Below are 44,598 nucleotides of genomic sequence, written 5' to 3' on the forward strand. Positions count from 1 at the left end.
GGCAACAGGGAGGGGGGAGGGAAGGGGGGCCACCGTGGACCAAAACCCCACGCAGGAGAGAGTGAACAAAAAAAGCATTCGGGAGCGGAAAACGCCCCCCCCCCCCGGGGGTGCCCCGCTGTCGGCATGTACGGGGCACGGCCCCCGTCCTGCCCCGCCGGAGGGCCCCCCTTTGGGGTGGCATAGCATGGCCACTCGTGCCAAGTAGGCGCACAAGCAGACAAGTTGAGAAGGGCGAAGCATGTCGTTCGGTCCGCCCCCGCAGGGTTCGGGCCTGCGGCGCCGCCCGCATGGACTCCGCCGACCTCCATCGAGCAGGCCCTCTTCGAGGCCAAGTCGCGCGAGGACTGGTCGGCCTACTTCGGCACCCTCGCGGACAGTCGGCTGTACTTCGAGATACGGCGTGACGCCGCGGATGCCGAACCGAGCAGGACCATTCCCGTCTTCGGACACGATCCCCGGGTCGCCGGCGGTCGGATCTGGGCGGTGTACACGGAGGGCATGCTCCCCGTGCCGGATCCGCACCGGGTGCTCGACTGGCAGAGCCTCGGGTGGTTCGCCCGGGTGTGGGCACCGAGCGATCCGGCCATGATCGTGGTCGATCCGGGCAGTCCGTGCGAGGCGTTTCTGCCCTCGGCGCCGCCGCACAACGCCGTGTGGGCGCGGCACGGTGAACAGGCGAAGGCTCCGTTGGACCGGGCGAGACCGCTCACGCTCCGGGTCGGTGGCCCCCTGGAGGGACCCGTCGCGCGGGGGCTGGCCTGCGGCGCGCTGCTCATCGTGCGTGACGGACTGGCCTGGAACGCCATGGCGTATCACGGCAACGGCTATACGTCGGAGCGCCGTCTGCTCCGGGAATGGTGGGGCGTCACCAGCCGCGAGGAGTGGCAGGTCCGGCAGCGCGACCTGCTCGACCCGGACGGGGCCAACCCCGTATGGGAGTTCGCCCTGAGCCTGCGTCGCACCATCGCCCGTGACTTCGGCGGCCATGTCGACACCGCCTACTGGCGCGACGCGGTCGCCCGGGTGCTGCGGGCCCGCTCGGGTGGGGAGACCGTCATCACTCCGGACGGCGTCACCACCACGCCCACCGTCCCGGAGGCGGAGACCGAGGCGCGGATCAGGGGCGTACAGCATCTCGTCGGGCGCATCACCCGGTACGAGGCGCGCTTCCGGGCCGACGGCATCCTCGACGAGAACCGCTTCGTCGCCTCTGTGGACGCCTGGAACTTCGGGCGGGCCTCGGGAATGGCCCGCTGGGGGCTGGGCGCCCGGTACTGCTCGCTGGCGGAGGCCGAGTCCGCCGTCGTAGCGGCCGGCCGGGCCTCCGCGCTGTCGTACAAGACCTGGCAGGACTTCGCCGCCGGGTACATCCTCGGGCGCTGCCTGCACTTCGACGACGAGGAGTTCGGCACCTGGTACACGGACATGGTCGACGTCCACCGGCTCCTGATGTCCGAGCCGGACAGCCCCTGGCTCACCGTTCCCCTCCGGTAATCGGCTTTGGTTCGCTCTTGACCTGACCATGCCAGCCCTTCACCATGAGCGCCAACCCCGCACAGGGACCTCACAGCAAGAAGTGCAGCAACACGCACCGCACGTCCGCACCCGCACGTCGCACTGACGCACCCCCCAGCTCCCTGCTCCACTCCCCACATCCGGTGATCCCGGAATTCCTGGAGACTCAAGGAGAGTTCATGCGACTTCGTGTTCGCGGCTCCGGCGCGCGCGGCGGCAGGCGTGCCGCCGCCCTCGGCGCGCTGCTGGCCCTCGCCCTCGCCGCTCCCGTCTCGGCCACCGCCACGCACGCCACCGCCGACAGTGCCCGGAAGGCCTCGGCACCCGGCGACGAGATCCGGCAGTACGAGATCCAGCAGAGTACGAATCCCGTGACCCGTACGGCCATCCAGGCGGCCGGCGTCACCGTCGACGAGGCCGACGAGGAGACCGTCGTCGTCTCCGGGCGGGCCGACCAGATCCGGAAGCTGCGCCGCCTCGGGTACGACGTGACCCCGTTGGGCTCGGCGCCCCAGCGGTCAGGGGCGCGGCTCTACGACTTCCCCACCGCCGACTCGAGGTACCACAACTACGCCGAGATGAACGCAGAGATCGACCAGCGGCTCGCCGCCTACCCGAACATCATGAGCAAGCGGGTGATCGGGAAGTCGTACCAGGGGCGGGACATCGTCGCCATCAAGGTCAGTGACAACGTCGCCACCGACGAGGACGAGCCCGAGGTGCTCTTCACCTTTCATCAGCATGCCCGTGAGCACCTGACGGTGGAGATGGCCCTGTACCTGCTGCGCGAGTTGGGCGCCGGGTACGGCAGCGACTCCCGGATCACCGGCCTCGTCAACAGCCGGGAGATCTGGATCGTCCCCGACCTGAACCCGGACGGCGGCGAGTACGACATCGCCACCGGGTCCTACCGGTCCTGGCGCAAGAACCGCCAGCCCAATTCCGGCTCCTCGTACGTCGGGACCGACCTCAACCGGAACTGGAACTACAAGTGGGGATGCTGCGGGGGTTCGTCGTCGTCCAAGTCCTCCGAGACCTACCGCGGTACCTCCGCGGAGTCCGCGCCCGAGGTGAAGGTCGTCGCCGACTTCGTGCGCAGCCGGGTCGTCGGCGGCAAGCAGCAGATCAGGGCCGGGATCGACTTCCACACCTACAGCGAGCTGGTGCTGTGGCCGTTCGGCTACACCTACTCGGACACGGCCACCGGGATGACGGCCGACGACGCCGCCGCCTTCAAGGCCGTGGGGCAGAAGATGGCCGCCAGCAACGGGTACACCCCCGAGCAGTCGAGCGACCTGTACATCACCGACGGGTCGATCGACGACTATCTGTGGGGTACGCAGAAGATCTTCGACTACACCTTCGAGATGTACCCGACGTCCAGTTGGGACGGTGGGTTCTACCCGCCCGACGAGGTCATCGAGCGGGAGACGTCCCGGAACAGGGACGCGGTGCTGCAGCTGCTGGAGAACGCGGACTGCATGTACCGGGCGATCGGTAAGGCCGCCCAGTACTGCAACCAGTAGCTAGGCCTCCTCGAAGTAGGCGTCGAGCACGGCGTCCAGCTCCGACTCCCACTCCGTGAAGCGCGCCCTGGCCGTCGCCTCGATCTCGATCGGGTACCAGCGGCGGTCAGGCGTGTGCACGGTGATGGTGAAACGCTTGCCGAAGCGGGGGGACTCCGTCTCGACCGCCGCGATCTCGTCCCAGCGGAACTCGCAGTTCTCCTCGTCCAGGCTGAGGCGGACGCCCCGCCGGTCGGCGACGAATCTGGCCCGGCGGTCGGAGGCCTCGAAGGCGGGGCCGTCCTGAGGGGACTCCTCCTCCGGCTGCTCCGACGCCTCCCCGGACTCCTCGGACGCCTTGGGCGCCTCTGGCGCCTCCGGCTCCTCGGCGGGTGCCGGAATCGTCTGCTCCGCCTCCACCGCCGGCTTCGCGTCCTCCGGCTCCGGTTCCACCGCGGGCGCGGTGATACCGGGGATGAAGGCCGGGTCGAAACCGGCGCCCTTGACGGGCTCGCCCTTCAGGGGCTGGCTGCTCGATCCTATGCGCTGCTCCACGGCGGCAGTATGGACGACTTTCCTGTGCCGGAACCAGTCAACCCGCCTTTCACACGCGTTCGCACAGGTCACTCGTCCATGAAGACGATGCGTCGCGTGCGGCCGCCGTCCCCGGGTACGGGGGTCACCGCGGCCCGGCCCGCCGGTACCGCGCGCTCGCGGCCCCAGGCGCGGATCTCCTCGATCTGCTCGGGGTTGCTGACGCTGAGCGGGCGCACCTGGGCGAAGGTGTCCATGACGTACGAGTCCTTCAGCTGGGCGATGCCGCCACGGCGCACAGCCTCCTCGCCCACGTCGTGCAGGGCGGCCTCGATGTCCGAGCCGGCGAAGCCCTCGGACAGGTCGACCAGGCGGTCCAGCTGCTCGGGGTCGGGGTGGGCCTGGAGGTAGCGGTGGTGGTAGATGCGGATGATCTCCTTGCGGTCCTGGGCGTCGGGCAGGTCGACGAAGAAGAGTTCGTCGAAGCGGCCCTTGCGCAGCAGCTCCGGGGGCAGGCTGCGGATGTCGTTGGCCGTCGCCACGACGAACGCCCGGGACTGGGACTCCTGGAGCCAGTACAGGAACTGGCCGATGATGCGCTGCGGGACACCCGACATGTCGTCCCGGCCGGCCAGGCCCTTCTCGATCTCGTCGATCCACAGGACACAGGGGGCCACACGGTCGGCCATCGCCAGGGCCTCGCGGAAGCGGCCCTCGGACTCGCCCAGGTACTTGCCGTGGATGCTGGCCATGTCCAGGCGGTAGAGGGGCAGTCTCCAGTCGTGGGCGATCGCCTTGGCGGACAGGGACTTGCCGCAGCCGGGGACGCCCACCAGGAGGACTCCGCGCGGTGGCCGCAGGGCGGTGTGCCTGAGATCCCTGGAGATCATGTCGTGCTTGCGTTCCAGCCAGGTGCGCAGGCCGGTCAGGCCGCCGATGGCGTAGTCGCTCTGCTTGAGGTGGACGCGTTCCAGGCCGGTGAGGTCGCTGAAGATGCGGTCCTTGGCCTGCGCGAGGCCGAGGACGTCCTCGCGCCTGATGGCGCCCTTCGCGGCGATCGTCGCCATCAGGTTGACGCACTCGGCCTCGGTGACGCCGTTCAGGAACTCGGCCGCGCGGCGGGCGTCCTCCTCGGTCCACTCGATGGGGATGTGCCCGTGGTGGTCGCCGAGGAAGCCGCTGAGGATGCCGTACATCTCCTCGGAGTCGGGCAGGTCCAGGCGCAGGCTCATGCCGAGCCGCTGCAGGCCGCTCCAGATGGGGGTGTCCGTGATCAGGACGATGCTGCCCATGTTGCTGTCGGCCAGGCGGGCCAGTTCCGCGAAGTGGCGGGTGACCGGGGTGTCCGACTCGAGTTCGTCGGGGTCCACGAAGACGACCGTGGCGTTCGCGCGGCTGCCGAACTGGGCGGCCGCGAAGTCCATCGCGCCGGCCAGCGAACGGTCGTCCTGCACGGGTGCGTTGGTGCGCAGGTCGCGCAGGCCGGTGGCCCGGGTGTAGATCCAGAACGGCATGCTGCTGCGCCGGGACTGGGTGGCCGCCTCGCGCAGCAGACGCAGGGCACGCTGCTGCTCGATGGTGCGCATCGCGATGACCGGGACGCGGGCGGAGATGTAGCTGTCGAGGTGGCTGAGGCTCTCGGCGTAGTTCGACATTCGGGCCTTCTGGGAGGTGGTCGTTCGGGGAGGGCGGCTCTGATCCCTCAGCCGGGCACGATGCGGCGTCTCGGCGGGGCCGCGGGGTCGTACGACCAGGCGTCCCGGGTCTGCGGCACGGTGAAGGTCGCGGTCAGCGCGTTGTCCCGCAGCGTGCGGCGGCGGCGCTCCACCAGGCGCGGGTCGGTGCCGCGCCTGGTCTCGGCGTCCAGGTTCCGCTCCAGCTGCGCCTGCACCTCGGTGATCTGGTTGTCGACCAGTTCGGTCAGCCGGGTGCGCAGGGACTCCGGGAGGCCGGGGTGGGCGGCCAGCGCGCGGATGCTGTGCAGGCCGGTGCGGGCCTGGGCGAGTTCACGTCCGTAACTGAACTCGTCCCGGGCCCCGCTCAGGGCGCGTACGAGGTGCTCGGCCCAGGTGACCAGTCGGGTGCTCAGCGAGCTGGTCAGGTGTTCGGTCAGCCTGGCCCAGGTGTCGCTGTCGTACTGCTGCTCGGCGAGCGCGGGCAGTGCGGCCGGGTCGACGGATTCCAGGGCCGCCCAGCGGTGCAGGAACCCGACCCAGGCCTGGTAGGGGCCGCCGTCGCCCCACAGGCCGGTCATGCGGTGCTGCCAGGCCGGCGTACGACGGTCTCGCCGGGCGGCAGCGGCTCCCAGTCGGGCAGCCCCTCCACGACCTTGCGGAGCCTGCTGGTGACCCGCTCCTGCTGCGGACGGCCCTGCGCGGCCCAGGGCGAGGACTGCGCACGACCCGCGTCGGCGGAAGCGGCCCACGGAGAGCCGGCGGGCTGCTGCGCGGTGCCGGGGGCGGATGTGGGCTGCTGAGCCGCGCGGGGGGCAGCACCGGGCTGGGACGAGGCGGCGGAGGGGGCCCAGGGAGAGCCGCCAGGCTGCTGCGAAGTGCCGGGGACGGCGCCGGGCTGCTGCACGGTGCCGGGGACGGCGCCGGGCTGCTGAGCCGCGCCGGGGGCAGCACCGGGCTGGGCCGAGGCGGCGGAGGGGGCCCAGGGAGAGCCGCCAGGCTGCTGCGAAGTGCCGGGGACGGCGCCGGGCTGGGCCGAGGCGGTGGAGGCGGACCAGGGCGTGGCGCCAGGCTGCTGCGCGGTGCCGGGCTGGGCCGCGGCCGCCCAGGGGGACGGCGGGTTGGTGGCCGTGCCCTGTGCCGGCAGCGTGGCCCCGGGCCGGCCGGCGGCCGCCCACGGGCGCTGGTCCGATGCGCCCTGTGGCGCCGGCGGGGTGGGGTCGGACTGGTGGGCGGGCGGCGGTGGCGTACTCATCGGGCGCTGTCCTCCTGGGGCTCGGGCGCGACGTCCTCACGGACCGGCGACTCGGACGCGGGCTCCTTGCCGGCCTGTGCTCCGGGCGCGGACTCCTCACGGGTCCGCGACCCGGCCACGGCACCCCAGTCGACCTGAGCATCGGACGCGGACCCCCCGCCGGTCGACGACTCCGGCGCGAACTCCTTGCCGGCCTGCGACTCGGCCACGGCACCCCAGCCGGCCTGGGCATCGGACGCGGACCCATGGGCCTGTGGCTGCGAGGTGGGCTTCTCGGAGGGCGGTGAACCGGCCGCCGTGTCCTTGCGTACCGTGCGTCCCTCGAACGGGGACGCGCCGCCGCCCGCCGTCGGCAGGGAGGCGATCAGCGCCCGCACCTCGGCCTCGGTCCTGTCGGCGGACGTGAACTTCTCGTACCAGTCGGTCAGTTCCGCGGAGGCGCCCCGCAACTGGTGCAGGGACTCGGTCTTGGCGCGCTCCAGCAGCTCGCGGGCCGCGTCCTGGGCGCGCTGGGCGGTCTGGGCCTGGTTGCGCAGGATCAGGCCCCAGACGAGGCCCACGATCGCGGCGGCGCCGATCGCGAAGACGGGCCAGCTGCCGGCGAGGAAGAGCAGGATGGCCGCGACGACCCCGACCGGCGGGGCCACCTTCTTCAGCCACGGGAAGGCGAGGGCGTCCACGAACGGGCCGGTGTGGCGGTCCCAGTGGTCGCTCAGGGACTTCTCCAGGGCGGCCAGCGGCTGCGTGAACGAGCCGACCCAGGCGGGCAGCTGGAAGAGGCGCGAGCCCACGGAGTGGCTGGTGGCGAACTGGGCCTGGACGTCCTGCGGCACGGCCGCCCGGTAGTCGCGGGTGTGGGCGGCGTGCGCCTGCCGGAACCACTCGTGGCAGGCCGCGACGGACAGCCGCTGGGTGGCCGGCGAGGTGCCGATGGCCCCCGGGTTGAGCGCGGCTGTGGTCTGCACGGTGAGGTAGTCGAGGGTCTCCTCGTACGAGGCCGCGTCCGCGTCGGCGGTCCGGCGTGCGGCGACGAGGTCGCCGTCGTGGTCGACCACCGCCTGGTTGAAGGCGAGGTCGCGGCGCAGCGGCAGTTCCTCGTTGTCGTACTCGGAGACCAGCCGGTCGAGGATGTCGTCGACGGCGTCCTCGATGCGCTCGGACGGCTGGAACTCGCGCTCCATGATGGCCTTGTACTTGTCCAGCACCGACCGCTGGCCGCGCGCGGAGGACAGCACGCCGTCGAGGGTGACCCACTGCGGCGACACGGCGGCCAGCCGCGGGAACTCGGCCGCCTGGGACGGTCCGCGCAGGGACTCCAGCTCGTCGCGCCAGCGCCGGACCTGCTTGGCCTGCGCGTCGGCGCTGTCCATCAGCTGGGACCGCCACTCGGCGAGGGTGCGGTCCAGCAGCTCGCGGCCGACCGGGCCGAAGGCGCCCTGGGCGATGGCTTCCAGGATGACCGCGAACTCACGGCCGAGCGCGGCCGGGTCCTGGGCGATGAGGTAGTGGCGCAGCCAGCGCACGGCGGCCTCGGAGCGGCCCTGGCGGCGCAGGACGAGGGCGAAGAAGAGCGAGGTGCGGTCGGGCGAGCGGCGGAACGCCTCGTCCACCGCCCGCTCGCACAGGGTGCGGTCGTCGGCCGACCAGGAGGCGAGGGCGACCAGGGCGGGGGCGAGCCAGTAGCGGGGGGTCTGGAGCATCAGCTGGTCGCCGACCATCCGGACGTTGTCCTCCGACACCAGGCCGATGTCGAACGCCTGCAGCATGCCGACCGCAGTGCGGCGGACCGTCTTGTGGTGGCCGTACTCGTGGTCGATCTTGTCCTCGATGGCGCCGATGCGGGTCTCGGCGCGCTGCACGTTCGCGGTGGCCTGCGCCTGCTGCACGAAGGCGAGGAACTCGTCGCGCAGCCGCTGGAGTTCGGTGCGGGTCTGCTGCTGGTTGGCTTCGACGGTGGAGACCTGGCCGGAGACGGAGCCGACCTGTTCGCTGAGTCTGATGACGAGGTTGCTGACCTCCTGCACCTGGCGGCGCAGTGTGTAGTCGACCTCGGACATGCGGAACTCCGTTCGAGTGCTGCGGGTGAGCGGGCTGGGTCAGGGACGGACGACGGTGCCGTCGTCCAGGACGGGCAGGATCAGACCGTCGTCGTAGACCTCGACGTAGGCGTAGCCGCCGGAGCGGGCGAGCATCCGGGCGGCCGAGAACGGATCGGGCATCGGCTCGGCGGGGGAGAAGTGCCGGACGATGACGTGGAAGAGGTTCAGCTGGTGGTCCACGTAGGGAGGGCCCAGGTAGCAGCGGGCGACGAAGCCGAGCGGCACCGAGCCGTACGCCGTCGTGTACTGCTCGCGGACCCACTCGGCCAGCGACCGGCAGGCCTGGTCGTCCAGGCCCGCGTCGAGCCGGGCCACCGCGTCGAGCAGCCGCCCGGAGCGCGGCCCGTACAGCTCGCGGCGCAGGGCGGCGGGCGCGGGGCTCGCGGGCGTGGATCCCGGCTGTGCGACCGGGCCCGGCTGGATCCCCGGACCTTGCTGGGCCGGCCGCACGACGCGGCGCGGCCGTTCGGTGTACCCCATGTGTCCCCCGAGAGTCATGGGTGGTGAGCGGTTGTGCGATGCACGGAAAAGGAAGATTAGTGACGTCACGTCAAGAGTGCATCCCCGTACGGCCGATTGGCACCTGTACGGCACTGGCAGACTCTCCTCCATGGCGAGGATCAAGGCACTGCTGGTCGGCATCGACGACTATCCGGCGGAGGTGGCGACACCGCTGGGCGGCTGCGGCAACGACATCGCCGAGGCGCACCGGCTGCTGACCGACCTCGCCGGTGAACGGGCCGACGTGCGCGTCCTGCGGGACGCCGAGGCGACGGTGGACGCGGTCGCCGACGCGGTGCTGCGGCATCTGGGCTCGGCCGGTCCGCTGGACACCGCGCTGCTGTGGTTCTCGGGACACGGGACGCAGGAAGCGGCCACCGGCGACGATCTGCTGATCGAGGCGACGGGCCTGAACCAGGCCCTGGTGTGCGTGGACGGGCCGCTGCTCGACAAGCGCCTGGGCGCGCTGCTGGACCGGGTCGCGGCGGGTGGCGCGCAGGTCACCGCGGTCCTGGACTGCTGCCATTCCGGCGGTGCGACACGGGATGCGGAGCTGACCGAACGGTATGCGCCACCCCGGCCCGGCTGGGACCTGGGAGCCCGGGAGGTCCGCGGGCCCGCCGGTCCGCCCCGGCATGTGCTGCTGGCCGCGAGCCGGCTGGACGAGCCGTCGTACGAGGGCTGGTTCGACGGGCGCCGGCAGGGCGCGTTCACGCACGCGCTGGTGGACGTGGTGCGCGCGGCCGGACCGGGCGCCACCTGCCGGGAGCTGCTGGCGGGTGCGGCGGCGCGGGTGCAGCGGGCGGGCAGCACCCAGCATCCGGTGCTCTGGCCCGATCTGCCGGGCGGCGCCACGGACCGCCCGCTGCTGGGAGGCCCGGCCCGTACGGCCGGCCCGCACCTGCTGCGGTACGGCACCGACGGCTGGGAGGTGGACTGCGGGGCCGTGCACGGGCTGCGGGAGACCGGCGCCGAGGCGCGGGGCACCACGTTCGCGGCGCTGGACGAGGGGCCGGGCCGGGGTGTCGTACGGGCGCTGGCGGTGTCGGCCGCGCGGACGCTGGTCGAGCCGGTGGACTGGGAGCCCGAGCCGGAGCGGGTGTACCCGGTGGCGCTGTCGGCGGTCGCGCTGCCGCCGGCCAGTGTGGAGGTGGACGGCCCCCCGGGGGCCGCGGACCGGCTGGCGGCCGAACTCGGGGCGCTGGTCGGCCTGGTGGACGACCGGAGGCAGGCGCGAGGACTGCACTTCCGGGTGCGGGTGCGGGACGGACGGGCGCACGTGCTGCGGCGCGACGGCACCGGGTTCACCGCGCCCCTGCCGTTCACGGGAGCGGCGGACGCCAGGCGGCTCGCGGACTGTCTGGCCCATCTCACCCGCTGGCACCGGCTGCGCGACCTCGCCCCGCGCCCCTCGCTGCTGGACGGGCTGGTGGAGCTGGAGATCACCCCGTGGGGGTCGGACGAGCCGCTGCGGCCGGACGCGTCCGGGGAGATCGTCTGCCCGTACTCGAGCGACCTGCGCCCGCCCTGGGTGTCCGTACGGCTGCACAACCGCTCTCCGGACCGGACCCTGTGGTGCCTCCTGCTGGATCTCACCGACAGCTACGCCGCCCACTCGGTGCTGTATCCCGGCCATTTCATCGGTCCCGGGCGTACGGGCCACGCGCTGGACGGCGACCCCGTTCAGCTGTCGCTGCCCGCGTCCCGGGCCGTCGGGCCCGGGGCCGAGGCCCGGGACTGGCTCAAACTCATCGTCACGGACCAGGAGTTGAACACGCGGCCGTTCCAACTGCCCGCCTGGGACGTGATCACCGGCGCCCGGGACGTGGGCCCGGTGATCGACGGAGCGGGCCGCTGGACGGCGGTGACCGTGCCGGTGCGCACCGTGGTGCCGGACGGGGTCAGCGGCCCAGGTGCGTGAAGCCGGCCCAGGCGCTCAGGTCGTGCGGGTCGATGCGGCGGGCCCGCTCGGCGAGGAACCGCGGGATTCCGGGCGGTAGTTCGCGGTCCGGGTTCAGCATCCACAGCTGGGCGCGGCGCAGGGCGCGGGCCGGGGGTTCGCCGTGGGCGCGCAGGAAGTGGTGGGTGAGGAACATCAGCACCGAGGTCGCCTCGTCCGGGACCGGCCACAGCGAGCCGACGACCGAGCGGGCGCCCGCGGCGAGGAAGGCGGTGGCGAGGGTGTAGGCCTCGTTGTGGCCGCGACCGGAGACATGGCTGCGGCAGGCGGCCAGCAGGACGAGGCCGAGCCGGTCGCCGCCCGCGCCGGTGATCTCCTCCGCCGCCAACTGCCCCTCGTGCAGGGCGAGATACGCGCTACGGCGGGCGTTCGCCGCGACGGACGCGTGGCAGGCGAGATGCAGCACTCCCCCGTCGTACGGCGTCTCGCGCAGCCACCGCAGCACCTCGTCCGGGGTGCCCGGGCCGTCGGTGGGACCGGTGGTGCGGCGGCCCAGGAAGCGGGCCTCGGGGTAGAAGGCGCGCTGCACGGCGTCGGCCTCCTCGCCCGCGTGCCGCAGGTCGCCGGTGGGGTTGCCGACGATCAGGGCGGCGCCCGTGTGCTCGGCGACCGGGCGGGCGGCCACCTGGCACAGCAGGCGGGCGGAGGCGGCGTAGGAGATCTCGGCGGCCTGCAGCGCGTACTGCCGGCCGCGCGGGCCGCCCTGCTGCCAGGCCGCGTGCCACGGGACGAGCCCGAGCTTGCCCATGGGCACCAGCACCAGCCTGGGCAGCCGCCCGGCCGGCATCTCGAAGGCCTCCAGCAGAGGCCGCATGCCCGCGTACCAGGCCCAGCCGCACAGGCGGTCCAGCTGGGCGCGCAGCGAGGGCGGGGCGGTGGGGCGGCCGCCGGGGACGGGGCCGAGGTCGCGGGGGTGGGTGGGGGTGCCGGTGCCGGCTGCCGGTGGTGCGTCCGCCTCGCGGGACAGTCCCAGCGCGGGCCCGTACTCCTTCAGCGGTGCCGCCTCCTCGGTCAGCGTCGGCAGCGGTACGGCGTGCACGGTGGCCTTGGAGGTGACGACGACGGCGGTGCCGGGGGTGTCCTCCGTGGCCGGTACCAGGTAGACCAGGGCGTCCTTGGTGAGGGCGCGCAGGGCCTCGGCGATCTCCTCGGGGGCGGGCGGGTCGAGGAGGCGGGCCTGGTGCGGGGCGTCGGTGCCGGTGAGGGCCGCGAGGACGCGGCGGCGCAGGGAGCTGGGGACGGTGAGGGGGGTCCGGACGGAGGCGAGCGGGTCGGTGGGTTCCTCCGCCCCCGCCGTCCCCCACTCCCCCGCCAGCTCGGTGTGTCCGGTGGCGGTGAGCAGGTCGGGGACGGTCGCGGAGGTGAGGGCCGCGTGCAGGACCAGGCCCCGGCAGGCGTCCAGGGCCTGGAGGGCCTCCTCGGGGCGGTCGTCCTTCAGGCACCAGCCGGCCACCTCCAGCGCGGCCCGGGTGGCCTGCGCGGCGGCGACCGTGGCGTGGTCGGTGCCGGACTGCAGCAGCGCGGCCCAGGCGTGGCCGCGCAGGGACTTCAGGCCGAGGGAGCGGGCACTGGCCCGGTCCCGGCGGTGCAGGTCGTCGCGGCTGCGGTGGGCGCGGGCGAGGGCGAGGCCGGTGTCGGCGTACAGCCGGTGCTCGGGGCCGCCTGCCTCCGCGAACGCGCCCTCCAGCAGGGCGATGCCCTTGGCCAGGCGCTCGCGGCGGCGCACCCGGTCGATCTCCATCTCGGACAGGGCACAGTGGGCGATGCCCAGGCCGTTGGCGTAGCGCAGACGGCTGTCGCTGCCCGGCTCGCACAGCTCGTGGGCCTCCCGCAGCAGCGCGGTGGCCGCCACGATGCCCGGCCCGTCCTGCTGGGTCACGGCGCGCACGAAGCGGGTCATGCCCGTGTCACCGAGCACCCAGGCCCGGTGGTCGCGGGGCAACCGGCGTGCCTGGCGGCGCAGTTCGGTGGCGCTCGGGCGGGCCGCGAGCGGGGGCAGCGGGGGTACGCCGAGGTGCTGGGCGAGGTTGTCGCGGCCGGCGCGAGCGTTCTCCAGGAGGGTGAGGATCTCGATGCGGGTGGGGTCCTCGTCGCTGAGCTCGGCGTGGCCCTCGGTGAGCGCGGCGATGTGCCCGTCGGCGGCGGCGAGGTCGCCGCGCCGGACGGCGGCGTGCGCCTCGAAGCCGGCCTGCTGCAGGTCCATCAGGCGGCGCAGGTGCCCGGGCAGGGCCGGGTCGGAGCGCAGCCGCCGCCAGGTCGCGGCGCCGGCCTCCATGTCGTCGTCGGCGCCGCCGGTCTGGCCGCGCTGGGTCTGGGCCAGGAACCGGGCGAGGGCGAGGCCGTAGCCGTGCTCGTCGCCGCCGAGGCCGCCGCCGGCCTCGGCCCGGTCGAAGTCCGCGAGGATCTCGTCGAGCCCGGCGCCGGAGCCGGCGCTCATCTCCTCGTGGAGCCGGGCGATGCCGGTGACGGCGTGCGCCCTGCCCCGCCAGGCCGGGTCCTGCTCCGCCCGCTGGAGCACCGCCTCGGTCAGCTCCCGCCGGTGCTCCGCGGTGACGTAGCTGCCCTCGGGATCCACGACGGTGAGGTTGCACAGCATCAGCGCGGCGAGTTCGGCCCGGCCCGGGGTGCCCGGTTCGAGGGAGCGCAGCTGGGCGAGGGCCTGTTCGAAGCCCTGGATGCGGCGGTGCTGTCCGGTCATGTCCCGGCTCATGCCTTGCAGGAACTCGTCCTCCCCGAAGTCGACGAAGGCCCGGCCCTCGCGGAAGTCGTCCAGGAGGGTCGCCATTGACTGCCGCAGCAGGTCGGTGTCGAGTCCTTCCGGGCGTCCGTCGGTCTCGGGCAGGACGCCGTGGTCGGCGAGGGTGAAGCGGGCCCAGCCGTCGAGCATGCGGGCGGTCTGGGCGAGGTCGTGGACGTCGTGTTCGGCGTCGAGGACCAGGGCGGTTGCCCGCAGGACGTCCTGGGCGCGGGCGGGGTCGGGGTCGTCGTGGTGGCGGGACTGCTGGAAGACGGCGAGGAACAGCGCGGTGGCGGTGATGTCGCCGTCGCGGTCCGGCTGCCACAGGTCGACGGCACGGCGCAGCAGGGCGATGCCGCGGTCCCGGCCCCCGGGGTCGTCGCGGGCCGCGGCCCGTTCGTACAGCAGCCGCCCGAACGCGTCCAGGTATTGCGGCAGCAGCCGGTCCTCGGCGCCGGGCCGCTCCAGCAGGCGGCGCAGTTCGACCTCGGCGGCGAGGCTGTGGCCGAGTTCCTTCCAGGTGGACCAGATCATGGTGCGTACGAAGAGGGCGTTGACCTCGGCCTCGAACGCCCAGTCGGGTTCGGGGCCGCCCGCCCGGCGGGCCTCGGTCAGGGCGGTGCCGAAGGCGTCCAGGGCGGCCTCGAGGGGCTCGCGGTCGCCCCGCGCGCGGCCGTGCACGAGCAGGGCGAGGCCCAGGCTGTAGCGCAGGTGCGGGACCTCGTCGGGCGGGGCGGTGTCGAGCACGGAACGGTAGAGGCGGGCCGACTCGTCGGCCGCGTCGGGGTCGCCGTGCCTCAGGGCCCGTTGCAGGTGCAGGTAGCCCGTTCCGGCACGCAGTCCGGTCTCCTCCTCGCTGCCCGGCTCGGCGTGCTCCAGCGCGTCCGTGTGCCGGCGCATGGCCTCCTGGAGCAGCTGGGCGGAGTCCGGTTCGGCGAGGGCGCGCAGTTTGGCGCAGAGCGCGAGCACGTGCCGCCCCCACTCCCGCTCCCAGGCCAGGCCGGGGTCGTCGGCGGGCAGCCCCGCCACCCCCTCGACCAGCAACTGCCAAGACTGCTCCAGCAGTTGCCGGTCACCGCCGTTCTCGTACTGCACACCCCGCAGATGCCCGAACCGGATCCGCCAGGACGCCCACAGCGGATCGTCCCCGGGGGTGCGGAAGGCGTGCTCGAACGCCTCGACACCCAGCGTGAGTTCCTCGTCCCGGCCGTCGTCCCGCAGCAGGTACAGCCGGTGGCTCAGCTCACCGGCGTACCCGCACAGGGCGGCGGCCCGCGGGTCACCGGCGGCCAGCTGCGCCAACTCGCCCAGTACTGCGTCCCGTTCGGCGGTGAGGTCGACGACGGGGTCGGCGGGAGTGGAGGTCTCGGAGGTCACGTACCCATACTGCCTACACGAACAGGCTCACCACCCCCGCCACCGCGAACCCGGCCACCGACAGCACCGACTCCAGCACCGTCCACGTCCGCAGCGTGTCCCGTTCGGTGATGCCGAAGTACTTGGCGACCATCCAGAAGCCTCCGTCGTTGACGTGCGAGGCGAAGATGGAGCCGGCCGAGATGGCCATGATGACCAGGGCGACGAAGGCCTGCGAGTGGTGCCCCTCCGCCAGCAGGGGCGCCACGATGCCCGCGGTGGTCACGATCGCGACCGTGGCCGAACCCTGTGCGACGCGCAGCACCAGCGAGATCAGGTACGACAGCACGATCACCGGCAGCCCGACGCCGTTGAAGGTGTCCGACAGGGCCTGTGCGACCCCGCTCGCCTTGAGGACCGCGCCGAAGACCCCGCCCGCGCCGACCACCAGGAGGATGTTGCCGACCGGCTTCAGGGAGGCGGTCGACACCGTTTCCAGGGACTTGCGGGACCAGCCGCGCCGGATGCCGAGCAGGTAGTAGGCGAGCAGCAGGGCGAGGGTGAGGGCGACGAAGGGGCTGCCGAAGAACTCCAGCACCGAACGGCCCGGGGAGGGGTCGAGGGCGATCGAGGAGAAGGTGGCGGCGAGGATCAGCACCAGCGGCGTACCGATGATGCCGAGGACCGTGCCGAGCGGCACCGGCCTCTCCTGCGGTTCGACCCCGGCCGCCCGCTGCTCGTCGAGCACGGCGAGCCTGGCCTCGGCGGCCGCCTCGACCATGTCCTGCGGTACGGCGACGAAGATCCGCCGCCCGACCCGGGCGGAGAACGCCCAGGCGGCCAGGACGGCCGGCACGCCGCAGACGATGCCCATGAGGATGACCCAGCCGAGCTGGACGTGCAGCAGTCCCGCCGCGGCGACCGGGCCGGGGTGCGGCGGCAGGAACGCGTGGGTCATGGACAGGCCGGCGAGCAGCGGCAGGCAGTAGAGCAGGATCGACCTGCCGCCGCGCTTGGCGGCCGCGTACACGATCGGCGCGAGGACGAAGATGCCGACGTCGAAGAAGACCGGGATGCCGAAGATGAGACCGGTCAGACCCATCGCGAGGGGTGCCCGGCGCTCGCCGAACAGGCCGAGCAGCCGGGAGGCCAGGACCTCCGCGCCTCCGCTGACCTCGAGGATCGCGCCGAGCATCGTGCCGAGCCCGATGATGATCGCGATATGGCCGAGGATGCCGCCCATGCCGGACTCGATGGTGGAGACGGCGTCCGAGCGCTGGACGGTGCCGAACAGTTCGGTGACCGAGAGGCCGGCGAGGAGGCCGACGGCTATGGAGACGGCGAGGAGGGCGACGAAGGGCTGCAGCCGGACCTTGATGATCAGGAAGAGCAGCAGGGCTATGCCGATGGCCGCGACCGTGAGGAGTCCTGCGGTGCCGTCGAGGAGGAGGAGCAGGCCTCCGGCGTGGGGTGGGGCTGCTGGGGCTGTTGCGGCGAGCGGAAGGGACATACGGGGGTCCTCTGGGTAAGTGCATCGTGCTTTCGGGCAGGGGGGATCGCGGCACGGCACCCGAAGGGGGCGCCGTGCCGTGCGGGACGTGCGGGGGTCGATGTGCCGTCAGCTCAGGACGGCGAGGGCGTCGATCTCGACGAGGAGACCGGCCGGCAGACCGACGTAGACCGTGGTCCGGGCGGCGGGCGGCTGGGTGAGGCCCTGCTCCTCGAAGTAGGTGTTGTAGATCTCGTTCATCTCCGCGAAGTGGTCCACGTCCGTCAGATAGACGCGGATCATCATCACGTCGTCCCAGCTCGCGCCGCCCTCTTCGAGGATCGCCTTGACGTTGGCGAGGGTCTGCAGGGTCTGCTCGCGCAGGGTGGGGCCGGCCGGCGTCGGGGGCTTGCCCTCCTCGGCGGGCAGGAACCCGACCTGGCCGGCGACCTGGAGGATGTTGCCCTTCCTGACGCCGTGGGAGAACTTCGCGGGCGGGGTGGTGTGGGTCTTCGGGGTGAGCGCGATCTTCTCGGTCATTCGGTGGTGCCCTTCACTGGCGTTCTTCCGGAGTACTCGCCGCTGATCGCGTCCGCGGTACGGCGCACCTGCGGGAGCAGGGTGAGGAGTTCCTCGGCGGTGACGACGACGTTCGGCGCGGAGACCGACATCGCGGCGACCACGCGCCCGTCGGCGCCCCGGATGGGGGCGGCGACACAGTTGATGGACTCCTCGTGGCCGCCGAGGTCGGTGGCCCAGCCCTGTTCGCGCACCTGCTCCAACTCCCGCAGGAACGCGGGGGCGTTGGCGGTGGAACGGGCCGTGTAGAGGGGGTAGTCGAGTTTCTCCGCGAGCGCGCGGCGCTCGGGTTCGGGCAGATCGGCGAGGAGGAGTTTCGCCACGGCGGCGACGGTGATGGCCACCGGCTTTCCGATCCGCGAGTACATGCGGACCGGGTAGCGGCTTTCGACCTTGTCGATGTAGAGGACCTCGTTCTCCTCGTAGACGGCGAGGTGCACGGTGTGGCCGCACCGCTCGTTGAGGCGGACGAGGTGGGGGTGGGCGATCTCGCGGATGTCGAGGTTCTCCATCGCCTCCTGGGCGAGGGCGAAGAGGCGGGCGCCGAGGCGGTAGCGCTGGTCGGACTGGCGGTAGACCAGGCCGTGCTCGTGCAGGGTGCGCAGGAGGCGCAGGGCCGTGGACTTGTGGACGCCGAGGCGGTCGGCGACCTGGCCGAGGTCGGCGGGGCCCTCCGCGAGCAGCGGCAGGATGCTCAGGGCGCGGTCGACGGTCTGACTCATGGGGTGTTCGCCTCCTCCGGGGCCCGATCGGCTTGCGTCCAGCCGGGGCCGAGTCGAAGTCTCCCCCATGCCTCGTCGTCCAGGGCGGCCAGCCGGTCGGCGTGGCCGCGGGAGGGAGGGGTGGCCAGGTCGCCGGGGGCGGTGAGGGTGGCGGCCGCCATGAGGTGGCCGTGTCTGATCCGTTCCCGGAGCGGCAGTCGGCGCAGGGTGCCGGAGAGGAAGCCGGCGGCGAAGGCGTCTCCCGCGCCGACGGTGGCTACGACGTCAACGGCCGGGGCGGGCTGGAACGCGGGCGGCGGCTCGAAGGGCCGGGGGTGGGGCGCGCGGCCCCGCGGGGTGCCGCCCGCGGCTGGGCGGAATCGACCGGTGCCGTCGTGGTCCTCTCGTTCGAACACGGTCGCGCCCCTGGCGCCCTGTTTCACCACCAGTACGCGCGGCTCGGGCAGCGCTTCCCGGATCGCCTCCGGTCCGCCGCCGATCCGCCACGCCTGTTCGGCCTCGTCCTCGCCGACGAACACCAGGTCCGCGCGCCGGGCGAGTTCGAGGAGCACCCGGGCCCCGGCGGGGTCGGGCCACAGCCCGGGACGGTGGTTGACGTCGAAGGAGACGAGCGGGCGCCCGGCGGACGGCCGCACGAGGTGTCGTACGAGATCCAAACAGCCCTCGGACAGCGCCGCCGTGATGCCCGACAGGTGCAGTACGCGTCCTGCCCGTACCGCCGCCGGATCCACGTTGTCCACGGTCATCGCGGAGGCCGCCGACCCGGCCCGGTAGTACGCCACCTCGTGCGCGTCGGTGGCCCGGTCGGCCGCCGTGCGGAAGTAGATGCCCGTCGGGCGGGTCGCGTCGGTGCGGACCGCGCCCACGTCGACGCCGTACCGCCCCACCGCCTCCACCAGATGCTGCCCGAACCCGTCCGCCCCCACCCGGCTCACCCACCGTGCCGAATGGCCGAAGGCACCCAGCATGCAGGCCACGTTGGACTCCGCTCCCCCGATGCCCCGCTCGAAGGAGGGCACGTCGGCGAGGCGGCCGGGGCGGGAGGGCAGGAAGGTGACCATGGACTCGCCGAGCGCGACGACATCCACGACGTCGGGGGCGGCGCTGGGGTGGCCGTCGGCGGTCACGATGGGGGAGGCTCCTCGTCGGTCCTGGGGTCGGCGGCGGCTTCGTTGACCCCGTGTTGGCCGAGATGTTAGACAGCAGTGAGCGACATACGCAATGGATGTTGCAAATAATGCAACGCACCAGATCAGGAGGCTCCGATGGCCCATGACACCGGCACCGAAGCGCTCGCCCACCTCGCCGAGGAACGGGTCGACCACCGCTTCAAGGGCCTGCCGCCGGACGCCATGGGCCTGACCGTCGCCGAGCTGGCCGGCCAGCGCCGCAACCTCTTCACCGACGGCTTCACCACTCCCGTCCTCGCCCTGTCCGCCGAGCGCCTGGAGCACAACCTCGCGCTGATGGAGACGTACACGACCCGGCACGGTCTGGCCTTCGCCCCGCACGGGAAGACCTCGATGGCCCCGCAGCTCTTCCGGCGGCAGATCGAGCACGGCGCCTGGGGCATCACGCTGGCGGTGCCGCACCAGGTGTGGGTGGCCCGGGCGTTCGGGATCGAGCGGATCTTCCTGGCCAACGAGCTCGTGGACCCGGCCGCCCTGCGCCGCGTCGCCGCCGACCTGGCGGCCGATCCCGACTTCCGTTTCGTCTGCTACGTCGACTCCGTGCGCGGCGTCGAGCTGATGGACGCGGCGCTGCGCGGCGCCGCCCGGCCGGTGGACGTCGTGGTGGAGCTGGCCGCGGGCGAGGGCGCCCGCACCGGCGTGCGCACGGAGGCGGAGTGCGCGGCCGTCGCCGACGCCGTGGCCGCCGCGCCGACGCTGCGGCTGGTCGGGGTCGCGGGATACGAGGGCGAGGTGCCGCGGGCCGACCCGGAGCGGGTGACGGCCTATCTGCGCCGGCTGACCGCGCTGGCCGCCGACTTCGACAAGAACGGCCGGTTCGCGGGGGCGGACGAGATCGTGGTGAGCGCGGGCGGCAGCGCCTGGTTCGACGCGGTGGCCGAGGTCTTCGCGGAGATCCCCGCGTTCTCCCTGCCGGTCCTGAAGCTGCTGCGCTCGGGTGCGTACGTCTCGCACGACGACGGGCACTACCGCAGGCTCACCCCCTTCGCCCGCGTTCCCGAGGAAGGCGCTCTGGAGCCCGCCTTCCGGCTGTGGGCGCAGGTCGTCTCGCGCCCCTCCCCGGAGCAGGCCTTCGCCAACGCGGGCAAGCGCGACGCGGCCTACGACCTCGACCTCCCCGACGCCCAGGTGGTCCGCCGGGACGGCGCCGACCGCCCGGCCGCCGGCGTGACGGTCACCGGTCTGTCCGACCAGCACGCCTGGCTGCGCACGACGCCCGAGGCGGACCTGGAGGTGGGCGACTGGGTCGGGTTGGGCCTGTCCCACCCCTGCACCTCCTTCGACAAGTGGCAGCTGATCCCGGTGGCCGAGGCGGACGGGACGGTCGTCGACTACATCCGCACGTTCTTCTAGGGAGTGCCATGGACGAGCTGGTCATCCGGGACGCGGACGTCGTCGACGGCAGCGGCGCGGACTCCTATCGCGCCGATGTGGTGGTCGACGGCGGCCGGATCGTCTCGATCGTCAAGGAGGCCGCCGCCGCGGGCTGCCAACGGCCCCGGGCCCGGCGGGAGCTGGACGCGGAGGGGTTGGTCCTCTCCCCCGGCTTCGTCGACATGCACGCCCACTCCGACCTCGCCCTGCTGCGCGACCCCGACCACAGCGCGAAGGCCGCGCAGGGGGTCACGCTGGAGGTGATCGGCCAGGACGGGCTGTCGTACGCGCCGGTGGACGACCGCACGCTGGAGGAGGTCCGCCGGGCGATCACCGGCTGGAACGGGTACGGCGACGACATCGACTTCGACTGGCGGTCGGTGGGCGAGTACCTGGACCGGCTGGACCGCGGTGTCGCCGTGAACGCCGCCTACCTGATCCCGCAGGGCACGGTCCGCGCGCTCGCCGTCGGCTGGGAGGACCGCGCGGCGACCCCCGAGGAGCTGGACCGGATGCGGCGGCTGGTCGCGGAGGGCCTGGAACAGGGTGCGGTGGGCCTGTCCTCCGGGCTCACCTACACGCCGGGCATGTACGCCGGGGACGCCGAACTCACCGAGCTGTGCCGGGTGGTGGCGGAGTACGGCGGCTACTACTGCCCGCACCACCGCTCCTACGGCGCCGGCGCCCTGAAGGCCTACACCGAGATGGTGGCGCTGACCCGGGAGGCCGGCTGCCCGCTCCATCTGGCCCACGCGACGATGAACTTCGGCGTGAACAGGGGCCGGGCGCCCGAACTGCTGGCCCTGCTCGACAAGGCGCTGGACTCCGGGGCGGACATCACACTGGACACCTATCCCTACACGCCCGGCTGCACCACCCTGGCCGCACTGCTGCCGAGCTGGGCGAGCGAGGGCGGCCCGGAGGAGATCCTGGCCCGGCTCGCCGACCCGGCCACGGCCGAGCGGATCCGGCACGACCTGGAGGTGACCGGCTCGGACGGCTGCCACGGCGTGCCCGTGGAGTGGGAGACGATCGAAATCTCGGGGGTGACCGCCGCGGCCCTGGCCGACCATGTCGGGCGCACCGTAAGGGAGTCGGCGGAGCTGCGCGGGGAGAGCTGCTGGACGACCGCCCGCCGGCTGCTGGTGGAGGACCGGCTCGGCACGACGATCCTGCAGCACGTCGGCCATGAGGAGAACGTCCGCACGATCATGCGGCACCGCGCCCACACCGGCGGCTCCGACGGCATTCTGCGGGGCGCCAAGCCCCACCCGCGGGCCTACGGCACGTTCCCCCGGTATCTCGGCCACTACGTCAGGGAGTTGGGGGTGCTGACGCTGGAGGAGTGCGTCGCGCACCTCACCGGGCGCCCCGCGGCCCGGCTGCGACTGCCGGACCGCGGGCTGGTGCGCGAGGGCCACCGGGCCGACCTGGTGCTCTTCGACCCGCTGACGGTGGGGGCGGGCGCCACCTTCGCCGAGCCCCGCGCGCTGCCGACCGGGATCCCTCACGTCCTGATCGACGGCCGTTTCGTCATCGAGGACGGCCGCCGGACGGACGTACTGGCGGGCCGGGCGGTCCGCCGGACACCGGTGTGACCGCCCGGCCCCGGTACTACGGCTTGGGCAGGGTGCAGCCGGACGCGCTCAGGTTCAGCTTGTTGCCGGTGGTGAAGCAGGCCGGGATGATGTAGGTCTCCTCGGCGTAGTTGATGCCCTGACGGACGGTCACGTTGCCGTTGGCGTCGACCTCGCAGGGGTTGTTCTCGGTGCAGCGCTGCCCGTCCTCGTTGCCCGTGTTGTTGACGGCGACGACGTTGCCGGTGGCGGTGTCGATCACGGGCGAGCCCGAGGTGCCGCCGATGGTGTTGCAGGCGGAGGTGTAGCGGACCGAGTCCTTCCAGGTCCAGTCGCCCTCCTTCAGGCGGTAGACGAAGCCGTCGATGTTGCAGCTGTAGATCCGCTTCCAGTAGCCGGAGACGACCTTGATGGAACTGCCGGCGGTCGGGTGCGTGTTCTGCACGGTGAGCGGGCTGATGCCGTAGGAGTTCTTGATCGCCGCGTACGTGGTGGTGGTGCGGTAGATCGTGACGTCCGTGTCCGTCATGGTCGAGTAGACGACCTGGTTGGCGCGGAGCGTGGCGACCCGGGAGCCGGAGGAGTTCAGCAGGCCGAAGCTGCGGCTGGAGGACTGGCCGGTGATGACCTCGCCCGGCTCGGGGAAGCCGGTCTCCAGGCAGTGGCCGTTGGTCAGCACGAGCGCCGGGTCGGTGTCCGCGGAGTTGGGGAAGCGGATGACCGAGCCGGAGCAGTTGCTGAGCGAGACGGTCCCGGCGAAGTTCACGGTCACCGCGGCGGGCCTGGCGGTGTGCGGCGCTGCGACCGCGGGTGCCGCACCCACCCCGGCTATCGCCAGGGAGGACAGGGCGGCAAGGAGAGGCTTGTTCATGTGGGGGTCCCCTCTTACGACGGAGGCGACCGGAGATCTTCCGGCCGCCCTTGCGTCTTTGTCATGCGCATTCTCAACGCAGAGAGGGGTGCGAACAAGAAGCCGCGTCAGGTCATAGGGGTTTCCCTGTGTGCCGCGACCCCCGGCCCGGCCGGTGTCCGCCCGTCAGCGGGGCCCCTTGCCGTGGCCGTGGCCGCGGCCGGGGCGGTCGGTCCAGGACGTCGCCGGGCCGGGCGAGGTGGGCGTGGGCATGGCGGACGCCCCGGTCGCCGAGGGCGAGGCCGTGGCCGACGGGGCGCTGCCCGTCCCTCCGGCGGCACCGGCCGTGGTCGCGCCGGCGGCCGGGGAGGTCGCCGCACCGGGCGGCGAGTCCGCGGTGGACGGGCCGACGGTGGCCGGGGCCGCCGTCGACGCCGTGGCCGGGGCGCTGCTGTCCGTGCGGGTGCGGGCGGTGCCGTCGTCGGCGACGCCGCCGCCGCCCGCGGGACGTGACCCGTCCGGGGAGTCCGAGCCGCCCGCCAGGCCGGCGATGGCCGCCACGGTTCCGGCCACCCCGAGCACTCCGGCGACCACCGCCATGCGGCGCCTGCCGCCCCTGCGCCGCTCCTCGCGCCGGCGTCCGGCACGGCTCTCGCCCGGCCCGCGCGGCGCGGGCACGGCTCGGTTCTCGTCCGGCCCGCGCGGCACGGCCATGGCGGGCAGTTCGCGGGTCTCGTCGTAGGCGTTCTGCCAGCCGTGGGCGCTGGCGGGATCGGCGTACTCGTCGTACGAAGGGGCCGCGGCGGCCTGCGGGTGGTACACGTTCGGCGGGATCCCCGGCTCGCCACCCGCTCCGTGCGCTCCGGACGCCCCCGCCCCTTGGTCGCGTTCGGTGGACATGGGCGGGAATTGTAGAGACGCGAGTGACTGGTGAGACAGCTACCGGCGATAACGACGCAAAACTCCTTGTCTCACGTGGCGGATAACACGAGGCGTGAGGCGTTACCGGGCCGTAAGCTCACGCACATGCAGGTGATCCAGTCGACCAAGCTCGCCAATGTCTGTTACGAGATCCGGGGCCCGGTTCTCGAAGAGGCGATGCGTCTGGAGGCGGCAGGTCACCGCATCCTGAAGCTCAACACGGGCAACCCCGCCGCCTTCGGCTTCGAGTGCCCGCCGGAGATCCTGGAGGACATCCTCCGCAACGTCTCCACGGCGCACGGCTACGGCGACGCCAAGGGCCTGCTGGCCGCCCGCCGCGCGGTCGTCATGCACAACCAGACCCTCGGCATCGAGACGGACGTCGAGCACGTCTTCATCGGCAACGGCGTCTCCGAGCTGATCGTGATGGCGATGCAGGGCCTGCTGGACGACGGCGACGAGGTGCTCGTACCGGCGCCGGACTACCCGCTGTGGACGGCGGCCGTCTCCCTCTCCGGCGGCACGGCCGTGCACTACCGCTGCGACGAGCAGTCCGACTGGATGCCCGACCTCGCCGACATCGAGCGCAAGGTCACCGACCGCACCAAGGCCATCGTCGTCATCAACCCGAACAACCCCACGGGCGCGGTGTACGACGAGGCGATGCTGAAGGGCCTGACCGACATCGCCCGCCGGCACAACCTGCTGGTCTGCTCCGACGAGATCTACGACAAGATCCTCTACGACGGCGCCACCCACACCCCGACCGCGAAGATCGCCCCCGACCTGCTCACCCTCACCTTCAACGGCATGTCGAAGGCGTACCGGGTGGCGGGCTACCGGGTGGGCTGGATGTCGATCTCCGGCCCGCGCGCCCACGCCGACTCCTACATCGAGGGCCTGACGATCCTGGCGAACATGCGCCTGTGCGCCAACATGCCGGGCCAGCACGGAGTCGTCGCCGCGCTCAGCGGACGCCAGTCGATCAACGACCTGGTGCTGCCGGGCGGCCGGCTGAAGGAACAGATGGACGTCGCCTACGAGCTGCTCACCCAGATCCCGGGCGTCAGCTGCGTACGGCCCAAGGGCGCGCTGTATCTCTTCCCGCGCCTCGACCCGCAGGTCTTCAAGATCAAGGACGACCGGCAGATGGTGCTGGACCTGCTGCGCCAGGAGAAGATCATGGTCGTCCAGGGCACGGGCTTCAACTGGCCCGACCCCGACCACTTCCGGGTGGTGACCCTGCCGTCCGCCGGCGACCTGCGGGACGCGGTGACCCGGATCGGGAACTTCCTGGACGGGTACGGGCAGCCGTAGCGGACCGAGACCGCCGGACCGCAGTCCGTGACCCGACTCAACTTTAGACGAAATCCAAGCTAGGATGGCTTCCTGTCAGCGCACAGGAGGCCATCCCATGTACGAGCCGATCCGCACCAAGTCGGTCCACAGCACGATGGCCGGCACCCCCTCCGACTTCCCGCACCGGTCGCGCGAGGAGGAGCTGGACATCCAGCTCGCCGGGCACCTCGCCGCACTGCTCGCCGTCACCGACGACCTGCGCGCCCTGGCCCCGTCCGCGGACCTGGACACGGCCGCGGAGCGGCTCGCCGGCGAGGTCGGCCGACTGCGGGGAGGACGTACGCCGCTTCGCGCGAAGCCGGCTGCGGCCGGTGACCCCGACGCCCTGCACCGGCGCGCGCACGCCCTCGCCGGCCGGGCGCTCGTGGTCGCCGCCTCGCGCGCGGACACCGCGGCCGCCATCCTCGCGGCCGAGCGGATGGACGCACACACCGCCGCCCTGACCGACCCGCAGGAACTCAGCGCGGCGGCCCACTGACCCCCACCCCGGGGTCCCCCGATCGGCCCCGGTCCGCGTGCACCCGCAGCGACACGCGGACCGGGCGCCATTGCCGACGCTCCGTCGACTCCGTTGCGTTGCGGCCGTGTTCGGCCTCCTCCGACGGTGCGTCATGATTCGTGACCGACATCGATTCCAGGCCGGTCCGCAGGCCGTGGCCGCCGACGGGGTCCTGGTGCGCCCAGCGGCCGCCGTCACCCTCCAGGACGTCAACCGCTCCTGCCCGAAACGGAACCGACCGCCGGAGGCGCCTCCTCCTGTTGCATACCGGGAACGGGTCGTCACCTGTCGTTCACCCGGGGCACCGGGGAACTTGGAGTTCCGCGAGCACGCTCCCCGGCGTGAGACGTATCGCGGGAATCGTCCTCGCGGTTCTGCTGATCGGTGGCGTGGTGGCCGCCGTCGTCGCGGGCCGGCATGGTGAGGACAAGGGCACGGCAACGAAGACCGTGCGTGGAGTGATCGGATCGGAGAAGGCCGACTTCTTCGCCGATCCCGACGTGGTGAAGGCCCTCGCCGCCAAGGGCTACACCGTCAAGGCCGAGGCCTCGGGTTCCTGGGCCATGGAGGGTCTCGACCTCAAGGGCTACGACTTCGCCTTCCCCTCCAGCCAGGCGCCCGCCGATCAGCTGGCCGCCAAGTACCACGTGCGGGAGCCGTTGCCCCGGCCCTTCTACTCGCCCCTCGTGGTCGTGGCCCACCACAGCGCCGCCGATGTGCTGGCGGGAAACGGGCTGGCCACGCTCGGCGGGCGGAGCCGGGGCACGCTGAAGATGGCCGCCTTCCTGGAGGCCGCCCGGCACGACCGCACCTGGCAGCAGCTCAAGGGGGCGTCGAAGCACGGGGAGTTGACCGGCACCCTCTACATCACCAGCACCGACCCGGAGTCCTCCAACTCGGGCGCGCTGTACCTCGCCGCCGCCTCCTACGTCGCGAACGGCGGCAAGGTGACCGCGAGCAAGGCGGACATCGACCGCACCGCACCCCTGCTGCACAAGCTGGTCAGTGTCCAGGGCGCCCAGCAGTCCAGCACGGACGCGGTCTTCCGGGACTTCGTCAGCGGCGCCGGGAACCCGCTGGTGCTCGTGTACGAGTCGCAGGTCGCCTCGCTGCTCGCCGAACAGCACACCGCGGACGACCTCGTGGTGCTCTACCCGGACACCACGGTCAACAGCGACCACACCGTCGTACCGCTCGACGCGAACGGCCGCGCGCTCGGGGAACTCCTCGGCACCGACCCCACCCTGCGTCGGCTGGCCGTCCGGCACGGGTTCCGGCCGCAGGGCGACGCCGCCGAGTTCGTCACGGCCACCGCGGACCACACCGCCTACCTCAACCAGAAGCTGACCGGCGTCCGGCAGGCGCCCGTGCCCACCTCCGCGGTGCTGCACGAGATGGCCCGCCGGGCGCGCGGATGACGGGGGACCATCGCATGAGCAGCACCGACAACGAGTTCACACTCACTCCGCCCGAGGCGGTCACGCCCGTGCCCCGGGACAGGGCCGGCGGGCTGGTGCCCGTCGAGGACGGTGTGCGCGCCGACACGGCCCGCAAGGCCGCCGCCTACGTCGAGGGGCTCGCCTCGCTCGACAGCCGCTCGCCCGAGTTCGCGGGCAAGGTCGGCGAGATCACGGCCCTCGGCGCCGGGGACATGCGCACCGCCGCCGCGCAGTCCAACCGCATGCTGGAGCGTGCGGTGCGCAGCCTGCCCGACAAGGGCGGGGACGCCCAGTCGAAGGTCGCCGGCTCGCTGGTGGAACTGCGCCGGGTGGTCGAGGACCTGGACCCGCGCGACCTGCCGGCGAGCAGGGGCCGCAAGTTCCTCTCCAAGCTGCCCGGCGGCAACAGGCTGCGCGACCACGTCGCCAAGTACGCCTCCGCGCAGGGCACGCTGAACGGGATCGTGGGCTCGCTGCGCGGCGGCCAGGACGAACTGCGCCGCGACAACGCCGCGTTGCAGACCGAGCGGGTCCGCCTGTGGGAGACGATGGGCAGGCTCCAGGAGTACGTGGTCCTCACCGAGGCCCTCGACGCCGCCGTGGAGGAGCACATCGCCCGGGTCACGGACCCGGAGCAGGCGGACACGCTGCGCGCCGACGTCCTCTTCCCGGTCCGGCAGAAGCACCAGGACCTGCTCACCCAGCTCGCGGTGTGTGCGCAGGGCTACCTCGCCATGGACGTCGTACGCCGCAACAACGACGAGCTGATCAAGGGCGTCGACCGGGCGGCCACGACCACCGTCTCGGCCCTGCGCATCTCCGTGATGCTGGCCTCCGCCCTGGACAACCAGAAGAAGGTCGTCGAGCAGGTCAACGCCCTGCGCGGCACCACCGAGGACCTCATCCGGGCCAACTCCGAGATGATCTCCACACAGAGCGGCGAGATCCAGCGCATCGCCGCCGACCCGGCCGTCGGCGCGGAGACGCTGCGCTCGGCGTTCCAGCAGATCTACCGCACGCTGGACGCCATCGACACCTACAAGGTGCAGGCGACCGAGGCGATGGCCTCGACGGTGCGGTCCCTGACGGAGGAGCTGCAGAACGCGAGCGCCCATCTGGAGCGCAGCCGGTCGCAGGGCGCGCTGGAGGGCGGACTCGCATGACGAGACGGACCTCACGCGCACTGGCTCTCGTCGCGACGACGGCCGCTCTCCTGACCGCCTGCTCGGCCGGGGAGCACAAGGACGACGCCACCGCCCCGAAGCCCGGCACCCTCCGCATCCTCGCCTCCAGCGAACTCAGCGACATGACCGCCGTCTTCGACCGCGTCCGCAAGGACACCGGCGTCACGATCCGCCCCACCTACATGGGCACCCTGGACGCCGTCGACCTGCTCGCCAGGGGCAGGACGGACGGGGCGTACGACGCGCTGTGGCTGTCCTCGGACGACTATCTGCGGCTGCGCCCCGAGGCGGCGAGGAAGGTGGTCTCCGAGACGCCGGTGATGTCCAGCCCGGTCGCCGTCGGCGTCAAGCCGGCCACCGTACGGTCTCTCGGCTGGAAGCCGGACGCCGTCACCTGGTCCCAGGTCGAACAGGCCGTGCAGGACGGGAGACTGACCTACGGCATGACCGACCCGGAACGCTCCAACTCCGGCTTCTCCGGCCTCGTCTCGGTCGCGTCGGCCCTGTCCGGCGCCCAGTCCGCGCTGACCGACGCGGACGTCGCCAAGGCGACGCCGAGGCTGAAGGAGTTCTTCAAGGGCCAGAAGCTGACGTCGGGTTCGTCCGGCTGGCTGGCGACGGCGTACGAGCGGCGCGGTGACGTCGACGCCCTGCTGAACTACGAGTCCGTCCTCAAGGGCATCCCGGGTCTGACCGTGATCCGCCCCCGGGACGGTGTGATCACCGCGAACTACCCGCTCTCCTCGCTCGCCTCGACCGACGCCCGCACCCGTGAGGACGTCCGCAAGGTGGCGGACGACCTGCGCACCGACGCCGTGCAGCGGCTGATCACCGAGACCACCCACCGCCGGCCGGTCGTCCCCTCGGTGCCACCCGCCTCCGGCCTCGACACCAGCCGGCGCCGCGAGCTTCCGTTCCCCGGCAGCCGTTCGGTCGCCGACGGGCTCCTGGACTCCTACGAGAACGAGCTGCGCCGCCCCTCCCGCACCGTGTACGTCCTCGACACCTCCGGCTCGATGGAGGGCGGCCGGCTGGCGGCGCTGAAGAAGGCGCTCGCCGGTCTCACCGGCGACTTCCGCGACCGCGAGGAGGTCACCCTGATGCCGTTCGGCTCGGGCGTGAAGAGCGTACGGACGCACGTCGTGGACCCCAAGGACCCGAAGGCCGGTCTCGACGCCGTCCGGAGGGACACCGACGCCCTCGAGGCCGACGGGAACACCGCGATCTACACCTCCCTGGAGAAGGCGTACGACCATCTCGGCGCCACCCGTGACACGTTCACCTCGATCGTGCTGATGACCGACGGCGAGAACACCACCGGAGCGAAGGCCGGGGACTTCGACGGCTTCTACCGGCAACTCACCGGCGCCCGGCGGGACATCCCCGTCTTCCCGATCGTCTTCGGCGACTCCGACCGCTCCGAGCTGGCGCACATCGCCGACCTGACCGGCGGCCGCCTCTTCGATGCCGAGAGCGGCTCGCTGGACGGCGCCTTCGAGGAGATCCGTGGCTACCAGTAAGGTCCTCGGCTATCTCGAGTCCCGCAAGAACCTCGCCGGCGGCGCCTGCGGGCTGCTCGGCCTGGTGCTGACCTTCACCGGGGTCGCGGGCCCGTACTGGCCGGTCGTGGTCGCCGGACTCTACGGCGCGGGCGCGCTGGTCGCCCCGCCCGAGCGGCCCGCGCCGCCCGACTTCCCGAGCCCGTCGGCCCGGCTGGAGGCGGTGCGCGCCGACTTCGGGAAGCTGGGCGCGTATCTCGCGGACGTCGACCTGCCGCCCGTCCCTGCCGGCCGGCTCGCCGAACTGACCGGGCTGCTGGCCGCGTTGCTGGAGCCCGGCTGGGTCGCCGAGGCGCTCGCCCTGGACCCCGAGGCCGTGCACGCCCTCTCCCGGGCGGTGCGGCAGGACGTCCCCGAGGCCGTCGACACCTTCGTGCGGACACGGTGGTGGACCCGGCTGGCCCCGGGCACCGAGCCGCCCGAACGGCATCTGGAACGGCAGCTCGACCTGCTGCGACAGGAGGCCGAGCGGCTGGCGGCGGGCCTCGGAGAGGCCGAGGCACGCCGCCAGGAGTCCCACACCCGGTATCTGGAGGGCCGGGGCGGGGCGGAGGACGGCGAACTCGGCGCCTGACGTTCTCCGGATCGCCGGGCGTCTTCGGCTGCCCCCTCCGACGGGCGTGAAGATCCCGTGGGCAAGGGCGCACGCGAGCGGGCCCCGCACGTCGTTGTGCGGGGCCCGGGGTTGTCACCACGGCCGGCCGTGACGATCGCTGGTCAGGGCATCCGGACCGGCCGTGGAGTCTTTTCTCGCGGGTCTCAGCCCAGGCGCTGCACCAGCGCGCGGTACTGGTCCCACAGCTCCTTCGGGGTGTGGTCGCCGAAGGTGTTGAGGTGCTCGGGGACGAGGGCCGCCTCCTCGCGCCAGACCTCCTTGTCGACCGTGAGCAGGAAGTCCAGGTCGGACTCGGCGAGTTCGAGACCGTTGGTGTCGAGCGCGTCGCGCGTCGGCAGCACGCCGATCGGGGTCTCGACGCCCTCGGCCTTGCCGTCCAGTCGCTCCACGATCCACTTCAGGACGCGGGAGTTCTCACCGAAGCCCGGCCAGACGAACTTGCCCTCGTCGTTCTTCCGGAACCAGTTGACGTAGTAGATCTTCGGCAGCTTGGACTGGTCCTTGTCCTTGGCCACGTCGATCCAGTGGGCCATGTAGTCGCCCATGTTGTAGCCGCAGAAGGGCAGCATCGCGAACGGGTCGCGGCGCAGCTCGCCGACCTTGCCCTCGGCGGCGGCGGTCTTCTCGGAGGCCACGTTGGCGCCGAGGAAGACGCCGTGGTTCCAGTCGAAGGACTCCGTCACCAGGGGGACGGCGCTGGCGCGGCGGCCGCCGAAGAGGATCGCCGAGATCGGCACGCCCTTCGGGTCCTCCCACTCCGGCGCGATGATCGGGCACTGGGAGGCGGGGACGGTGAAGCGGGCGTTGGGGTGGGCGGCCGGGACCTCGGAGGCCGGCGTCCAGTCGTTGCCCTTCCAGTCGGTCAGGTGGGCGGGCAGTTCCTCGGTCATGCCCTCCCACCAGATGTCGCCGTCGTCGGTGAGGGCGACGTTGGTGAAGACCGCGTTGCCCCACAGCGTCTTCATCGCGTTGGCGTTGGTGTGCTCACCGGTGCCGGGCGCGACGCCGAAGAAGCCGGCCTCGGGGTTGATCGCGTAGAGGCGGCCGTCCTCGCCGAAGCGCATCCAGGCGATGTCGTCGCCGATGGTCTCCACGGTCCAGCCGGAGATCGTGGGCTCCAGCATGGCGAGGTTGGTCTTGCCGCAGGCGCTCGGGAAGGCGGCGGCGACGTACTTGGACTCGCCCTGCGGCGGGGTGAGCTTGAGGATCAGCATGTGCTCGGCCAGCCAGCCCTCGTCGCGCGCCATGACGGAGGCGATGCGCAGCGCGTAGCACTTCTTGCCGAGCAGCGCGTTGCCGCCGTAGCCGGAGCCGTACGACCAGATCTCGCGGGACTCCGGGAAGTGGGAGATGTACTTGGTCTGGTTGCAGGGCCAGGGGACATCCTCCTGGCCCTCCTCCAGCGGGGCTCCGAGCGAGTGCACGGCCTTGACGAAGAAGCCGCTGTCGCCCAGCTCGTCCAGGACGGCCCGGCCCATGCGCGTCATGGTGCGCATCGAGACGGCGACGTAGGCGGAGTCGGTGATCTCCACGCCGATCGCGGACAGCGGGGAGCCGAGCGGGCCCATGCAGAACGGGACGACGTACATGGTGCGGCCCCGCATGGAACCGCGGAACAGGCCCTGCTCACCGGCGAAGATCTCCCGCATCTCGGCGGGGGCCTTCCAGTGGTTCGTCGGGCCGGCGTCCTCTTCCTTCTCGGAGCAGATGAAGGTCCGGTCCTCGACGCGGGCGACGTCGGTCGGGTCGGAGGCGGCGTAGTAGGAGTGTGGGCGCTTGATCGGGTCGAGCTTCTTGAAGGTTCCCTTGGAGACGAGCTCCTCGCTCAGTCGCTCGTACTCGGCCTCGGAGCCGTCACACCAGACCACGCTGTCCGGCTGGGTCAGTTCAGCGATCTCGTTGACCCACGAGATCAGGTCCTGGTGGTTGGTGGGGATGACGGTGGGAGCCGCGATGTCGCGCGCCACGATTGCTCCTAAAAGAGGGATTTTTGTCTTGTCGCCCCGTGGGGGCCGCGACCCGGATGCTTCACGGTGTTGACCTTTGGCGCTCATCCGGTGCCGACCGCACTCATTTGATCATCCGATTCTAGTGCCCATCTGTCCAGAGGGCATCACAGGTGAGCGACGTGACGAATCCCACGGTTTCCGTGATTCTTTGCGTGCACGTGGAGTTCAACAGAAGGACTTTTTGCGTTACTCGCCCTCACCAGGGCGCGCTGACGCGCGACTTACGGGGTCGTAGGTACCATGCCCCGCATGACTGCGTCCGCCCCCGACGCGCCCAGGGACACGCCGGCCGCCGGCCGCGGTCCCGTCGCGCTCTCCCTGCCGCATCCGGTCAAGCCCAGGCTCCGCGGCTGGCTGCACCTCGGCATGTTCCCGGCCGTGCTCGTCGCGGGCCTCGTGCTCACCGCCCTCGCCGACTCCACCCGGGGCCGCATCGCCTGCGGCATCTACGTCCTCACTGCCTGCCTGCTCTTCGGCGTCAGCGCGCTGTACCACCGGGGCAACTGGAGCCCCCGGATGGACGGCGTGCTGCGCCGCCTCGACCACGCCAACATCTTCCTGATCATCGCGGGCACCTACACGCCGCTGACCATGCTGCTCCTGCCCGGCGCCAAGGGTCAGTGGCTGCTGTGGGGCATCTGGGCCGCGGCCACCGCGGGCATCGTCTTCCGCGTCTTCTGGGTCGGCGCCCCGCGCTGGCTCTACACCCCCTGCTACCTGGCGATGGGCTGGGCGGCCGTCTTCTTCCTGCCCGACTTCATGCGCAGCGGCGGCATCGCCGTCCTGGTGCTGGTCATCGTCGGCGGTCTGCTCTACAGCGCCGGGGGCGTGGTGTACGGCATCAAGCGCCCGAACCCCTCACCGCGCTGGTTCGGCTTCCACGAGGTCTTCCACTCCTTCACCCTCGCCGCGTTCGTCGTCCACTACGTCGGCATCTCCCTGGTGGCGTACCAGCACACGTAAACCCTCCCCGCCCCCATGGCCACGGCTCCCGAGCCGTGGCCATTTTCGTACGCCCGAAAGCCCCTCGCTGTTGACAGTGAGTAGATTTTGACAGCTACGCTCATTTCATGGTTACTGTCACGCACTTGGACGAGACGCGGCGCGACTCCCGCCGCTGGTGGGCCCTCGGGGCCCTGGTCGCGAGCATGCTGGTGCTCGGCTTCGACATGACGATCCTCAACGTGGCCCTGCCGACCATGGCGGAGCAGCTCGGCGCCACGACCGGTCAGCAGCAGTGGATGGCGGACGCGTACGTCGTCGTCTTCGCGGCCCTGATGCTCCCCGCGGGCCTGCTCGGCGACCGGTTCGGACGGAGGCTGATGCTGGTCACCGGGCTCGTGGTCTTCCTCGCCGGATCGCTGGTGGGCGCCCTGGCCGGGGACGTGAACCTGGTGATCACGGCCCGCGCGGTGATGGGCGTCGGCGCCGCGCTGATCACACCGCTGGCGATGTCCGTGCTGCCGTCGCTGTTCACGCCCGAGGAGCAGGGCAGGGCCATCGGCCTCGTCTCCACCGGCTCGGCGCTCGGCCTACCGCTCGGTCCGATCGTCGGCGGCTGGCTGCTCGACCACTTCTGGTGGGGCTCGGTCTTCCTGATCAACGTCCCGATGGTCGCGATCGGCATCCTCGCCTGCCTCTTCCTGCTCCCCGAGACCCGCGACCCCGCCTCCCCCGAGGTCGACACCCTCTCCACCGCGTTCACCGCCGCCGGACTCGGCGCCCTCATCTACGGGATCATCGAGGCCCCCGACCGGGGCTGGACCGACCCGCGGACCCTCGCCGTGTTCGCCGCGGCCGCGGTCCTGATCACCGGGCTGGTGCTGCGCTCGCGCCGGGTCCGGCGCCCCATGCTGGACATGAACCTGCTCGCCCACCGCGGCTTCCTGCTCAACACCGTCGCCGCGACCCTGGTGATGTTCGTGCTGTCCGGCCTGATGTTCGTGCTGCCGCCCTACCTCCAGGCAGTCCTCGGCAACGACACTCTCGGCACCGGCGTCCGGATGCTGCCGCTGGTCCTCGGCCTGTCCGTCTCCGCGAAGCTGGCCACGCCCGTCGCCACCCGCTTCGGCGCCCGGGCCTCGGTCAGCGCCGGCCTGGTCGTCCTCGCCTTCGCCGCCTTCCTCGGCAGCCGTACCACCACCGACTCCGGCTACGGCTTCACCGCGCTCTGGCTCACCGTCGCCGGCCTCGGCTTCGGCTGCGCCCTCGTACCGGCCATGACCGGCGCCCTCGCCACCCTGCCCCGCGACCGGGCCGGCAGCGGCTCCGGCCTGCTCATGACCCTGCGCCAGGTGGGCTCCGCGATCGGCATCGCCCTGCTCGGCAGCCTGCTGGCCAACGCCTTCCGCGACCGCCTCGACGTCACGGGGCTGCCCTCCGGAACCGCCCGCACCGCCGGTGACTCCGTGGTCGCCGCGCACCTGATCGCCGAGAGGACCGGCTCCGCGCAGCTGGCGGCCTCCGCGAACGGCGCCTACGTCCACGGCATGGCCCTGGTCCTGCTGGTGTGCGGCATCGCCGCCCTCGTCTCGGCGCTGCTCGCCGCGGCGTTCCTGCCGGGCACGGCCGCCACCGCGCGGACCGAGCCGCACAACAACCCGGATGTGGCCACCCCCGTGACGGATGCCGGACAATGACCCCCATGACGGCCGCACGTTCCCCCCTCTCCCCCGCCGACCGCCCCCAACCGGGCCTGCGTGAACGCAAGAAGATCAAGACCCGTGAGGCCATCCGCGCCGCCACGTACGCGCTGGTCAAGGAGCAGGGGTACGACGCCACGACGATCGAGCAGATCGCCGAGCGGGCCGAGGTGTCGCCGTCGACCGTCTTCCGCTACTTCCCGACCAAGGAGGACATCGTCCTCACCGACGAGTACGACCCCCTGATGGTCGAGGAGTTGCGCGCCCGGCCCGTCGGCGAGCCGTGGATCGACTCGCTGCGGCACGTGGTGCACAAGGCCCTCGACGCGATGACGGAGGAGGACCCCGAGGTGCTCCGGATGCGGGCGCACCTCGGGGCCCAGGTCCCTGCCGTCCGCTCCCGCATGTTCGAGAGCATGTCGGAGACCGGGCGGCTGCTCCGCGGAGCCCTCGCCGAGCGCTCCGGCCTGGACCCGGACAGCCTCGAGGTGCGCGTCTACGCGATGTCCCTCATCGGCGGGCTGATGGAGGTCAACATGTACTGGCCGGAGAACGGCTTCGAGGGCGACCTCCGCGCACTGGTGGACCGGGCCCTCGACGTCCTGGAGCGCGGCCTGCCCACCGAAAACCCCTGAGCCCGGCGCCCTCCGCCGTGCCATCCTGACAAGATGAACGGTCCCGAGATCCACGTCGAAGTCGCCTCCGAACTGCACCTGTTCGTGCCGCCCGCCCGGCGCTCGGCGGCCGCCGGCCTCACCACGGACGGCGTCTCGACGCTCGGGCACGTCATCGAGTCCCTCGGGGTCCCGCTGACCGAGGTCGGCGCCCTGGTGGTGGACGGCCGCGAGGTGCCGACCTCCCACATCCCGGCGGCCGGCGAGTCGGTGAGCGTCCGCCCGGTCCCCCGCCCCCAGCGGGTACCCGGCGCCCCGCTCCGCTTCCTCCTCGACGTCCACCTCGGCACGCTCGCCCGCCGGCTGCGACTGCTCGGCGTGGACACCGCGTACGAGTCGACCGACATCGGCGACCCGGCGCTGGCCGCCCGCTCGGCGGCGGAGAAGCGGGTCATGCTCAGCCGCGACCGGGGGCTGCTGCGCCGCCGCGAGCTGTGGGCCGGCGCCTACGTCTACAGCACCCGCCCCGAGGACCAACTGCACGACGTCCTCGACCGCTTCGCACCCGACCTGCACCCCTGGACCCGCTGCACCGCCTGCAACGGCCTGCTCGGACAGGCCACCAAGGAAGAGGTCGCCGCCCAGCTCAAGGGCGGCACCAAGCGGTCGTACGACGTCTTCGCCCAGTGCACGGAGTGCGGCCGGGCCTACTGGAAGGGCGCGCACCACGACCAGCTGGAGGCGGTCGTGGAGCGGGCGTTGAGCATGCGTACCCAGGGCGGCTGAGTACCGGAGCCGATCCTCCGGGGCCGCCCGGAGCGGTTGGCTGGGTCCATGACGACAGCGCACCCCGTACGGCCACCGGCTCCCGGCCGCGCCCTCACCCGGTGGTCGGCGTGGGGCCTCGCCCTGCTCATCCCGAGCGTGTTCCTCGCGGCGATCGCCGCGCTCAGCACCGAGCGCGGCAGCCGCTGCGTCACCCACGACGAGTGCCCCCAGGTCCCGGGGGCACTCGTGTACGGCAGTCTCCTCGCGGCCGTCGGCGCGGGCCTCGCGGTCCTGCTCTGGCCGCGGCGCAGATGGACCGCCGGGCGGACCTGGGCCGTGGCGCTCCAGTGGAGCGCCCAGGTCCTGCTGCTCCTGCTGATCCTCAGCTACGGCGGCTGACGTCACCCTTCCCGCAGGCCACCCCGTCACGGTTCCGGTCCAGACCCAGCGGGTCGTCCCCGCCGTTGACCTTCAGCCGGCCGTAGTGGTTCTGCTTCAGCCAGGTGCAGCGGGCCGCGGCCGTCTTCTTCACCCGGGCCGGGAAGACCGTCGGCACGCACACGTTGACCGAGCCGTAGTGCCGGTCGCAGCCGGAGATCGTCGGGCTGACCGGCTGCGACGTCTTCTTCCTGCCGGGCCCGGCGACCTTGCCGGACAGCGAGTCGGCGAAGGAGTGGACGTGCGGCGAGGCGGCGGAGGCGCTCAGCGCCGCCGGACCCGACAGGTGCACCCACTTGGCGACCGACGGCACCCCGTTGGCGTCCACCGCGAAGAGCATGTACCAGCCGGGCGGGGCCAGGTTGGGATTGCTCGTCACGTTCAGGTCGACGTTGTTGCCGCTCACCGAGAGCGGCAGGTCGACGAAGCGCTGGTTCGGGTCGGAGGAGTGGGTGACCGCGGCCGGGCGGATCAGCTCGGCCTTGGCGATGGGCCGGTCCACGGTGATCCGCTGCGTGTCGCCGTACTTCCACTCCTGGTTGATCACCGAGGTGATCGTCGGCCGGGTGCCCTTGTACAGGTAGGGCGGGGTGTAGATCGACACGTTGTGGTTCCAGGTGCCGTTGCCCGGGTTGTCGCCGGTGGCCATCACGCGGCCGTCGGGCAGCAGGAACGCCGAGGAGTGGTAGCCGCGGGACTCGGGGTCGGCGGCCACGGAATCGAAGGTGTTGGTGCCCGGGTCGTAGATCGAGGACTCGTACACCGGGTTGGCGCGGTTGTGCAGGGCGCCGCCCGTCTCCAGCACCTTGCCGTCGGGCAGCAGAACGGCGGAGACGTACATCTTGCCCTGGGCGCCGGTCTCGGCGACCTTGCCGTTACCCAGGTCGACGGTGCCCTGCGGCAGCGGCGGCCCGGCGACGTACGACGGGTTGGCCTGCTTGAGGTCGATCAGGTCGGTGAGCCGGTTCGCGTCCGGATTGGAGTCGATGTTGCCGCCGCCGAGGGTGAGGACCTTCTGGTTCTGCGCCGGGGGCAGCAGCACGCTCGCCGACTGGTCCCGCTGGTCCTTGTTCTGCAGCCCCGGGATCTGCGTGATCGTGTTGGCGCCGTAGTCGTAGACCGCCGAGCCGGTGCCCGGGATGTTGTTTCCGAAGACATGGCTGCCCGTGTAGAACAGCCGGCCGTCCTGCATCAGGATCATCGACGGGTACAGACCCCAGTACGACCACGTCTGGTTGACCTGCCACAGCGCCAGCCACTTCTGCTGGGCGTCCGACCAGTACTCGGCGGTCACCGAACCGGTGGAGTCCTCGCGCAGCCCGCCGAAGGAGATGACGTCGCCGTTGCCCAGCTCCGTCGCCGACGGGTACCAGTGGCCGTCGTTGAGGTCGTTCGTCTTGCTGTAGGTCTCGGTCTTCGGGTCGAAGATGTACGAGTCCTTGAACCCCTCGTAGCCGTGCCCGCCCGCCACCGGATAAGCCTTGTTGCCGCTCATGACGAGCACCCGCCCGTCCTGGAGCTGCACGTGGCCCGCGCAGAACATGTCCTTCGGCGTCGGGATGACCTTGTAGGTGCCCGTCGCCGGGTCGTACAACGCGGAGGTGAACGTGCCCGCGTTGAAGTTCTCCTCGCTGTTGCCCGAGCCGGCGATCAGCAGCACCTTGCCGTTGTTCAGGACGACGGAGTGCATCGAGCGGACCGGGTTCTGCGTCGGCAGCACCGACCAGCTGCCGTCGGCGCACTGGGCGTTCGTGCCGGTGCACTGGGCCGGCGGGACCACGTCCGGGACCTGGTCCATGGTGTAGTCGTCGGTGGTCGCCGAACCGGTGCCGTAGACGGAGACACCCCAGGTGATCCGGTCGGTGCCGGCCGGTACCTCCGGGGTGCGGACCTTGGCCCGCGTCCAGGCCGACGCCATGTCCAGGGTCTTGAGATCGGTCCAGTACTGCCAGCCGGCGGTCGTGTCGTGCCGGAACAGGGTGATGCCGGCGTCCGGAGTGGTCGTCTTGTACCAGAGGCCCAGGTCGTACTGCTTGCCGGCGGTCACCACCGGCGCACAGGTGGTGGACTCGGTGATCAGCGCCTTGCGGTCGCCGTCGACCCGGCGGGTCAGCGTGACCTTCATGGCCTTGGTGCCGGAGTGGGCGCCCGACACCGTGGCGAAACTGAAGTCGTTGTTCCCCCACCCGGACTTCTCCCAGCAGTACGGCATGCCGTCCGTACCGGCGGTCTCGAAGCCCGGGTTCTTCACGAGGTTCGCGGCCACCGCCGCCTCGGGCGAAGTGAGGAGCAGACCGGCGGTCAGGGCCCCCACCCCGACCAGCGCGGTCCGTCTGCGATGTCTGCTCACACGGCTCTCCTTGCGGTCGTACGACTGTGCTTCATTGGGTGGACGCAGCGGCGCGGCGGCGTCGCGGGAGATACACCAGCGCTTCCGTCCCGACGAAGCGCAGGACGAACGTCATGACCAGCGCGAGCGCGGTGGCGGGCAGCGCGCCCATCCCGAACCGGTCGACGAGCAGGGCGATCAGCGGGATGCGCAGCACCAGGTCCGCGTTGGCGAGCAGCGCGAACCGGCCCAGCCGGTCCCACCAGCGGCGATGCCCCCGCCGGTCGCGGAACAGCAGCTGCTCGATGAGCACGAAGTTCCAGGCGACACCGAGCTGGTTGGCGAGGATCTCCGAGGGCACGTAGTGCAGGCCGAGCACGGTCAGCGCCCACAGCCCCACGAGGTTCGGCACGAAGCCGCTCGCCCCGATCAGCCCGAAGCCGACCATGCGGGCCACGGGCGAGGCGGTGCGCAGCCCGGCCAGGTGACGCAGGAAGCGGAAGCCTTCCTGCGCGCTCGACTTGGACTCCCCGGCGAACCGGTCCTGGAAGACGAACGGCACCTCGGCGACCTGCCGGGGGCGGCTGCGTACCGCCAGCTCCAGGAGGATCTTGTAGCCGAGCGGCTTGAGCACGTCCGCGGTGACCGCGCTGCGCCGGATGGCGAAGAAGCCGCTCATCGGGTCGCTGATGCCGTGCAGCCGACGCGGGAACAGGGCCTTGGTGAGCCAGGTGGCGCCGCGTGACACGGCCACCCGGTAGCTGCCGGCGAGCCCGGCCCGGCTGCCGCCCTTGATGTACCGGGAGGCGACGACGAGGCCGGCGCTCGACCGCTCACCGGTCGCCACCAGCTCCGGCACCAGGGAGGGCGGATGCTGGCAGTCGCCGTCCATCACGACGATCCACTCCGAGGTCGCCGCCCTCAGCCCCTCGACCACCGCACCGCCCAGCCCGCCGACCGGCTCCTCGCGGTGCAGCACGGCCACCGGGAACGGACAGTCCTGTGCCGCCTCCCGGATCACCTCGGGGGTGTCGTCGGTGGAGTCGTCCACGAAGACGACCTCGCAGGGCAGCCGCGCGGGCACCGACTCGGTGATCCGGTGCAGCAACTGCCGGATGTTCGCCGACTCGTTGAAGGTCGGTACGACGATGGTGACCGCGCCGGGCTCGGCGACCTCCGCGGCGTCCAGGCCCGGGGCCGGGACGGTGTACTCGTGGCTGCTCATCGCGCGCCTCCCGCGGCTGCCGTCCGGATCTGCCGGATCTCGATGCGGTCTTCTCCGGTGCCGAAGGTGGCGACCGGCTCGGAGTGCCGGATGGCCGCCCTGACGTTGGGCAGGTCCCGGGCGTCACGACGGACGGTCGGGGAGGCGACGACGTAGTCGAGGTCCCGCCAGCCGTGCGGCATCGTCCTGGTGACGGCCGGGTCGAGGTCCGCCTTGTAGAACCAGATGGCGCCGAGCCCGGGCCGGTATCCCTCGTGCACGAGGTCCAGCCAGAGCGCGTCGTCCACCAGGACCCGGGTCGCCTCCGGTTTCTCGACCCGCGTGCCGAGCCAGGCCGAGGCCTGCCGGTAGGGCTTGTTGGCGTCCGCGGTGAGGGCGGTGCGGTCGCCGTCGTACCAGTGCGGTACGACGTAGGCGCCGGCGGCGAGCGCCAGTACGGCGGCCAGCGCGTACCGGGCCCCGGTCACGTACCGCCTCTCGCCCGTGCCCCGCCACCTGCGCAGCGCCGCGTGGGCGACGGAGGCGGTGCCGCCGGCGAGGACCAGCGCGAGGAAGGGCAGGGCGCCGATGACGTACATGGCGGGCAGATAGCCGTTGGGGCGCAGGGCCACCGCGGCCAGGATCGCCACCGTCAGGGCCGGTCCGGCGAGGGCGCGCGCGGTGACCGACCAGCGCCAGGTGACGATCAGCAGCACGGCTCCGGCCAGACCACCGAGGGGCAGCACCCGGTCGTAGTACAGCCAGGAGTGCAGCACGCCGTACGAGCCGGAGGAGCTGTCCAGGATGAAGCCCGAACCGGGCCTGGACATCTGGTACTTGATGCCGTCCCACAGCGAGACGTGGCCGCTGCCCGGGAACAGCTCGCCCTTCAGCAGGGCGAACAGCGGGTAGGAGAAGCCGATCAGGGAGCAGGCGGTGACGGCCCCGGTCAGGGCGAACTTGCGGGTGTCGCGGTGACTGTGCCGCCACATCGTGACGAACAGGGCGGGCAGGACGACGAGCATCGTCTCCTTGGTGAGCACGCCCGCCGCGGCGGCGAGGCCCGCGCCGAAGTGGTGCCAGAGGTGCCGGCTGGGCGAGGCCGCGAGGCAGAACGCCAGCAGCAGCCACATCACCGCGATGTTGTCGAGGAAGATCTCCCGCTGCAGGACCACCGCCAGCGGCGACAGCCCGAACAGGACCATGCCGAGCCCGGCGGCCCAGCGGGGCAGGGAGAGCCGGCGCCCGAGGACGTACACCAGCACGGCGCTGACGGCACTGATCACGAGCATGGTGGCCCGCATGGAGCCGACCGTCATCGAGCCGGGGCTGATCGCCGAGGGTATCCAGCTGAGCAGGGCGATCTGCACCCAGCCGAGCGGCGGATGGTCGTACCAGTACGTGTAGTGGGCCAGGCCCTTGCCCTGCTGGACGGCCCAGGCCTGCGCGAGGTAGGTGCCCTCGTCGTCGCTGAGGGTCGGGTAGTCGGCGATGTTCCAGCCCTGGACCACGAGGATCGCCACGAGCAGGAAGCCGCACAGCAGCAGGTCGGAGCGGGAGGAGCGAAGTCGCCGCGGCGGGCTCGTTCGGCCGATCGAACGCTCCTGGGGCGCAGGCTCGCGCTGCGCGGGGACCTCTGGAGCGGTCACCGCGGGAAGAGTGGAGGTCACGCGGGAACGTCCTCTCGGATCGGCTCGGCCGCGGTGAGGTGCGCGCCGACGTGCGTGGTCAACTCCCAGTCGTTGCGGCCGCGTTGCTCGCGCCACACGGCGCGGATCGCGGCCCCGGCGAGGAGGACCTGGTAGAAGGGGCCGCCCACGACGAGCTTCACGTAGTGCACGAAGCGGACCCGGAGCCCGTACTGCTTGCCGAAGTCGTGCAGCCCGACCACCTCGAAGACGAAGGTGACGGCGGCCGTGACCAGTGGCAGGAAGGTGAGGAAGGCGACCCCGACGGGCACGTCGAGGAAGAGCGCGACTGCCGCGTTGAGCGGGATGACCACGCCGGAGAAGGCCTGCAGGAACGGCGTCATCAGCGTGTACCGGGCGAGCAACCGCTGCCGCAGAGCCGGCAGTTGCTTCCAGTCCTTCTTCCGGTACACCTGCAGGAAGCCCTGGTTCCAGCGGGTGCGCTGCTTCAGCAGCGACATCAGCGAGCCCGGCGTCTCCTCACGGGTGACCATGTCGGAGTCGTAGGCGACGACGACCTTCTTGCCGACGCTGGACAGCCGCACACCCAGGTCGCAGTCCTCGGCCAGGCAGTCGGGGTCCCAGCCGTCCGCTTCCCTGAGGACGTCGGTCCGTACGAAGACGGTGTTCCCGCCGAGCGGGATGAACCCCTTCTGCGCGTGCAGATGCAGCCGGGAGCGGAACCAGAAGAAGTACTCCAGGCAGTTGCGCAGGCTGTACCAGCTCGAGTGGAAGTTGATGAGCTGGACCCCGCCCTGGACCACGTCCGCGCCGGTCGTCCGGAACGCGTGGTCGACATGGGCCAGCAGCTCGGGGTGCACCTGGTCCTCGGCGTCGAAGACCCCGACGACATCGCCGCGGCAGTGCGGCAGCGCCGTGTTCATGGCCTTCGGCTTGTTCTTCTTCTCGTGGGTGTCGACGACGACACGGACGCGCGGGTCGCGTTCGGCGGCCCGCTCGGCCACCGCCGTGGTCTCGGGGTCGTCGTGCCCCACGATCACGATGATCTCGAAGTCGGTGTGTGTGGACTCCAGCAGCCGCTGGATGGTGTGGTCGAGCACGGCCTGCTCGTGGCGCGCGGGCAGCAGCAGCGAGAACGACACGTGCTCGTCCCCGTCCGGTCTGCTGAACCGGGTGGAGGCCAGCACCTCGGGCGTGCGCCACGCGTGCATCTGCCACCACAAGGTGAAGGCCGCCATCCAGAACAAGGCCAGCGAAACGGCAGCGATGAAGACAGACGTCAGCAAAAAGATCCCCCCAGATCCCCGATACCCCCAGCGACGCAACGGTGAGTGACACCCGTAACGGCGCTGTGGAGAGACTAAGGGGGATCTGTGAAGCGTGGGAGCTCTTCCGATAAATAACGTGTTTCGGAACGGTGGTGCGGGTAGCGGGATCTATCCGAACAGGTGCTCACATTTGGACAGTTCGAAACCCCCGCTCCCCGTGCGTTTCCGCCGCTCAGCGGGGGTTGAGCGCCACGCCCAGCCGTTCCGGGTCCGTCGTCGGCGCATCACATGTGAAGTTACGGCAGATGTACGCCGCCGGTTCACCCCCGACGAGCGGACGATCGGCGAGCAAGGGGAACTCGTCACTGTCCGGAGTCCCGACGGCGACTACAGCTCCCGGCGCGGTGCCCAGAAGTGCCGTACGGTGCAAGGCCGTCGTCCGCTCGTCGCCGAGCGACGGTCCGACGATCGCGACCTCCTTCGGCCCGTCGAGCAACGCCTCCGCGGCAGCCAGCCCCCACCCGATGAACCGCGGCACCCGCGGCCCGAGCGCCTTGACGACGCCCAACGCCCCTTCGGCGGCGCTCCGGTGAGCCTCGGAACCGGTGTGGGCCGCGTAGCTCAGCAGCGCGCCGGCCGCCGCGGTCCAGCCCGACGGCGTGGCGTTGTCGGTGGGATCCTGGGGCCGCCGGATGAGCCGCTCGGCGTCGGAGGCGGTGTCGTACAGGGCGCCGCTCGCGGGGTCGGTGAAGCGGGCCGTCACATGGTCCAGGAGCAGCCCGGCGAAGTCGAGCCAGACGCCTTCCCCGGTCACGGACGCGAGCGCCAGGAAACCCTCGGCGACATCGGCGTAGTCCTCCAGGACGCCCGCGTTGGGCCCCACTCGACCGTCCCGGCTGGTCCGGGCGAGCCGGGCATGCTCGTCGAGATGCACCCGGACGAGGAGATCGGCGGCGCCGACGGCGGCATCGACGAGGTCGGGCCGGCCGAAGTACGCCCCGGTCTCGGCGAGCGCGGCGATCGCGAGCCCGTTCCAGGCGGCGACGACCTTGTCGTCCCGGCCGGGGGGGGGGGGGGGGGGGGGGGGGGGGAAGGGGGGGGGGGGGGGGGGGCGCCCCCCCCCCCCGTTTCCTTTTTTCCGGGGGGTGCTCCCCGCTTCCCCAACCCCTTTCCCTCTTCCA

34 protein-coding genes and 1 pseudogene are annotated in these 44,598 nt (G+C 71.9%); 16 read left to right on the forward strand and 19 right to left on the reverse strand.

What is annotated here, in order from left to right; all coding sequences use genetic code 11:
* Positions 1-225 precede the first annotated feature (225 nt).
* Together AC07CM_RS37060 and AC07CM_RS37065 are read left to right on the forward strand one after the other, a co-directional pair.
* Positions 226-1,497: a DUF1266 domain-containing protein gene (locus AC07CM_RS37060; RefSeq protein ID WP_478880894.1), complete on the forward strand. Its 1,272-nt coding sequence runs from the start codon at positions 226-228 to the stop codon at positions 1,495-1,497.
* A gap of 200 nt (positions 1,498-1,697) precedes the next feature.
* Positions 1,698-3,044, forward strand: coding sequence for a M14 family metallopeptidase (locus AC07CM_RS37065; protein WP_478880895.1), 1,347 nt, complete (start codon positions 1,698-1,700; stop codon positions 3,042-3,044).
* Here AC07CM_RS37065 and AC07CM_RS37070 read toward each other — a convergent pair whose 3' ends face one another.
* The 6 genes from AC07CM_RS37070 to AC07CM_RS37095 all read right to left on the reverse strand — a co-directional run bounded on the left by AC07CM_RS37070 (position 3,045) and on the right by AC07CM_RS37095 (position 9,064).
* A complete protein-coding gene (locus tag AC07CM_RS37070) occupies positions 3,045-3,578 on the reverse strand; it encodes a hypothetical protein (protein WP_478880896.1) in 534 nt (177 codons plus the stop codon). It abuts the gene before it with no gap.
* A gap of 68 nt (positions 3,579-3,646) precedes the next feature.
* A complete protein-coding gene (locus AC07CM_RS37075; protein ID WP_478880897.1) occupies positions 3,647-5,212 on the reverse strand; it encodes an AAA family ATPase in 1,566 nt (521 codons plus the stop codon).
* Between the two features lie 47 nt (positions 5,213-5,259).
* On the reverse strand, positions 5,260-5,811 hold the full coding sequence (locus AC07CM_RS37080) for a hypothetical protein (protein ID WP_478880898.1): 552 nt from the start codon (positions 5,809-5,811) through the stop codon (positions 5,260-5,262).
* On the reverse strand, positions 5,808-6,485 hold the full coding sequence (locus AC07CM_RS37085; RefSeq protein ID WP_478880899.1) for a hypothetical protein: 678 nt from the start codon (positions 6,483-6,485) through the stop codon (positions 5,808-5,810). The genes AC07CM_RS37080 and AC07CM_RS37085 overlap by 4 nt, the downstream gene beginning before the upstream one ends.
* Positions 6,482-8,542: an ICP22 family protein gene (locus AC07CM_RS37090; RefSeq protein WP_478880900.1), complete on the reverse strand. Its 2,061-nt coding sequence runs from the start codon at positions 8,540-8,542 to the stop codon at positions 6,482-6,484. The genes AC07CM_RS37085 and AC07CM_RS37090 overlap by 4 nt, the downstream gene beginning before the upstream one ends.
* A 39-nt stretch (positions 8,543-8,581) precedes the next feature.
* On the reverse strand, positions 8,582-9,064 hold the full coding sequence (locus AC07CM_RS37095) for a hypothetical protein (protein ID WP_478880901.1): 483 nt from the start codon (positions 9,062-9,064) through the stop codon (positions 8,582-8,584).
* Between the two features lie 130 nt (positions 9,065-9,194).
* Here AC07CM_RS37095 and AC07CM_RS37100 point away from each other — a divergent pair, with 130 nt between their 5' ends.
* Complete coding sequence (locus AC07CM_RS37100) at positions 9,195-11,006, forward strand: caspase family protein (RefSeq protein WP_478880902.1); 1,812 nt, start codon at positions 9,195-9,197, stop codon at positions 11,004-11,006.
* Here the strand turns inward: AC07CM_RS37100 and AC07CM_RS37105 are convergent.
* The 5 genes from AC07CM_RS37105 to AC07CM_RS37125 all read right to left on the reverse strand — a co-directional run bounded on the left by AC07CM_RS37105 (position 10,987) and on the right by AC07CM_RS37125 (position 19,055).
* Positions 10,987-15,159 (reverse strand): CHAT domain-containing protein, encoded by a 4,173-nt coding sequence (locus AC07CM_RS37105; protein WP_478880903.1) that lies wholly within the window; start codon positions 15,157-15,159, stop codon positions 10,987-10,989. The genes AC07CM_RS37100 and AC07CM_RS37105 overlap by 20 nt on opposite strands.
* 13 nt (positions 15,160-15,172) lie before the next feature.
* Positions 15,173-16,648, reverse strand: coding sequence for a GntP family permease (locus AC07CM_RS37110; protein WP_478880904.1), 1,476 nt, complete (start codon positions 16,646-16,648; stop codon positions 15,173-15,175).
* Positions 16,649-16,756: 108 nt separating this feature from the next.
* Positions 16,757-17,167 carry a RidA family protein gene (locus tag AC07CM_RS37115; RefSeq protein WP_478880905.1) on the reverse strand — a complete coding sequence of 137 codons (411 nt, stop codon included), beginning with the start codon at positions 17,165-17,167 and terminating at the stop codon, positions 16,757-16,759.
* Entirely contained in the window at positions 17,164-17,928 is a 765-nt protein-coding gene (locus AC07CM_RS37120; RefSeq protein ID WP_478880906.1) for an IclR family transcriptional regulator, read from the reverse strand. The genes AC07CM_RS37115 and AC07CM_RS37120 overlap by 4 nt, the downstream gene beginning before the upstream one ends.
* Complete coding sequence (locus AC07CM_RS37125) at positions 17,925-19,055, reverse strand: sugar kinase (protein ID WP_478880907.1); 1,131 nt, start codon at positions 19,053-19,055, stop codon at positions 17,925-17,927. The genes AC07CM_RS37120 and AC07CM_RS37125 overlap by 4 nt, the downstream gene beginning before the upstream one ends.
* A gap of 138 nt (positions 19,056-19,193) precedes the next feature.
* Between AC07CM_RS37125 and AC07CM_RS37130 the strand changes: the two genes are divergently transcribed.
* Together AC07CM_RS37130 and AC07CM_RS37135 are read left to right on the forward strand one after the other, a co-directional pair.
* A complete protein-coding gene (locus AC07CM_RS37130; protein ID WP_478880908.1) occupies positions 19,194-20,471 on the forward strand; it encodes an amino acid deaminase in 1,278 nt (425 codons plus the stop codon).
* Between the two features lie 8 nt (positions 20,472-20,479).
* Positions 20,480-22,090, forward strand: a complete 1,611-nt coding sequence (locus AC07CM_RS37135; protein ID WP_478880909.1) for an N-acyl-D-amino-acid deacylase family protein — start codon at positions 20,480-20,482, stop codon at positions 22,088-22,090.
* Between the two features lie 16 nt (positions 22,091-22,106).
* On the opposite strand, the gene AC07CM_RS37140 is transcribed toward AC07CM_RS37135, so the two are convergent.
* Both AC07CM_RS37140 and AC07CM_RS37145 read right to left on the reverse strand, forming a co-directional pair.
* Positions 22,107-22,940 (reverse strand): trypsin-like serine peptidase, encoded by an 834-nt coding sequence (locus AC07CM_RS37140; RefSeq protein WP_478880910.1) that lies wholly within the window; start codon positions 22,938-22,940, stop codon positions 22,107-22,109.
* A 165-nt stretch (positions 22,941-23,105) separates the two neighbouring features.
* Positions 23,106-23,819 (reverse strand): hypothetical protein, encoded by a 714-nt coding sequence (locus tag AC07CM_RS37145; RefSeq protein WP_478880911.1) that lies wholly within the window; start codon positions 23,817-23,819, stop codon positions 23,106-23,108.
* A 126-nt stretch (positions 23,820-23,945) separates the two neighbouring features.
* Here AC07CM_RS37145 and AC07CM_RS37150 point away from each other — a divergent pair, with 126 nt between their 5' ends.
* The 6 genes from AC07CM_RS37150 (at position 23,946) to AC07CM_RS37175 (ending at position 30,454) form a co-directional block, all read left to right on the forward strand.
* Positions 23,946-25,157: a pyridoxal phosphate-dependent aminotransferase gene (locus tag AC07CM_RS37150; RefSeq protein WP_478880912.1), complete on the forward strand. Its 1,212-nt coding sequence runs from the start codon at positions 23,946-23,948 to the stop codon at positions 25,155-25,157.
* Positions 25,158-25,254: 97 nt separating this feature from the next.
* Entirely contained in the window at positions 25,255-25,677 is a 423-nt protein-coding gene (locus AC07CM_RS37155) for an SCO4983 family protein (protein ID WP_478880913.1), read from the forward strand.
* A gap of 362 nt (positions 25,678-26,039) precedes the next feature.
* The gene (locus tag AC07CM_RS37160; RefSeq protein WP_478880914.1) at positions 26,040-27,116 is read left to right on the forward strand and encodes a hypothetical protein; all 1,077 of its coding nucleotides are present in this window, start codon (positions 26,040-26,042) and stop codon (positions 27,114-27,116) included.
* A gap of 14 nt (positions 27,117-27,130) precedes the next feature.
* Complete coding sequence (locus tag AC07CM_RS37165) at positions 27,131-28,300, forward strand: toxic anion resistance protein (protein WP_478880915.1); 1,170 nt, start codon at positions 27,131-27,133, stop codon at positions 28,298-28,300.
* Entirely contained in the window at positions 28,297-29,841 is a 1,545-nt protein-coding gene (locus tag AC07CM_RS37170; RefSeq protein WP_478880916.1) for a vWA domain-containing protein, read from the forward strand. The genes AC07CM_RS37165 and AC07CM_RS37170 overlap by 4 nt, the downstream gene beginning before the upstream one ends.
* On the forward strand, positions 29,828-30,454 hold the full coding sequence (locus tag AC07CM_RS37175) for a hypothetical protein (protein WP_478880917.1): 627 nt from the start codon (positions 29,828-29,830) through the stop codon (positions 30,452-30,454). Before AC07CM_RS37170 ends, AC07CM_RS37175 begins: the two co-directional genes overlap by 14 nt.
* A 185-nt stretch (positions 30,455-30,639) precedes the next feature.
* Here AC07CM_RS37175 and AC07CM_RS37180 read toward each other — a convergent pair whose 3' ends face one another.
* Complete coding sequence (locus AC07CM_RS37180; RefSeq protein ID WP_478880918.1) at positions 30,640-32,463, reverse strand: phosphoenolpyruvate carboxykinase (GTP); 1,824 nt, start codon at positions 32,461-32,463, stop codon at positions 30,640-30,642.
* A 291-nt stretch (positions 32,464-32,754) separates the two neighbouring features.
* Here AC07CM_RS37180 and trhA point away from each other — a divergent pair, with 291 nt between their 5' ends.
* The 5 genes from trhA (at position 32,755) to AC07CM_RS37205 (ending at position 36,928) form a co-directional block, all read left to right on the forward strand.
* Positions 32,755-33,468, forward strand: a complete 714-nt coding sequence (gene trhA, locus AC07CM_RS37185) for a PAQR family membrane homeostasis protein TrhA (protein WP_478880919.1) — start codon at positions 32,755-32,757, stop codon at positions 33,466-33,468.
* Positions 33,469-33,575: 107 nt separating this feature from the next.
* Positions 33,576-35,144 (forward strand): MFS transporter, encoded by a 1,569-nt coding sequence (locus tag AC07CM_RS37190; RefSeq protein WP_478880920.1) that lies wholly within the window; start codon positions 33,576-33,578, stop codon positions 35,142-35,144.
* Between the two features lie 5 nt (positions 35,145-35,149).
* A complete protein-coding gene (locus AC07CM_RS37195) occupies positions 35,150-35,782 on the forward strand; it encodes a TetR/AcrR family transcriptional regulator (RefSeq protein WP_478880921.1) in 633 nt (210 codons plus the stop codon).
* A 33-nt stretch (positions 35,783-35,815) separates the two neighbouring features.
* On the forward strand, positions 35,816-36,547 hold the full coding sequence (locus AC07CM_RS37200) for a Mut7-C RNAse domain-containing protein (RefSeq protein ID WP_478880922.1): 732 nt from the start codon (positions 35,816-35,818) through the stop codon (positions 36,545-36,547).
* A 48-nt stretch (positions 36,548-36,595) separates the two neighbouring features.
* Positions 36,596-36,928, forward strand: coding sequence for a hypothetical protein (locus tag AC07CM_RS37205; RefSeq protein ID WP_478880923.1), 333 nt, complete (start codon positions 36,596-36,598; stop codon positions 36,926-36,928).
* Here AC07CM_RS37205 and AC07CM_RS37210 read toward each other — a convergent pair.
* From AC07CM_RS37210 to AC07CM_RS37230, 5 genes and pseudogenes are all read right to left on the reverse strand, one after another.
* Positions 36,912-39,317, reverse strand: coding sequence for a galactose oxidase-like domain-containing protein (locus AC07CM_RS37210; protein ID WP_478880924.1), 2,406 nt, complete (start codon positions 39,315-39,317; stop codon positions 36,912-36,914). The two genes, AC07CM_RS37205 and AC07CM_RS37210, sit on opposite strands and share 17 nt — an antisense overlap.
* Positions 39,318-39,348: 31 nt before the next feature.
* Positions 39,349-40,521, reverse strand: coding sequence for a glycosyltransferase (locus tag AC07CM_RS37215; RefSeq protein ID WP_478880925.1), 1,173 nt, complete (start codon positions 40,519-40,521; stop codon positions 39,349-39,351).
* Positions 40,518-42,170: an ArnT family glycosyltransferase gene (locus AC07CM_RS37220; RefSeq protein WP_478880926.1), complete on the reverse strand. Its 1,653-nt coding sequence runs from the start codon at positions 42,168-42,170 to the stop codon at positions 40,518-40,520. The genes AC07CM_RS37215 and AC07CM_RS37220 overlap by 4 nt, the downstream gene beginning before the upstream one ends.
* The gene (locus tag AC07CM_RS37225; RefSeq protein ID WP_478880927.1) at positions 42,167-43,435 is read right to left on the reverse strand and encodes a glycosyltransferase; all 1,269 of its coding nucleotides are present in this window, start codon (positions 43,433-43,435) and stop codon (positions 42,167-42,169) included. The genes AC07CM_RS37220 and AC07CM_RS37225 overlap by 4 nt, the downstream gene beginning before the upstream one ends.
* 214 nt (positions 43,436-43,649) lie before the next feature.
* Positions 43,650-44,489 (reverse strand): annotated as a pseudogene (locus AC07CM_RS37230) (YyaL domain-containing protein); the annotation flags it as partial.
* Positions 44,490-44,598: the final 109 nt, after the last annotated feature.

The organism is Streptomyces sp. NPDC044061 (assembly GCF_056434305.1).

Coding starts and splice junctions, on each gene's coding strand:
- AC07CM_RS37065 (WP_478880895.1), top strand. CDS start 1,698: ATGCGACTTCGTGTTCGCGGCTCCGGCGCGCGCGGCGGCAGGCGTGCC.
- AC07CM_RS37075 (WP_478880897.1), bottom strand. CDS start 5,212: ATGTCGAACTACGCCGAGAGCCTCAGCCACCTCGACAGCTACATCTCC.
- AC07CM_RS37080 (WP_478880898.1), bottom strand. CDS start 5,811: ATGACCGGCCTGTGGGGCGACGGCGGCCCCTACCAGGCCTGGGTCGGG.
- AC07CM_RS37085 (WP_478880899.1), bottom strand. CDS start 6,485: ATGAGTACGCCACCGCCGCCCGCCCACCAGTCCGACCCCACCCCGCCG.
- AC07CM_RS37090 (WP_478880900.1), bottom strand. CDS start 8,542: ATGTCCGAGGTCGACTACACACTGCGCCGCCAGGTGCAGGAGGTCAGC.
- AC07CM_RS37095 (WP_478880901.1), bottom strand. CDS start 9,064: ATGGGGTACACCGAACGGCCGCGCCGCGTCGTGCGGCCGGCCCAGCAA.
- AC07CM_RS37100 (WP_478880902.1), top strand. CDS start 9,195: ATGGCGAGGATCAAGGCACTGCTGGTCGGCATCGACGACTATCCGGCG.
- AC07CM_RS37110 (WP_478880904.1), bottom strand. CDS start 16,648: ATGTCCCTTCCGCTCGCCGCAACAGCCCCAGCAGCCCCACCCCACGCC.
- AC07CM_RS37115 (WP_478880905.1), bottom strand. CDS start 17,167: ATGACCGAGAAGATCGCGCTCACCCCGAAGACCCACACCACCCCGCCC.
- AC07CM_RS37120 (WP_478880906.1), bottom strand. CDS start 17,928: ATGAGTCAGACCGTCGACCGCGCCCTGAGCATCCTGCCGCTGCTCGCG.
- AC07CM_RS37130 (WP_478880908.1), top strand. CDS start 19,194: ATGGCCCATGACACCGGCACCGAAGCGCTCGCCCACCTCGCCGAGGAA.
- AC07CM_RS37135 (WP_478880909.1), top strand. CDS start 20,480: ATGGACGAGCTGGTCATCCGGGACGCGGACGTCGTCGACGGCAGCGGC.
- AC07CM_RS37140 (WP_478880910.1), bottom strand. CDS start 22,940: ATGAACAAGCCTCTCCTTGCCGCCCTGTCCTCCCTGGCGATAGCCGGG.
- AC07CM_RS37145 (WP_478880911.1), bottom strand. CDS start 23,819: ATGTCCACCGAACGCGACCAAGGGGCGGGGGCGTCCGGAGCGCACGGA.
- AC07CM_RS37150 (WP_478880912.1), top strand. CDS start 23,946: ATGCAGGTGATCCAGTCGACCAAGCTCGCCAATGTCTGTTACGAGATC.
- AC07CM_RS37155 (WP_478880913.1), top strand. CDS start 25,255: ATGTACGAGCCGATCCGCACCAAGTCGGTCCACAGCACGATGGCCGGC.
- AC07CM_RS37165 (WP_478880915.1), top strand. CDS start 27,131: ATGAGCAGCACCGACAACGAGTTCACACTCACTCCGCCCGAGGCGGTC.
- AC07CM_RS37170 (WP_478880916.1), top strand. CDS start 28,297: ATGACGAGACGGACCTCACGCGCACTGGCTCTCGTCGCGACGACGGCC.
- trhA (WP_478880919.1), top strand. CDS start 32,755: ATGACTGCGTCCGCCCCCGACGCGCCCAGGGACACGCCGGCCGCCGGC.
- AC07CM_RS37190 (WP_478880920.1), top strand. CDS start 33,576: ATGGTTACTGTCACGCACTTGGACGAGACGCGGCGCGACTCCCGCCGC.
- AC07CM_RS37195 (WP_478880921.1), top strand. CDS start 35,150: ATGACGGCCGCACGTTCCCCCCTCTCCCCCGCCGACCGCCCCCAACCG.
- AC07CM_RS37200 (WP_478880922.1), top strand. CDS start 35,816: ATGAACGGTCCCGAGATCCACGTCGAAGTCGCCTCCGAACTGCACCTG.
- AC07CM_RS37205 (WP_478880923.1), top strand. CDS start 36,596: ATGACGACAGCGCACCCCGTACGGCCACCGGCTCCCGGCCGCGCCCTC.
- AC07CM_RS37215 (WP_478880925.1), bottom strand. CDS start 40,521: ATGAGCAGCCACGAGTACACCGTCCCGGCCCCGGGCCTGGACGCCGCG.